General features: G+C 72.0%; 57 protein-coding genes and 2 pseudogenes (1 of these 59 running past the window's edge). 24 read left to right on the forward strand and 35 right to left on the reverse strand.

Translation table 11 applies throughout. From position 1 onward, the window contains the following. On the forward strand, window positions 1-1,507 hold the 3' portion of the coding sequence (locus ACZ7KX_RS25930; RefSeq protein WP_470328547.1) for a hypothetical protein. Its footprint begins 62 nt before the window's first position; 1,507 of the gene's 1,569 nt are visible here — the last part of the coding sequence; the start codon falls outside the window, past its left edge; it ends in the stop codon at window positions 1,505-1,507. Here ACZ7KX_RS25930 and ACZ7KX_RS25935 read toward each other — a convergent pair. The 3 genes from ACZ7KX_RS25935 to ACZ7KX_RS25945 all read right to left on the reverse strand — a co-directional run bounded on the left by ACZ7KX_RS25935 (window position 1,497) and on the right by ACZ7KX_RS25945 (window position 4,613). Beyond that, window positions 1,497-2,114: a hypothetical protein gene (locus ACZ7KX_RS25935; protein WP_470328548.1), complete on the reverse strand. Its 618-nt coding sequence runs from the start codon at window positions 2,112-2,114 to the stop codon at window positions 1,497-1,499. The two genes, ACZ7KX_RS25930 and ACZ7KX_RS25935, sit on opposite strands and share 11 nt — an antisense overlap. A 202-nt stretch (window positions 2,115-2,316) precedes the next feature. Continuing rightward, on the reverse strand, window positions 2,317-3,474 hold the full coding sequence (locus ACZ7KX_RS25940; protein ID WP_470328549.1) for a carboxylate-amine ligase: 1,158 nt from the start codon (window positions 3,472-3,474) through the stop codon (window positions 2,317-2,319). A 275-nt stretch (window positions 3,475-3,749) separates the two neighbouring features. Continuing rightward, the gene (locus tag ACZ7KX_RS25945) at window positions 3,750-4,613 is read right to left on the reverse strand and encodes an SDR family oxidoreductase (RefSeq protein WP_470328550.1); all 864 of its coding nucleotides are present in this window, start codon (window positions 4,611-4,613) and stop codon (window positions 3,750-3,752) included. Window positions 4,614-4,700: 87 nt separating this feature from the next. On the opposite strand from ACZ7KX_RS25945, the gene ACZ7KX_RS25950 reads away from it, so the two are divergent. Beyond that, window positions 4,701-5,447 (forward strand): TetR/AcrR family transcriptional regulator, encoded by a 747-nt coding sequence (locus tag ACZ7KX_RS25950; RefSeq protein ID WP_470328551.1) that lies wholly within the window; start codon window positions 4,701-4,703, stop codon window positions 5,445-5,447. Between the two features lie 177 nt (window positions 5,448-5,624). Here ACZ7KX_RS25950 and ACZ7KX_RS25955 read toward each other — a convergent pair whose 3' ends face one another. Together ACZ7KX_RS25955 and ACZ7KX_RS25960 are read right to left on the reverse strand one after the other, a co-directional pair. Continuing rightward, window positions 5,625-6,338, reverse strand: coding sequence for a hypothetical protein (locus ACZ7KX_RS25955; protein WP_470328552.1), 714 nt, complete (start codon window positions 6,336-6,338; stop codon window positions 5,625-5,627). Between the two features lie 15 nt (window positions 6,339-6,353). Further along, the gene (locus ACZ7KX_RS25960; RefSeq protein ID WP_470328553.1) at window positions 6,354-6,620 is read right to left on the reverse strand and encodes a hypothetical protein; all 267 of its coding nucleotides are present in this window, start codon (window positions 6,618-6,620) and stop codon (window positions 6,354-6,356) included. Window positions 6,621-6,766: 146 nt separating this feature from the next. Here ACZ7KX_RS25960 and ACZ7KX_RS25965 point away from each other — a divergent pair, with 146 nt between their 5' ends. The 3 genes from ACZ7KX_RS25965 (at window position 6,767) to ACZ7KX_RS25975 (ending at window position 9,940) form a co-directional block, all read left to right on the forward strand. Then, on the forward strand, window positions 6,767-7,276 hold the full coding sequence (locus ACZ7KX_RS25965) for a hypothetical protein (RefSeq protein ID WP_470328554.1): 510 nt from the start codon (window positions 6,767-6,769) through the stop codon (window positions 7,274-7,276). Between the two features lie 106 nt (window positions 7,277-7,382). Further along, a complete protein-coding gene (locus ACZ7KX_RS25970; RefSeq protein WP_470328555.1) occupies window positions 7,383-7,823 on the forward strand; it encodes a transposase in 441 nt (146 codons plus the stop codon). A 5-nt stretch (window positions 7,824-7,828) separates the two neighbouring features. After that, complete coding sequence (locus tag ACZ7KX_RS25975; RefSeq protein ID WP_470328556.1) at window positions 7,829-9,940, forward strand: bifunctional lysylphosphatidylglycerol flippase/synthetase MprF; 2,112 nt, start codon at window positions 7,829-7,831, stop codon at window positions 9,938-9,940. Between the two features lie 77 nt (window positions 9,941-10,017). Here the strand turns inward: ACZ7KX_RS25975 and ACZ7KX_RS25980 are convergent, their stop codons facing one another. Continuing rightward, window positions 10,018-10,170, reverse strand: coding sequence for a hypothetical protein (locus ACZ7KX_RS25980; RefSeq protein ID WP_470328557.1), 153 nt, complete (start codon window positions 10,168-10,170; stop codon window positions 10,018-10,020). Window positions 10,171-10,351: 181 nt separating this feature from the next. Between ACZ7KX_RS25980 and ACZ7KX_RS25985 the strand changes: the two genes are divergently transcribed. Beyond that, window positions 10,352-10,885: a hypothetical protein gene (locus tag ACZ7KX_RS25985; protein ID WP_470328558.1), complete on the forward strand. Its 534-nt coding sequence runs from the start codon at window positions 10,352-10,354 to the stop codon at window positions 10,883-10,885. 95 nt (window positions 10,886-10,980) lie between these two features. Here the strand turns inward: ACZ7KX_RS25985 and ACZ7KX_RS25990 are convergent, their stop codons facing one another. The 7 genes from ACZ7KX_RS25990 to ACZ7KX_RS26020 all read right to left on the reverse strand — a co-directional run bounded on the left by ACZ7KX_RS25990 (window position 10,981) and on the right by ACZ7KX_RS26020 (window position 18,100). Beyond that, a complete protein-coding gene (locus tag ACZ7KX_RS25990) occupies window positions 10,981-11,301 on the reverse strand; it encodes a hypothetical protein (protein WP_470328559.1) in 321 nt (106 codons plus the stop codon). Between the two features lie 142 nt (window positions 11,302-11,443). Continuing rightward, on the reverse strand, window positions 11,444-12,073 hold the full coding sequence (locus ACZ7KX_RS25995) for an LppU/SCO3897 family protein (RefSeq protein WP_470328560.1): 630 nt from the start codon (window positions 12,071-12,073) through the stop codon (window positions 11,444-11,446). Between the two features lie 527 nt (window positions 12,074-12,600). Beyond that, window positions 12,601-14,010, reverse strand: coding sequence for an aspartate ammonia-lyase (aspA, locus tag ACZ7KX_RS26000; protein WP_470328561.1), 1,410 nt, complete (start codon window positions 14,008-14,010; stop codon window positions 12,601-12,603). Between the two features lie 37 nt (window positions 14,011-14,047). Next, window positions 14,048-15,064, reverse strand: a complete 1,017-nt coding sequence (locus ACZ7KX_RS26005) for an asparaginase (RefSeq protein ID WP_470328562.1) — start codon at window positions 15,062-15,064, stop codon at window positions 14,048-14,050. A 112-nt stretch (window positions 15,065-15,176) separates the two neighbouring features. After that, window positions 15,177-16,616: an amino acid permease gene (locus ACZ7KX_RS26010; RefSeq protein WP_470328563.1), complete on the reverse strand. Its 1,440-nt coding sequence runs from the start codon at window positions 16,614-16,616 to the stop codon at window positions 15,177-15,179. Beyond that, window positions 16,613-17,290, reverse strand: coding sequence for a FadR/GntR family transcriptional regulator (locus tag ACZ7KX_RS26015; protein WP_470328662.1), 678 nt, complete (start codon window positions 17,288-17,290; stop codon window positions 16,613-16,615). Before ACZ7KX_RS26015 ends, ACZ7KX_RS26010 begins: the two co-directional genes overlap by 4 nt. A gap of 87 nt (window positions 17,291-17,377) precedes the next feature. After that, on the reverse strand, window positions 17,378-18,100 hold the full coding sequence (locus ACZ7KX_RS26020) for a gamma-glutamyl-gamma-aminobutyrate hydrolase family protein (protein WP_470328564.1): 723 nt from the start codon (window positions 18,098-18,100) through the stop codon (window positions 17,378-17,380). 312 nt (window positions 18,101-18,412) lie between these two features. Between ACZ7KX_RS26020 and ACZ7KX_RS26025 the strand changes: the two genes are divergently transcribed. Beyond that, complete coding sequence (locus ACZ7KX_RS26025) at window positions 18,413-19,321, forward strand: LysR substrate-binding domain-containing protein (RefSeq protein WP_470328565.1); 909 nt, start codon at window positions 18,413-18,415, stop codon at window positions 19,319-19,321. 93 nt (window positions 19,322-19,414) lie between these two features. Here ACZ7KX_RS26025 and ACZ7KX_RS26030 read toward each other — a convergent pair whose 3' ends face one another. The 5 genes from ACZ7KX_RS26030 to ACZ7KX_RS26050 form a co-directional block, all read right to left on the reverse strand. Further along, window positions 19,415-20,107, reverse strand: a complete 693-nt coding sequence (locus ACZ7KX_RS26030) for a hypothetical protein (protein WP_470328566.1) — start codon at window positions 20,105-20,107, stop codon at window positions 19,415-19,417. 449 nt (window positions 20,108-20,556) lie between these two features. After that, the gene (locus ACZ7KX_RS26035; protein ID WP_470328567.1) at window positions 20,557-20,955 is read right to left on the reverse strand and encodes a DUF2267 domain-containing protein; all 399 of its coding nucleotides are present in this window, start codon (window positions 20,953-20,955) and stop codon (window positions 20,557-20,559) included. A 54-nt stretch (window positions 20,956-21,009) separates the two neighbouring features. Further along, a complete protein-coding gene (locus tag ACZ7KX_RS26040) occupies window positions 21,010-21,414 on the reverse strand; it encodes a DUF2267 domain-containing protein (RefSeq protein ID WP_470328568.1) in 405 nt (134 codons plus the stop codon). After that, on the reverse strand, window positions 21,411-21,779 hold the full coding sequence (locus ACZ7KX_RS26045) for an STAS domain-containing protein (RefSeq protein WP_470328569.1): 369 nt from the start codon (window positions 21,777-21,779) through the stop codon (window positions 21,411-21,413). The genes ACZ7KX_RS26040 and ACZ7KX_RS26045 overlap by 4 nt, the downstream gene beginning before the upstream one ends. A 95-nt stretch (window positions 21,780-21,874) precedes the next feature. Then, window positions 21,875-22,309: an Hsp20/alpha crystallin family protein gene (locus ACZ7KX_RS26050; RefSeq protein ID WP_470328570.1), complete on the reverse strand. Its 435-nt coding sequence runs from the start codon at window positions 22,307-22,309 to the stop codon at window positions 21,875-21,877. A 109-nt stretch (window positions 22,310-22,418) separates the two neighbouring features. On the opposite strand from ACZ7KX_RS26050, the gene ACZ7KX_RS26055 reads away from it, so the two are divergent. From ACZ7KX_RS26055 to ACZ7KX_RS26065, 3 genes and pseudogenes are all read left to right on the forward strand, one after another. Further along, complete coding sequence (locus ACZ7KX_RS26055) at window positions 22,419-23,105, forward strand: type III effector protein (protein WP_470328571.1); 687 nt, start codon at window positions 22,419-22,421, stop codon at window positions 23,103-23,105. Continuing rightward, window positions 23,080-23,370, forward strand: coding sequence for a hypothetical protein (locus ACZ7KX_RS26060; RefSeq protein WP_470328572.1), 291 nt, complete (start codon window positions 23,080-23,082; stop codon window positions 23,368-23,370). Before ACZ7KX_RS26055 ends, ACZ7KX_RS26060 begins: the two co-directional genes overlap by 26 nt. Window positions 23,371-23,694: 324 nt before the next feature. Continuing rightward, window positions 23,695-23,821 (forward strand): annotated as a pseudogene (locus tag ACZ7KX_RS26065) (IS5/IS1182 family transposase); the annotation flags it as partial. 40 nt (window positions 23,822-23,861) lie between these two features. Here the strand turns inward: ACZ7KX_RS26065 and ACZ7KX_RS26070 are convergent. Both ACZ7KX_RS26070 and ACZ7KX_RS26075 read right to left on the reverse strand, forming a co-directional pair. Beyond that, on the reverse strand, window positions 23,862-24,266 hold the full coding sequence (locus ACZ7KX_RS26070) for a RidA family protein (RefSeq protein WP_345515915.1): 405 nt from the start codon (window positions 24,264-24,266) through the stop codon (window positions 23,862-23,864). A 213-nt stretch (window positions 24,267-24,479) separates the two neighbouring features. Beyond that, window positions 24,480-24,887: a hypothetical protein gene (locus tag ACZ7KX_RS26075; RefSeq protein ID WP_470328573.1), complete on the reverse strand. Its 408-nt coding sequence runs from the start codon at window positions 24,885-24,887 to the stop codon at window positions 24,480-24,482. 464 nt (window positions 24,888-25,351) lie between these two features. On the opposite strand from ACZ7KX_RS26075, the gene ACZ7KX_RS26080 reads away from it, so the two are divergent. The 5 genes from ACZ7KX_RS26080 to ACZ7KX_RS26100 all read left to right on the forward strand — a co-directional run bounded on the left by ACZ7KX_RS26080 (window position 25,352) and on the right by ACZ7KX_RS26100 (window position 31,879). Continuing rightward, window positions 25,352-25,918 (forward strand): AfsR/SARP family transcriptional regulator, encoded by a 567-nt coding sequence (locus ACZ7KX_RS26080; RefSeq protein ID WP_470328574.1) that lies wholly within the window; start codon window positions 25,352-25,354, stop codon window positions 25,916-25,918. Between the two features lie 94 nt (window positions 25,919-26,012). Beyond that, window positions 26,013-26,600: a DinB family protein gene (locus ACZ7KX_RS26085; protein ID WP_470328575.1), complete on the forward strand. Its 588-nt coding sequence runs from the start codon at window positions 26,013-26,015 to the stop codon at window positions 26,598-26,600. A gap of 158 nt (window positions 26,601-26,758) precedes the next feature. Beyond that, the gene (locus ACZ7KX_RS26090) at window positions 26,759-28,984 is read left to right on the forward strand and encodes a serine/threonine-protein kinase (protein ID WP_470328576.1); all 2,226 of its coding nucleotides are present in this window, start codon (window positions 26,759-26,761) and stop codon (window positions 28,982-28,984) included. 847 nt (window positions 28,985-29,831) lie between these two features. Continuing rightward, entirely contained in the window at window positions 29,832-30,509 is a 678-nt protein-coding gene (locus tag ACZ7KX_RS26095; RefSeq protein WP_470328577.1) for a VC0807 family protein, read from the forward strand. Window positions 30,510-30,769: 260 nt separating this feature from the next. Continuing rightward, window positions 30,770-31,879, forward strand: coding sequence for a mechanosensitive ion channel family protein (locus ACZ7KX_RS26100; RefSeq protein ID WP_470328578.1), 1,110 nt, complete (start codon window positions 30,770-30,772; stop codon window positions 31,877-31,879). A gap of 140 nt (window positions 31,880-32,019) precedes the next feature. Here ACZ7KX_RS26100 and ACZ7KX_RS26105 read toward each other — a convergent pair whose 3' ends face one another. From ACZ7KX_RS26105 to ACZ7KX_RS26115, 3 genes are all read right to left on the reverse strand, one after another. After that, complete coding sequence (locus tag ACZ7KX_RS26105; RefSeq protein ID WP_470328579.1) at window positions 32,020-32,655, reverse strand: hypothetical protein; 636 nt, start codon at window positions 32,653-32,655, stop codon at window positions 32,020-32,022. A gap of 329 nt (window positions 32,656-32,984) precedes the next feature. Further along, window positions 32,985-34,139, reverse strand: coding sequence for an SPFH domain-containing protein (locus tag ACZ7KX_RS26110; protein ID WP_470328580.1), 1,155 nt, complete (start codon window positions 34,137-34,139; stop codon window positions 32,985-32,987). Between the two features lie 13 nt (window positions 34,140-34,152). Continuing rightward, window positions 34,153-34,407, reverse strand: a complete 255-nt coding sequence (locus ACZ7KX_RS26115) for a hypothetical protein (RefSeq protein ID WP_470328581.1) — start codon at window positions 34,405-34,407, stop codon at window positions 34,153-34,155. A 511-nt stretch (window positions 34,408-34,918) separates the two neighbouring features. Between ACZ7KX_RS26115 and ACZ7KX_RS26120 the strand changes: the two genes are divergently transcribed. Beyond that, window positions 34,919-35,413, forward strand: coding sequence for a universal stress protein (locus ACZ7KX_RS26120; RefSeq protein ID WP_470328582.1), 495 nt, complete (start codon window positions 34,919-34,921; stop codon window positions 35,411-35,413). 338 nt (window positions 35,414-35,751) lie between these two features. On the opposite strand, the gene ACZ7KX_RS26125 is transcribed toward ACZ7KX_RS26120, so the two are convergent. The 4 genes from ACZ7KX_RS26125 to ACZ7KX_RS26140 form a co-directional block, all read right to left on the reverse strand. Then, entirely contained in the window at window positions 35,752-37,227 is a 1,476-nt protein-coding gene (locus ACZ7KX_RS26125) for an FAD-dependent monooxygenase (protein WP_470328583.1), read from the reverse strand. 102 nt (window positions 37,228-37,329) lie between these two features. After that, window positions 37,330-37,722, reverse strand: a complete 393-nt coding sequence (locus tag ACZ7KX_RS26130; protein ID WP_470328584.1) for a nuclear transport factor 2 family protein — start codon at window positions 37,720-37,722, stop codon at window positions 37,330-37,332. A gap of 480 nt (window positions 37,723-38,202) precedes the next feature. After that, window positions 38,203-38,820, reverse strand: a complete 618-nt coding sequence (locus ACZ7KX_RS26135) for a TOPRIM nucleotidyl transferase/hydrolase domain-containing protein (RefSeq protein ID WP_470328585.1) — start codon at window positions 38,818-38,820, stop codon at window positions 38,203-38,205. A 731-nt stretch (window positions 38,821-39,551) separates the two neighbouring features. Next, a complete protein-coding gene (locus tag ACZ7KX_RS26140) occupies window positions 39,552-40,163 on the reverse strand; it encodes an SMI1/KNR4 family protein (protein ID WP_470328586.1) in 612 nt (203 codons plus the stop codon). 428 nt (window positions 40,164-40,591) lie between these two features. On the opposite strand from ACZ7KX_RS26140, the gene ACZ7KX_RS26145 reads away from it, so the two are divergent. Beyond that, entirely contained in the window at window positions 40,592-41,104 is a 513-nt protein-coding gene (locus tag ACZ7KX_RS26145; RefSeq protein ID WP_470328587.1) for a DUF1877 domain-containing protein, read from the forward strand. Between the two features lie 48 nt (window positions 41,105-41,152). Here the strand turns inward: ACZ7KX_RS26145 and ACZ7KX_RS26150 are convergent, their stop codons facing one another. After that, the gene (locus tag ACZ7KX_RS26150; protein WP_470328588.1) at window positions 41,153-41,650 is read right to left on the reverse strand and encodes a DUF4265 domain-containing protein; all 498 of its coding nucleotides are present in this window, start codon (window positions 41,648-41,650) and stop codon (window positions 41,153-41,155) included. 194 nt (window positions 41,651-41,844) lie between these two features. Next, entirely contained in the window at window positions 41,845-42,243 is a 399-nt protein-coding gene (locus tag ACZ7KX_RS26155; protein WP_470328589.1) for a VOC family protein, read from the reverse strand. Window positions 42,244-42,347: 104 nt separating this feature from the next. Between ACZ7KX_RS26155 and ACZ7KX_RS26160 the strand changes: the two genes are divergently transcribed. Further along, on the forward strand, window positions 42,348-43,364 hold the full coding sequence (locus ACZ7KX_RS26160; RefSeq protein WP_470328590.1) for a helix-turn-helix transcriptional regulator: 1,017 nt from the start codon (window positions 42,348-42,350) through the stop codon (window positions 43,362-43,364). A gap of 123 nt (window positions 43,365-43,487) precedes the next feature. Further along, window positions 43,488-44,663 (forward strand): DUF4190 domain-containing protein, encoded by a 1,176-nt coding sequence (locus ACZ7KX_RS26165; RefSeq protein WP_470328591.1) that lies wholly within the window; start codon window positions 43,488-43,490, stop codon window positions 44,661-44,663. 66 nt (window positions 44,664-44,729) lie between these two features. On the opposite strand, the gene ACZ7KX_RS26170 is transcribed toward ACZ7KX_RS26165, so the two are convergent. Further along, window positions 44,730-45,449, reverse strand: coding sequence for a hypothetical protein (locus ACZ7KX_RS26170; protein WP_470328592.1), 720 nt, complete (start codon window positions 45,447-45,449; stop codon window positions 44,730-44,732). 396 nt (window positions 45,450-45,845) lie between these two features. Between ACZ7KX_RS26170 and ACZ7KX_RS26175 the strand changes: the two genes are divergently transcribed. Continuing rightward, window positions 45,846-46,568 (forward strand): SDR family NAD(P)-dependent oxidoreductase, encoded by a 723-nt coding sequence (locus tag ACZ7KX_RS26175; protein WP_470328593.1) that lies wholly within the window; start codon window positions 45,846-45,848, stop codon window positions 46,566-46,568. Window positions 46,569-46,643: 75 nt separating this feature from the next. Here the strand turns inward: ACZ7KX_RS26175 and ACZ7KX_RS26180 are convergent, their stop codons facing one another. Both ACZ7KX_RS26180 and ACZ7KX_RS26185 read right to left on the reverse strand, forming a co-directional pair. Further along, window positions 46,644-47,258, reverse strand: a complete 615-nt coding sequence (locus tag ACZ7KX_RS26180) for a 2'-5' RNA ligase family protein (RefSeq protein WP_470328594.1) — start codon at window positions 47,256-47,258, stop codon at window positions 46,644-46,646. 77 nt (window positions 47,259-47,335) lie between these two features. Continuing rightward, window positions 47,336-47,750 (reverse strand): annotated as a pseudogene (locus ACZ7KX_RS26185) (SsgA family sporulation/cell division regulator). A gap of 629 nt (window positions 47,751-48,379) precedes the next feature. On the opposite strand from ACZ7KX_RS26185, the gene ACZ7KX_RS26190 reads away from it, so the two are divergent. Beyond that, entirely contained in the window at window positions 48,380-48,637 is a 258-nt protein-coding gene (locus ACZ7KX_RS26190; RefSeq protein ID WP_470328595.1) for a hypothetical protein, read from the forward strand. Between the two features lie 217 nt (window positions 48,638-48,854). Continuing rightward, entirely contained in the window at window positions 48,855-50,432 is a 1,578-nt protein-coding gene (locus ACZ7KX_RS26195; protein ID WP_470328596.1) for an amino acid permease, read from the forward strand. Here ACZ7KX_RS26195 and ACZ7KX_RS26200 read toward each other — a convergent pair. The 3 genes from ACZ7KX_RS26200 to ACZ7KX_RS26210 all read right to left on the reverse strand — a co-directional run bounded on the left by ACZ7KX_RS26200 (window position 50,383) and on the right by ACZ7KX_RS26210 (window position 53,275). Then, the gene (locus ACZ7KX_RS26200) at window positions 50,383-51,057 is read right to left on the reverse strand and encodes a TetR/AcrR family transcriptional regulator (protein WP_470328597.1); all 675 of its coding nucleotides are present in this window, start codon (window positions 51,055-51,057) and stop codon (window positions 50,383-50,385) included. The two genes, ACZ7KX_RS26195 and ACZ7KX_RS26200, sit on opposite strands and share 50 nt — an antisense overlap. 164 nt (window positions 51,058-51,221) lie before the next feature. Further along, a complete protein-coding gene (locus ACZ7KX_RS26205) occupies window positions 51,222-52,385 on the reverse strand; it encodes an MFS transporter (RefSeq protein WP_470328598.1) in 1,164 nt (387 codons plus the stop codon). Next, window positions 52,382-53,275, reverse strand: coding sequence for a pirin family protein (locus ACZ7KX_RS26210; RefSeq protein WP_470328599.1), 894 nt, complete (start codon window positions 53,273-53,275; stop codon window positions 52,382-52,384). Before ACZ7KX_RS26210 ends, ACZ7KX_RS26205 begins: the two co-directional genes overlap by 4 nt. A 185-nt stretch (window positions 53,276-53,460) precedes the next feature. Here ACZ7KX_RS26210 and ACZ7KX_RS26215 point away from each other — a divergent pair, with 185 nt between their 5' ends. Both ACZ7KX_RS26215 and ACZ7KX_RS26220 read left to right on the forward strand, forming a co-directional pair. Continuing rightward, window positions 53,461-54,033: an NADPH-dependent FMN reductase gene (locus tag ACZ7KX_RS26215; protein WP_470328600.1), complete on the forward strand. Its 573-nt coding sequence runs from the start codon at window positions 53,461-53,463 to the stop codon at window positions 54,031-54,033. Window positions 54,034-54,305: 272 nt separating this feature from the next. Continuing rightward, window positions 54,306-54,629 (forward strand): hypothetical protein, encoded by a 324-nt coding sequence (locus ACZ7KX_RS26220; protein ID WP_350524140.1) that lies wholly within the window; start codon window positions 54,306-54,308, stop codon window positions 54,627-54,629. The last annotated feature ends 129 nt before the right edge of the window (window positions 54,630-54,758 follow it).

Raw genomic sequence — 54,758 nt, forward strand, 5'->3', positions numbered from 1 at the left:
CCTCGGCGCCGGCGGCGGAGCCATCACCCCCGCCGTCTACGACACCGCCCGCACCGCGGCCCTCCTGCCGCACCGCCCCCGCACCGGCGAGATGCTCCACTGGCTCACCACCCGGCAGCAGCCCGACGGCGGCTGGGGCGACCCGCTGACCCCCCACGCCCGCGACCTTCCCACGCTCGCGGCCGTCCTCGCCCTCACCCCCCACCCCGCCGACCGGCCGGCCACCGAAGGCGGCATCGCCTTCCTGCACCGGCACGCCGCGCAGGTATGGAACGGACCGGTACCCCAGGACATCCCGGTCGGGCTGGAACTGCTCCTGCCTCCGCTCCTCGCCGAAGCCCGCACCGCCCATCCCACGCTGCCCACCGCCCCGTACGACGCGCTGCGCGTCCTGGGCAAGCGGCGTCGGAAGCTGATCGCTCAAGGCGCACCGCACGCCGCCGGCACCGCGGCCGTCCACTCCTGGGAGGGCTGGGGCCGCGCCACGCCTCCGCCACCGGTCGACGGCAGCGGAGGCGTCGGCCACAGCCCGGCCGCCACCGCGGCCGCCCTCCACCACCTCGAACGCCGGGCCCCGGCCGCCGTGCACCACCTCGGACGCCAGGCCCCGGCCGACACCCTGCACGCCTATCTCGCGCGGGCCACCGCCAACCGGCCGCCCCTCCTGCCCACGGTCTGGCCCATCGACGTCTTCGAACGGACCTGGGCCCTGCACGCCCTGGCCCTGGCCGGCCTGCTCGACCACCCGCACCTCGCGACCTCGTGCGCCCGCCAGCTCGACGTCCTCCAGGCGGCGCACACCCCCGCAGGCCTGGGCATGAGCGAGCACTTCATGCCGGACGGGGACATCACCGCCACCGCGAACCTCACGCTCGCCCTCGCGGGCCGCCCCAGCGACCCCGCCGTGGTCGAACGCTTCCGCCACGACGACCACTACCGCACCTACCCGGGCGAACTCCAGCCCTCGCTGACCACCACCGCCCACGCCCTCCACGCCCGGACGCACGCCGACCCGGCCGGGCCCACCGGCCCCGCCCACCGCTTCCTGCGCGAGCGCCAGGACGCGGACGGCCGCTGGAGCGGCGACAAGTGGCACACCTCCTGGATCTACACCACCGCCCAGGTCATGTTCGCCCTGCCCTCCGGCACCGCCGCCCGGCGTGGCGCCGAAGCCCTCCTGGGCGCCCAACGACCCGACGGCGGCTGGGGCGCCCACCAGCACGCCACCGCCGGCGAGACCGGGTACGCCGTCCTCGCCCTCCGGACCCACCGCACTCCCGACACCGCCCCCGCCCTCGCCCGCGCCGCCCGCTGGCTCGCCCGCTGGCAGGAATCCGGCGGGGTCTGCGACTGCTACCGGTGGACGGGGAAGGAGCCCTACTGTCCTCAGCGCATCGACCGCGTCGTCGCCCACGCGGCCTTCCTCGCCGCTGCCCGGAACTCACGGACCCGGCCGGCGGTCCCCACACTTTCCGACCCCGCCCGGGAGGCGACGTTCAGGCCGTGACGGTGCCACCGCACGTGGCGAGAAGGTCTCCGGGTGCGACGGAGCCGGCTCCGAAAGCCGCGTTGACGGCGTCGGCGAACTCGGGTTGGACCGAAAGGCGCGCGTCGGAGAGGTCCAGGTTCACCCGCGGTGGGACGACGGAGCGCACGTCGGGGGTGATCTTCGGTCGGGCGGCGACGTTCAGGACCGGCATGCGGGTGCCGGCAGGATCCACGGTCGTCTGGACGACGAAGGTGGTGTCGCCGGTGAGACTGCCGTCGCTGTTCGAGATCTGGACGTAGTGACCGGCGGCGTCGGTGAGGGCGAAGCCGCCCTTCGTCGTCGCGCGGATGTAGACCGAGTTCGCCAACGCGACGGGGTTCCCGACCGAGGCCAGGTCGATGGTGGCGGTGCCGGTCGCGTCGACCAGCCGAAACGCCGTCGGGCTGCTCCCGGGCGTGAGGGCCCTGAAGGTGACGCCGTCCTTCTTCCAGGCGAGCTCGCACTCCGCGCCGCCGGTGCCCAACGGCAGCGTGACCGAGGTGCCGGCGAAGCAGAACGGAGCCGCAGCCGCAGCCGCGGTCAGGACGGTGGCGGAGACGACGACGAGGATCGTCCTGCGTGACATGGGAAGGAACTCCTTGCTCGGGTTGCGCTTCCCCCCACTGGTGGCCTGCCTTCACCGTGCTGGTGCGGGGTTGGTCGCGACAACCCCTCCGGTCCGACCAGCCGTACGGGTACACCCGTTCGGCTCGGCGGGACGAGCGACACGCCGGTGGCCAGGGTGGGCGGCCGGACGTCGCCGCGCCGTCACGCTCCGGCCACCGGGCTCAGGCCGCCGCGCTCTCCGCCGCGATCATCGCTATCAGTCCGGAGCGCCCGTGTTCCGCCAGGTGCCGACGCTGGCGTTCGGCGCCGTTGCCCTCGTCCAGCAGGCGCTCGACCAGCGGGACCACCGCACGGGTGTCACCCAGTTCGTCCATGACCGGACCGAGCGCGGCCAGCATGGAGGCGACGAGTTCGCCGGTCGGCCGGGACAGTCCCGTCGCCGGATCGTGCAGGGTGCCGTCCATTCCGTACCGGGCGGCGTGCCACCCCGCGCCGTCCAGGCTCTCCGGCGTCCGCTCCGGCGCGGGACGTCCGGCGGCCGCGTCCCGCATCGCCGTGACGACCAGCGCGCGCACCAGCCCGGCCAGCATCACCGCCTCGTCGGCGCGCAACTGGACGTCCATCGCGCGCAGTTCGACGGTGGGGAACTTCGCCGAGAGCCGGGCCTGCCAGTACAGCTGGCCCCGGTCGCGGATCAGCCGGGCATCCAGCAGGTGGCCGATGCGGCGCTCGTAGTCCTCCGCGTCGGTGAAGTACGGCGGGATCCCGCTGATCGGCCAGCGGCTGAAGACCACCGTGCGCCAACTCGCGTAGCCGGTGTCGGAGCCGTACCACAGCGGCGAGTTGGCCGACAGCGCAGTCAGCACCGGCAGCCAGGGCCGGAGGCGGTTCAGCACCTCGACACCCGTCTGCGGGTCGGGCACGGCCACGTGCACGTGCATGCCGTTGATGAGCGCCTCGTCGGCCAGCCGCGACATGTTCTGCCTGATGGCGCGGTAGCGCGGGGCGTCGACGATCGCCGGGGGCGTGGAGGGGGCGTACGGGGCGGTGCCGCACGCGGCGAGCCGGCAGCCGGCCGTCTCGGCGGCGGCCGCGAGCGCGTGCCGCAGGCGCAGCAGATGGCCGCCGACCTCGGCGAGGTCCCGGCAGACCGGGGTGGCCACCTCCACCTGCGCCTGGAGCAGCTCGTTCTGCAGCTCGGTGCGGTGCACGGCGGGGTGCAGTCCGGCCTCCTCCTGCACCGCGTCGACGTGCGGCAGCGGCAGACCGCTGTCCGGGTCGAGCAGCAGGTACTCCTCCTCGACGCCGATGGTCGGACGGCCGCCCGCATCCGGGGTGAGCAGGCCGTCACCGCCTGTCATGTCGGTGCCAGTGCCCATAACTGCGGGTTACCCGCCCATCTGATGGCCAACCGGCACAGGCGCAGCCCGGCTGCCCGGTTCGGGGCGCCCGGCCTGTTCACGGACCTGGAGCCGGCGCGGATCGTCCGGCACCAGGACGTCACGTGGCAGTGTCAGTGGCGGGGGCTACGCTCCCCACACCCTGAGGAAACCCCGGAAGACCGCCCCTCGACTTCGCCAACAGGAGGCGGTCTTCCGGCCCCCGCCGACATCACCCGCGGCGGACGCGTGGACATCGTCGGCTCCCTCGGGATCTATTCGGCCCAGGCACGCGTCAGCAGGGCGCCGAAGGTGGCGGGCTCTCGCCCGATCAGCTCGGCCAGCGTCGGGTCGACGGCGGAGAACTCGCCGTTCCGCGCTGCTGCGAAGATGCTCACCATCAGGTCGGCCAGCGGGGCCGGGGCGCCGTGCGCCAGTGCCTGCTCGCGGAAGGCGTCGTCGGGGACGACGGTACGGGCGAAGGACCGTCCGGCGGCCCGGGACGCGATCTCGGCGATGGCGCTGAAGTCGAGCGTCGCCGCGCCGGTGAGCGGCGGGGTGGGCCCCTCGAAGCGGCCCTCCTCCGCGGTGAGGATCGCCGCGGTGGCCTCGGCGAGGTCGTTGTGGCCGGTCCAGGCGACGGGACCGTCGGCGGGGAGGGCGATGTCGCCGGTGTGGCGGGCGGACTCCAGGAACAGCAAGGCGCTGGCCGTGTAGAAGCCGTTGCGCAGCGCGGTCCACGGCAGACCGGTGGCGCGCAGCAGGTCCTCGGTCCGGGCGTGGTCGCGGCATGCCTGGAATCGGGAGTCGTGGGCGGCGCCCGTCTGGCTGGTGTAGAGGATGCGGCCGACGCCGGCCTTCACGGCTGCGTCGATGGCGGTGCGATGGCCGCTGACGCACTCCTCGGCCGTGCGGTCGAGGGAGACGAGGAGCACCTGCTCGGCCCCTTCGAAGGCGTGCACGAGCGAGGCGGGGTCGTCGAAGCTGCCCCGCCGGACACGAACGCCGCGGTCGGCGAGGTCCTGGGCCTTGCGAGGGTCGCGGACGCTGACGCCGACGCGGTCGGCGGGGACGCGTTCCAGGAGGCGTTCGACGGTGCGGCGGCCGAGCTTTCCGGTGGCTCCGGTCACGATGATCATTGGTTCCCCCAACGGTGTTTCCAGTGGAATCATTTTGACAGTAACACCGGAATATCGGTGGAATCAAACCTCCGATACCATCGATCCATGTCTACGCGTGACACCACCGACAGCCCTCGTCGCCGCATCGTCGAGGCGGCCGTCGAGCTACTGGAGAACGGCGGCCCGGACGCGATGAGCACCCGCGCGGTCGCCGCCGCGGCCGGGATGCAACCGCCCGCGATCTACCGCCTCTTCGGCGACAAGGAGGGGCTGCTTGAGGCTGTCGCCGAGCACGGCTACGCGCAGTTCCTGGAGAGCAAGCGGGCGCAGCTCGACCCCGATCCGCGGAACGCGGTGGAGGACCTGCGCCGCGGCTGGGACGTGGTGGTGGAGTTCGGGATCTCCCGCCCCGAGCTGTTCGCGGTCATGGACAGGGCCACCGGCCGGGAGGCCGACACGGCACACCGCGCGGGCCTGGAAATCCTCCACGGCCGGGTGCGCCGACTGGCGGCCGGGGGGTGGCTGCGGGTCGACGAGGAGCTGGCCGCCCAGATCATCCAGGCCACCGGCCGAGGCGCGGTCACCACCTGGCACTCCACCCCGGCCGAACGCCGCAACCCGGCGCTGCTGACCGCTCTCCGCGAGACCATGGTCGCCGCCGTCACCCGCGCCGAACCGACGGTCCCCGCCGCGGAGGCCGGCCCCGCCGCGGCGGCCCGCGCGCTGCGCGCCGCTCTCCCCGACGACCCCGACGTCCTGAGCGACGCCGACGTCCTGAGCGAGGCCGAGCAGCACCTGCTGCGCGAGTGGCTCACCCGCCTGGCGGCGGACAGGGCCGCTCCGCATGCCTGATCGCACGTCAGGACAGCTCGTGCCGGTCGGACCTCCCGAGCAGAGCTCGTGCGACGGCGGGTCCGCATCGAGGGACAGGGGCCGGACGGGACCGCGGCCCGACGTTCAGGCCCGGCCCGACGTTCAGGCCCGGCCCGGCGGTCAGGCCCGGCCCCGCGGTCAGGCGCAACCCAGCGGTCAGGCGCGGCCCGAACCGATCCAGACCCGCAGCGGACCGACCGCCTCGAAGCCGTGCCGCAGGGCGGCCACCAGATCGTCGTCACCCTCGTAACCGACCAGGGGCAGGGCGGGGAACAGCCGGTGGACCGCCTCCAGCACGACCGGCCAGGCCGCGTCGACGCCCCCGTCCAGGGCGAAGACATTGGAGATGCCCACCACCCGGTCGCTGCGGCTCGCCACCGCACCGGCCACCACCCGGCCGTCGGGAGACCGTCCGGCGATCACGAAGGTGGCCGGGTCGTCGAGCAGTTCGGGCCGGAAGAGGTGCGCGTCGCCGGCTCCGTCGTCCCAGGCGAGCGCCCAGGCGCGCAGGGCGTCGGCGCTGTCCACCACCTCCCAGGCGAGGTCCGACGCAGTGATGGGCGCGCCCGCCGGGCGGTGGACCCACTGCGCGTCGAACAGCACCCGGAAGCCGGCCTCGGTCAGATCGAGGTCGGCGAAGCTGTCCTTGACCGACGCCCCGGGGGCCGCGTTGTCGATCCTGGCGACCAACGCGGCCGCGTCCGCCCCGGGCAGCAGCGTCACCGCGTCGGGGTAGTAGAGGGGTGTGCGGCTCGCGGCAGCCCACGCCTCCTCCTCGAAGGCGCCCACCGAACCGTGCGATCGGCTCATCACCGCACACCATTCGGCGTTGTTGCGGGCGGCCGCCCGTACCAGGGAGTGGTTCGACATCGTCACAGGCGTGGATCATGCCCCGACCGCACCCGACCGGGCGACCCATTTCCGCGCCACCTCGGCACCGACGACGAGCAGGCCGCGGGGCGGCTGGTGTTCTCGACGCTGCACGGCCTGGCGGTCCTGGGCGCTGGTCAGGGGTGGGAAGGACGTGGAGGGGAGGGCGCCCTCCTTGTCCTCGGTGTCGAAGCACTGGACGGTCGGCGAGCAGGACGCCGCGCCCGCCACCGCCGCTGTCAGCTCCGGGATCTCAGGCAGTTCCTGAGGCCGCATCGACATGCGCATCACCCCACCGGCCACACGACAAGGAAGCGGAACGGGAACGGATCACGCCAGCAAGCTGAACAGCGGAGTCTGTTCGCTGGGACCTTTCCGCTCTCTTCGCTCGGAAGTTCGCACGATACCCCGGGTGGCATCATGAACGCATGGAGACGGTGGACTTGTTGGACCTTCTGACGCAGTTCGGCGCAACCGGGGATTTCGGGGGCTTTCGGCCGCTCGGGCCGTTCCCGGTCGCCGCTCGGGGAGAGCCCCAGCAGTCGGGCCGCGAGGCCGACCACCTGCCGTGGCCGCAGTGGTTCCAGTACGGGTGCATGTCGGTCGACGTCTGCCGGTGCTGGATCGTCAACCGGGTGTCCGTCCGGACGTGGTACGACACCGTCACCCTCCCTGTCGGTGAGCCCGGTGCGTACGGCGACTTCCCGGGTCCACCCGGCTTCCCGGAGCTCTCGGCCGCCTTTGCCGCCGCCGACGTGCACTGGGAACGGCGCCGCGAGGCGCACTCCCTCCCGCAGTTCACCATGCAGACCACTATTGCCGAACTCCCCGGCGTGACAGTCGACTTCATCTTCACCACCGTCGACAACCCGGACGTTCCGACGCTGTACAGCGCCCACGCGACCGACCACACCCACCTGTGCCCTGACGGCCCGTGACTCGTCAGCGCACCTGCCGGACCAGCTGTTCGGCGAGCTTGGCCTTGGCACTTCCGGCTCCGGGCCTCCTGCGCGGGGGCCCGGGCCGTGGGAGAAGACCGACACCTTGCAGGCCAAGTACGCCCTACGCTCGGGAGTCGAGGGCACGATCGGCCAGGCCCTCGACGTCACCGGCCTGCGGCAGGCCCGCTACCGCGGGCTGCCCAAGGCCGGCCTCCAACACGCCTTCTCCGCCACCGCGATCAACATCGTCAGACTCGACGCCTACCGGACCAGCCGGCCGCCCCACCAGTCCAGGAAGATCCGCACGAGCCGCCTGTCCCGGCTCGCTGCCCCCGTCACTCCGATCCGTGACCGGGGCGACGCGGTCCGTACCGTCGGTAGCCGATGTCGGCGCGCGGCGCCCGCCGGGCTGGGCCAACCGGATTGGTCTACGCTGTGTGAAGGGCTGCCGGTCGCGCTCCAGCCCCGGCGGGACCATCGGCACGGAGGTACGAGGTGCCCGCAGACACGAGCCCGCGGTGGCGGCGTACCGGATCAGCAGTGACCGCGATGGCTTCGACGGCTCGGCGGCTGCCCTTCACCACCGGAACGGCCGTGGTCATCCTGCTGGTGGGTCTGAGCCTCGGTGGCCTGTGGCACTCACTGTCCGACCGCTCCTGGTACCCGGACGTGGCGTACGGTCTGCCCTCGTTCGAGGCCGGCCGCTGGTGGACGCTGGTCACCGGGTCGCTGCTGTGCGCGACCCCCGCCGACTACCTGCTCGTCACCCTCGGGATCGTGCTGCTCGTCGGGCTCGCCGAGGCCCGCCTCGGCACCCGGTGGGCCTCGACGGCGACGATCGTCGGCCAGCTCGGCGCAGTGCTGCTGACGGCCCTGCTGTTCCTGGTGCTGCGCCACGCGGACTGGGCCTGGGCCCAGGAGCAGGCGCGCGCCGTCGACGTCGGCCTCTCCGCGGGCGCGCTGTGCGCCGGAGCACTGGCCTCCGCCGCCTTGCCCTCGCCGTGGCGGCAACGCCTGCGGATGGGCCTGCTCACGTACGTCGTCGTGTGGCTGCTGTACGTGGGCGGCCTCGTCGAGGTGGAGCACGCGATCGCCGTCACGGGCGCGCTGATCGCGACCCACTGGCTGAAGGTGCCCGGCGCGGCCCCGACCTCGGGCCGGCTCAGCCGGCGTGAGTGGCGGCTGCTGGCGGTCACCGGGCTGATCGTCATCGCGGCGATCCAGACGGTGGTCTGGCTGTCGCCGAGCCGCGGTCCGCTCGGGAACACCGAGGGCCAGGGCGGCTCGGGCTGGCAACTCCTGATCTCCCTGGTGCTGATCGCCCTGCTGGTCAACGGGCTGCGCGGCGGGCGCCGGGCCGCCTGGCGCTGGAGCATGGCGCTCTGCCTGGCCAACGTCCTGCTGGGCCTGTTCGTGGCGGTGGCCTACGTCGTCGCCCACATCGTGGGCGCCGAGGTCACGGTCACGGGGGCGGCGGTCTTCGTGCCCGCGGCCGTCCTGTGGACTGCCGAAGCCGTCGTCCTGCTCGCCGGCCGGGAGGCGTTCCGGGCCAGACGCCCGCGCCGCGGGGAACGAGGGCACGCCCCGGCCACCCGCCCGCACCCCGCGGGCGCTCTCGACCGGACCGCGGACACCGATCCCCAGGAGCGCGCCACCGACCTTCTGCTGCGTCACGGCGGCGGCAACCTCTCCTGGATGACCACCTGGCGTGACAACTCCTACTTCTTCCCCGACGACGAGGACGAGGGCTACCTCGCCTACCGGGTGCACGCCGGCGTCGCCGTCGCCCTCGGCGACCCGGTGGGCGCCGAGCCGACCCGTGCCCGCACCATCGCCCGCTTCGCCGACATGTGCGACCGCTCCGGACTGGTCCCCTGCCTGTTCTCCGCCACCGGGCAGGCCGCCGGGGCGACCGGTCGACTGGGCTGGCGCTCCGTCCAGGTGGCCGAGGACACCATCATCGACCTGCCCGACCTGGAGTTCCGCGGCAAGGCCTGGCAGGACGTGCGCACCGCGCTGAACCGGGCCAAGAAGGACGGCGTGGAGTACCGGCTCGTCGCCCTCGCGGAACAGCCCCGCCCGGTCCAGTCCCAGGTCCGCGCGATCTCCGAGGAGTGGGTCGGCGACAAGGGCCTGCCGGAGATGGGCTTCACCCTCGGCGGGGTGGAGGAGGCGCTGGACCCGCGGATGCGGGTCGGCCTCGCGACGGACGGCGACGACCACATCCACGGCGTCACGTCCTGGATGCCGGTCTACGACGGCGACGGGAGCCCGCACGGCTGGACACTCGACATGATGCGCCGCCGCGACGGCTTCCGGCCCGTCGTCGAGTTCATGATCGCCTCCAGCTGCCTGACCCTCCGCGAGGACGGCGCCCGCTTCCTGTCCCTCTCCGGCGCCCCACTCGCCCGCACCGACACCACCGGGGCCCCCACCGTGCTCGACCGGATCCTCGACCAACTGGGCGCCACCATGGAGCCGTACTACGGCTTCCGCTCGCTCCACGCCTTCAAGGCGAAGTTCCAGCCCCGCCACGAACCCATGTTCCTCCTCTACCGCGACGAGGCCGATCTGCCCCGGATCGGCCTCTCCCTGCTCCGCTGCTACATGCCCTCCGCCACGATGCGCGACCTGCTCAAGCTCCCGGCACACCAGGGCTGACCAGCGCACTCGACCAGCGCGAAGGCCGTGGGACGACTCCGCACTGCGCGGCGGACCACGGCCGACGTCGGAGGCGGTCAGGCGGTGGGCTCGATGCAGAGTCCGGTGAGCAGGTGGCGGATGCGCTGCTCGATCCGGTCGCGGACGGGGCGCACGTCGCCCACGACCCGGCCGCGGCCGAGATGGGTCAGGAACGCGGCGGCCATCCGGGAGCGGCCGGCGTTGTGCACACACCTGCTGCGGCACCACGGCCCGCCGCACCCCCGACGAGCAGGCACCCGCCTGAGGTCACCGTTCGACCGGACAACACGGGGAACTGACGGTAGCGAGACAGGCGAACTCACCCGGCACCAGGACCGTGGAAGCGCCCTGCCTGCCATCCCCCCGTGCCTGTGAGGGATCCTTTCCCCCGTGCTCACAGTGCAGATGAACGATGCGGCAGCAGCCCTCCTCGGCCCAGGGACCGAACTCGCAGCGACCCGGCCACCGCAGGAACTGGCAGCCGGCCTCCGTGATCTCATAGCCAACGGCATCGCCCTCCACGGAGACGCCGCGGTGCTGACCGACACCGCCCGCCACCTGCGCGACACCGGGCCCGGAGGCTTCATCGACCTCACCGCGTGGGAGTGCAGCGTCAACAGCTTCCACCTTGAGGACTTCGTGCCCGTGACCGTCGGCGTCCTGGCTGACGGTGAGCCCGTCATCGCCGAGGCCGGTCAACGGCTACTACTGACCCAGGGCCTCACGCTGGCCCTGCACATCTGCCACCTCGGCCGCTCGACCGAACCTCCACTGCAGATCCGATGCATCGTCAGCGCAGGCACCACCAACGGGACCTTCCGCTTCCACCGCATCCGCGCCGGCCGGCAATGGCACCATCCGGACCTGGACGGGTACACGCTGGAAAAGATGATCGTCATCGACACGGGCTCACCGAGTTCCTGACCTGACCCGCCAGAGCTCCCAGCCTCCCGCCGCATCGAAGACAGTCGGCTCGGCGCCGCAGCCCGCAACCGGTCGGGTCGACCAAGCTCGTCCCCTCAGAGGTCCGTTGCCCCCGGACAGCAGCGACGGAGCTCGCCGAGTACGCGCTCGTCGACAGCCCGGACGTCCCAGAACGAGCTGTCCACCTCGGCCAGGATGACCACCAACTCGTCCCCGGCGAAGCCACGTGCTTCGGCGTCGATCAGCTGGAGGAACGGCGTCGTCAGCGACAACAGCATCAACGTGTCCATCCCGCCTTCGGCGGACCGTCTCTCCATCTCGACACAGCGAGGATCGACGATCTCGTCGCATTCGACCCGCCACTTCAGGTCCAGACCGAAGCCGCCGAGCCGGACCAGCAGTTCAGCCAGGGTCACGTAGTGCTCTCCGCGCCAGGCAGGGAACGTGATCCCCTTCATCCCCGCCTCTGCTCCGGCTGTACGGCCTGTCACGTGACCCCCTTCGTTCAACGGCAAACACCAGGCTACGGCCGCCGGCTGACGGGCGTGGTCAGACCGGTCAGCCCGCCGGGGGGAAGGTCAGCTTCGGCCTCGGCTTGAGGCTCGTCAGGCACAGCAGGTACTTGTCGCTCCCCCGCTTGTACGTGAAGTAGCTGTCGGCGTCGGGGTACTTGCGGCACTCCGTCTCACCGTCGGTGGTGTTCTCGGCCCGGCCCACGATGCGGGCGTCCGCCTGCGGGTCGGAGCAGGAGACCACCTTGACGTCCGGGTTGTTGTCGTTCAGGCCGGACATGGCGAGCGGGCTGCTGTTGTGGATGCAGTCGCCGGCCTTGGCGAACTCGGGGTCGTCCTTCAACAGGGCGAAGATCAGCGTGATCAGGACCGCCGGGATCAGCAGGCCGACGATCGTGGGGCGCAGGTAGACCGGCTTGCCGGTGTCCATCGGCGTGCCGGGGGCTCCGGGCACCGGCTCCGCCAGCTTGTTGATCTTCATTCGCTGCGGGATGTTGAACAGCATGACGATCGGATTGACGATCAACGACGGGATGCCCCACCAGCCTTGCCAGAGGGTGTCGGAGGTCATCTCCCGGTGGGTGGCGATGCCGCAGTTGCGGCAGAACGGGCCCCGTCGCTTGAGGTAGCGCATCACGATGACGAAGCCCTGGTGCCCGCGGACCGTGGCGTTCACAGCCGGGACGGAGCCGCAGACGGCGCAGGTGAGCTGTCCCTCGCCGTACCCGGGTTCCCCCTGGATCGGGGCCGCGGAGGCGGTCTCCGCGGGCGCGGTGGCGTCGGGCAGCTCGGCGGACTGAGTGGAAATGGTGAATCCCCCGTGGTGATCAAGAAAGCGTGCCGGGGAAATCTACCGCCCTCGAACACCAGGAACGGGCCATCGATCCCCCCTGGGTCCGAAGGTCACCGAACCGTGATCACAAATCGGTCGTTCGCCACGGAATCCCGGCAGCCCGGGGCAGCGGCCGAGAGGACGGCCGCCAGGCCGCTGGAGCGGCGCGGCCGAGTTCCTCCACGGCTGGCTGACCGGGCAGATCACCACCTCCGTGTTCCCTGACGCGGAGGAATTCGCATCCTGGTTCGCATGCTGGTCCGAACAGAGGCCGAAGACCGCACGTCCGGCACCGCGGAGGGTGGTGTGGCAGTTGCTCCGGCACCCGGCGCCGGAGTGGGGCGGCGACGGGCCGTCCCACTCCGACGGGTTCAGACCGCGGCCGCGCCGCTGCCGGCGATGACCTCGGGCCGCAGCAGGGCCGCGAGCCGCTCGGCCGGGAGCAGCCCCCGCTCCAGCACGAGTTCGGCGACACCCCGGCCGCCGGCGAGGGCCTCCTTGGCGATGTCGGTGGCGGCCGTGTAGCCGATGTGCGGGTTGAGGGCGGTCACCAGCCCGATGGAGTTCTCGACGGTCGCGCGCAGCACCTCGGTGTTGGCGGTGATGCCGACGACGCAGCGCTCGGCGAGGGTGTGGCAGGCGGCCCGCAGGTGGGTGATCGACTCCGACAGCGAGTGCAGGATGATCGGTTCGAAGGCGTTGAGCTGGAGCTGGCCCGCCTCGGCTGCCATGGTGATCGCGACGTCGTTGCCGATCACCTCGAAGGCGACCTGGTTGACGACCTCGGGGATGACCGGGTTGACCTTGCCCGGCATGATGCTCGAACCGGCCTGGACCGGCGGCAGGTTGATTTCGCCGAGGCCCGCGCGCGGCCCGGAGGACAGCAGTCGCAGGTCGTTGCAGGTCTTGGAGAGCTTGACGGCGATGCGCTTGAGGACGCCGGACATCTGGACGAACGCGCCGCAGTCCTGGGTGGCTTCGACGAGGTTGGCTGCGGTGACCAGGGGCAGTCCGGTGATGTCGGCGAGGTGGCGTCGGGCGGATTCGGCGTATCCGGCGGGGGCGTTGAGGCCGGTGCCGATCGCGGTCGCGCCGAGGTTGATCTCGTGGATCAGCTCGGCGGCTTCCGCGAGCCGGCTGCGGTCCTCGTCGAGCATGACGGCGAAGGCGGAGAACTCCTGGCCGAGCGTCATCGGCACGGCGTCCTGCAGCTGGGTGCGGCCCATCTTCAGGACGTCGCGGAACTCGGCGGCCTTGTGGGCGAACGCGTCCTGGAGGACGGCCATCGCGTCGAGCAGGCCGTGCACGGCGGCCACCGTCGCGATCCGGACGGCGGTCGGGTAGACGTCGTTGGTGGACTGGCCGAGGTTGACGTCCTCGTTGGGGTGCAGGTGCGAGTACTCGCCCTTGGCGTGCCCCAGCAGTTCCAGCGCCCGGTTGGCGAGCACCTCGTTGGCGTTCATGTTGGTGGAGGTGCCGGCGCCGCCCTGGATGACGTCCACGACGAACTGGTCGTGCAGCTTCCCGGCTCGGATCTCGCGGCAGGCGGCGACGATCGCCTCCGCCTTCGCGGGCTCCAGCAGGCCGAGCTCCTCGTTGGCGAGGGCGGCGGCCTCCTTCACCGCGGCCAGTGCGTCGATCAGGTGCGGGTAGGCGGAGATGGGGGTGCCGGTGATGGGGAAGTTCTCGGTGGCGCGCAGGGTGTGGACGCCCCAGTAGGCGTCGGCGGGGACGTCGCGGTCCCCGAGCAGGTCGTGCTCACTGCGGGTGGCGGCGGTCATGGGTGTGCGGGTCCTCTTCTCGTGGTGGTGGGCCGGGTCACGCGGGGGCGAGCAGGGCCGACGGGTCCAGCGCGGCGACCGGTCGCACGCCACCGACGGGTCGGCCCCCGCCGGCTGCCGACTCCCCCGCGAACCCGGTCAGCAGCCGCGGGTCGACTCCTGCCAGGGCAAGGGCGGCGGCCGTTACCGGGACGCGCGCGCGGTTCGCCCCGTCGGCGATCTTCAGGGCGACGGCGCGGCCGTCCGGCAGCGCGGCGATCTGGACGCCCTCGAAGCCGTCCTTGGCGAGCAGCCCGGGTACCGCGTGCATCAGCCGGGCCACGTCCCGCCCCGCCCCTGAGGCCATTTCCGGGTGGCTGCGCAGTGCGTCCGCGACCCGGAACTCCGGTGTCCCGGGCTCGCCGGTGGCGATGCGCGCAGCGGCGCGGGCCAGGCCGTGGAGGGAGACGGCGAAGAGCGGGGTGCCGCAGCCGTCCACCGTGACGTGGGCGATGCGCTGGCCGGTGAGGTCCTCCACGACCTCGGCGATCATCCGCTGGAGCGGGTGCCCGGGGGCGTCGTAGTCGTGCAGCGGCCATCCGTTGAGCTTGCAGAGGTGGAGCATCGCGGCGTGCTTGCCGGAGCAGTTCTGGGCGATCCGGGAGGGCGGGCGGTCCTGCCGGATCCAGGCGTCGCGGACGGCCGGGTCGTACGGCAGGTCCGGGACGTTGCGCAGGTCGTCCTCGGTGAGGCCGGCGAGCGCCAGGATCCGCCGGGTTCCGGCGAGGTGGCGTTCCTCGCCGGAGTGACTGCCCATCGCGAGGGCGAGCAGTGCGCCGTCGAGGGGCAGTCCGGCGCGGACCATGGCGACGGCCTGGACGGGCTTGAGGGCGGAGCGCGGGTAGCAGGCGGCATCCGCGTCGCCGAGGTGGTACCGGACGTCACCGCCGCTGCCGAGGACGATGACGGAACCGTAGTGGGTGCTCTCGACCACGCCGCCTCGGGTGACGTGGGCGACGGGTGCGTGGCGGGGCTCGCGGATCGCGGGCGCGTCCGCGGGGGGACTGGTGAGCATGACTGCCTCGATCGTGATGGCTTGGGGCTGCTGACCTGTGTGCCTGACGGAAGCGGGCCGGCCCGGACGGGTGCGCGGTAGGTCCGCGGATCCCCCCCCGGGCCGCCCGGATTCAGTCGTCGGTGCCGGCAGCGACGCGCGCGGTGCGCCCGCGGACGGCGTACCAGCCGGCGACGAGTGCGGCGGCGATGAGCGGCACGCACAACACGGTGGTGCGTCCGGCGCCGCCGTCGGCGTACATCAGGACCAGGACGGTGGCGAGGAAGGCCAGCGTCACGAGTTCGGTCCAGGGCGAGCCGGGCAGTCGGTAGCCGGGGCGGGTCAGCTCGCCGGTCGTGGTCTTCCGCCAGAACAGGAGGTGGCAGACCATGATCATGCCCCAGGTGGCGATGATGCCGATCGCCGCGAGGTTGAGCACGATCTCGAACGCGTCGGCGGGGACGACGAAGTTGAGGCCGACGCCGAGGACGCACATGCCGCTGGTGAGCAGGATGCCGCCGTAGGGCACCTGGGTGCGGCTCATCCGGGCGGTGAAGCGGGGTGCCGATCCGTTGACGGCCATGGAGCGCAGGATGCGGCCGGTGGAGTAGAGGCCCGAGTTGAGCGAGGACATCGCCGCGGTCAGGACGACCAGGTTCATGACGCTGCCCGCGGCCGGGACACCGATGTGGGAGAGCACCGTCACGAAGGGGCTCTGGCCGGAGGTGTACGCGTTCCACGGCATCAGCATCGAGAGCAGGACGACCGAGCCCACGTAGAACAGGCCCACGCGCCACATGATCGAGTTGATCGCCTTCGGCATGATCTCCTCGGGCTTCTCGGTCTCCCCGGCCGTCACGCCGACCAGTTCGACGGAGGCGTAGGCGAAGACGACGCCCTGGATGATCAGCAGCATCGGCAGCAGGCCGTTGGGGAAGATCCCGCCGTTGTCGGTGATCAGGGACGGGCCGGGGACGGCGCCGTCGACGGGGTGCCGGGTGACGAGCAGGAAGATCCCGATGGCCATGAAGACGACCAGGGCACTGACCTTGACGATGGCGAACCAGAACTCCAGTTCGCCGAAGATCCGCACCGAGATGAGGTTCACGGTGAGGACGACGGCCAGGGCTATGAGCGCGATCACCCACTGCGGGACGTCGGAGAACAGGTGCCAGTAGTGGGTGTAGGTGGCAACGGCGGTGATGTCGGCGATGCCGGTGGTCGCCCAGTTCAGGAAGTACATCCAGCCGGCGGTGTAGGCGCCCTTCTCCCCCATGAACTCCCGGGCGTACGAGACGAAGGCGCCGGAGGACGGGCGGTACAGGACGAGCTCGCCGAGTGCGCGCACGACGAGGAACGCGAAGACGCCGCAGACGGCGTACGCGACGAACAGGGAGGGCCCGGCGTCGGCGAGCCGTCCGCCCGCGCCGAGGAACAGCCCGGTGCCGATGGCACCGCCGATGGCGATCATGTTGACGTGCCGGGCTTTCAGGGACTTGCTGTAGCCGGTGTCGCCGGCGTCGACGTGACGGGTCGTGGGGCGTTTCTCGTCTTTGAGGAACTGCTCGCTCACGCCTCGGCTCTGCCTTCTCTTGAGGTGTCCGCCCGCTCGGGGCGCACGATGTCGGTGAGGGTGGCCTCCACGCGGTGGAGGTGGTGGGACATCGCCTCGACGGCGTCGGGCTCGGAACCGTCGATCAGGGCCTCGACGATGGCCCGGTGCTCGCAGTTGGACTGCTCGCGCCGGCCGCCGAGTTCGTTGAGGAAGGTCGACTGACGCGCCAGTGCGTCACGGATCTCCTCGATCACCCGGCGGAACACCGGGTTGCCGGAGGCCTCGGCCACCGCCAGGTGGAACACGGTGTCCAGGGCGACCCAGGCGGTGGTGTCGGTCTCCCGCTCCATCCGGTCGAGCAGGTGGCCGAGGTGGTCCAGGTCCTCCGGGGTCCGGCGCAGCGCCGCGTACCCGGCGACCGGGATCTCGACGTGCCGGCGCACCTCCAGCAGGTCGCTGGCGGCGTAGTCGCCGAAGGTGGGGTCCTCGACCGTGCTCGCCACGACGAAGGTGCCCTTGCCGGTCTTCGAGACGGTCAGGCCCATGGTCTGCAGGGCACGGAGCGCCTCCCGGAGGACGGGCCTGCTGACCTCCAGCGTCCGGCACAGCTCTGCTTCCGAGGGGAGCTTGTCCCCGACGGCGTAATGACCGCGCTCGATGGCGCTGCGCAGGTGGCCGAACACCGCTTCCATCGCGCTGACGCGCCGCGGGACCGCTCCACCTGTCTGGCTGTCTGACAGGTTCACGGGGCTGATCCTGGGGGGCGAAGCGCTCCGGTGTCAAGACACCGGAGTCGTGCCGGTGACGGGCGCACTGCGCCGCACCCGCACCTTCCGCTCGCCGGCACCGTTCGGGACCGGGGTCGGCGTGGACCCGGCCGCGGCCACCAGGGCGTGCACCACCGCCGAGTCGAAGGCCATTTCGGGGTGCCACTGCACGCCGACCGCGAAGCGGTGCCGGGTGCTCTCGATCGCCTCGACGGTACCGTCCGCCGTACGCGCCCCCACGGCCAGACCGGCCCCGAGGGAATCCACCGCCTGGTGATGGTGCGTGGCGACCTGGCGGGTCCCCGGGAGGAGCGCACCGATCCGCGTCCCCGGCACCGTGGTGACGGCATGGGGGGAGAAGTGACCGCCGTGCAGGTTGTGTCCGTGGTGGCCCACCGTCTCGGGAAGGTGCTGGATCAGGGTGCCGCCCGCGTGCACGTTCATCAGCTGCATGCCCCGGCACACTCCGAGCACCGGGAGGTCACGCGCGAGGGCCTCGGCCAGCACGGCCCACTCCCAACGGTCGCGCTCGCGCACCGGCGGCCCCGTGCACGGATGCGGCTGCGCCCCGTACAACGCGGGATCAAGGTCCTCGCCACCGGTCAGGACCAGCCCGTCCAGACCGGCGACGACATCGAACGCGGCCTCCGGCGCGTCGGGGGGCAGCAGGACCACCCGACCGCCCGCCGCCTGGACGCAGCTGATGTACGCCGCGGGCAGCAGCGCCGCGGGCAACTCCCACTCCCCCACTGCGCGTGGGCGAGGTAGGTGGTGAGGCCGATCAGCGGTTTGGGCATACCACTTCCTTTCGGGTGGGGGTCGATCGTCGGCCTACCGCCTCCGCCGCAGCTCGCCCGACGGAGGCGGTGCAGGCGGGCTGCGGAGCAGGCGCACGGCCCCACGGGCGCACGGACGCGCCCGGCGACGGCGGGGGTGGGCCGCGGGACCCGGGGTTGCACATCCGGGCCGCGAGCAAGAATCCTGCTGCCGTTCACGCTTAAGCACAAGAAAAGACATCTTCGCTACAGATAAGTGAGCCTTAACGCCGTGCAGAGACTCGACCCCCGGCTGCTCGCCACCCTCGAAGCCGTGGTCCGCCACGGCTCCTTCAACGCCGCAGCACGCGAGCTGGGCTACAGCGCGCCCGCCGTCTCGCAGCAGATCGCCGAGCTCGAACGCCGCGCCGGCCTCATCGTGATCGAGCGCCGCCCGGTGCGCGCCACCCCGGCCGGCGCCGTCCTCCTCGACGCCGAACAACGCGTCCGGGGCGCCCTCGCGGCGGCGTCCCTGGAACTCGACGCCCTACGCGCGGGCACCGCCGGACGGATCAGGCTCGGCGCCTTCGCCTCCTCCGCCGCCGGGATCGTCCCGCAGGCGCTGGCAGAGCTCCACGCGACCTATCCCGACGTCCGGGTCAGCCTCTCCCAGCTGGAACCGGACGCCGGGTACAGCCGGCTCAAGCGGGGCGACATGGACCTCGCCCTCAGCTACGACTACGACTTCATCCCGATGCCACCGCCCCGGACCCTGCGCCGAACGCTGGTCGCCCGGGACCCGGTCGTGGCCGTCCTCCCTGCCGACCACCACCTCGCCCAGCGGGACGTCATCGACCTGGCAGACCTCGCGTCCGAGACGTGGATCGCCGCGCCGGAGGCCGCGCTGCGCCTGGAACTGCTCGCTCAGATGGCCAAGACCCCGGGCTTCCAGGCCCGCCTGGAATACGACGGCGACGACTTCAACACCGTGCTCGGCTTCGTGGCCGCCGGCCTGTGCGTGGCCGTCATGCCCCGGCTGGCCCTGCCCCCGGGAAGTCCGCGGGTCGTGGCACGCCCCCTCGTCGACCCGGAGCTGACGCGCTTCATCTACACCGTACGCATCGACACCCGGCACGCCCCGCGCGCCCTCCTGGCCCTGGAACGGATGCTCGCCGCGCAGGCGCTGGCCGCCCTGTCATGAGGGCGGGGCCACCCCTCGACCGGCCGCTCGCGACGCCGCCGGGCCGCCCGTGCGCAGGCCGCCCGCCCGTGCGCAGGACGTCCGGGCAGGCCCTCACTCCTCCGACCGGACGTTCCCGTCGGCGGTCAGCCGCTCGCGCCACTCGGCCACGGCCACGGGGGACATCGCGGCGAGGCGCGCGATCGCCTCGTCGTCCCGGCCGTCGGTCCGGCTGAGGACCCGGGTCAGGACGGTGTTCCGGACCAGGCGGACGTCCTTGAGCAATTCCTCCACACGCTTCAGTTCCTCCCCGGTGGCGGCCAGCGTGTCGTCGACCGCCGTCCTTTCCTCGGCCCGCAGTTGCCGCAGGTAGGCCGCCAGTCCGGTGAGGACCACGCCGTCGTCGGCCGCGGCACCGCAGAACCTCTCGGCGAGGTGGTTCAACACGCAGTCGGGGGCGTCGGCGAGACTCGCTCCCACGACCTTGGCACCCTCCCAGCTGCTCCGTCCGGCATCGCTGGTCCGCAGCCAGAGCCCGGCTTCGACCGGGGTGCGGTCACCGCAGGCGGCCGCGCGGTAGGCGTACAGAGCCGCACGGTGACCGTAGAACGTGTAACCCTCCTCGATCCGGACGCCCGCAGGAGCGCACACCAGGTCCGGAACGCCGCCGTACCCGGAATCGGCTTCGTGAGCGGCACGGGCGTCCAGCTCGGCGTCGGTGGCTGCGGCCCGGGCCGGGTCGCAGAGCTCGGGGTTGCGGGCGAGGAAGTCCTGCACTTCGACCCGCCACGCCGGAACCGGGCTCATGCGGGGGTCGGGCCAGGCCACGGCGCCCGTCGAGTCGAGCGTGAACCGGCAGGCCTGTTCGAGGCGGCCTGAACCGCACCTTGACTCCGCGCCACCGGAGGACAGATGATCGAGCCGCAAGCCTGTCAGACAGCAAGACAGGCTCGGTTTCCGCCGCCACAGCGCCGGCAGTCGGATGCCGGGCCGACCGGAGACCAGCAACGCCCTCAGCTCGTCCGGCGCGTGGTTCGGCAGCACCCCGGACGCATGCTGCACAGCCGTGCCGCTACACGTTGCACGCCGCACCGGGGACTTGCCGCCACGGTCCCCACCATCCAGCCTCAGCCGGCGCCGTGCGACGACTCCGAAGCGGGATCTCGTCCTGACGTAGCGTCATGTCCATTGCGCGGATGGATCATTCGGCGCCTGGGACGTGCCGGACTGCATTCCGCGCTCACGCGGTGACGAGGTCATGCGGCGGTGGCGAGGTTGGCTCGGCCGAACAGGAGCGCATAGCCGCGGGGCAGGCGGGCGAGGATGCGATCGGTGAGGTCGTCGCCGGCCAGGGTGACGAGCGCGGCCAGGACGGAGGAGACGTCCCAGCGGGCACCCGCGAGGCTGGTGTTGAGGGTGCGGGCGACGGCTTCGACGAGAGCCGGTGCGGCAACCGGCCGGGGCAGGGGGATCTGGCCGGCGAAGACGGTGCGGGCGCGTTCGGGCAGGGCCCGGGCGAGGTCGCAGCGTTCGTCGCCGGTGAGCTGGGAGCCGAGGACGGCCAGGACGGCGGTGAGGACGCGTTCGGCTTCCTGGTCGGAGGTGTAGCGGCCGAGGTCGCGGACCTGGCGGAGCAGGAGGCGGTACCGGGTCATGACGGTGGCCTTCCGGATCGGGGCCGGCCGGGCGAGCGGCAGGACGGGTGGGTGTCAGGGTCGGTTGCCGGGTCGGGGTCGGCCGAACAGGACGTCGTAGCCGGGCGGCAGTTGGAGCAGGACGCGCTCGGTGAGGTCGTCTCCGGCGGCGTCGGCCGCGGTGGACAGGACCGCTCCGATGTCCCACAGGGCCGTGCTCTCGGTGGCGCCTTCGATCCAGGCGGCCGTCGCGCGCACGAAACGCTCGGGTGTGAGCGGTTCGGCGGCCTGCAGCGGGTTGAGCAGGACCAGGGACATGGTCTCGGGCAGGCGCGCGGCCAAGTCGGCCCGTACGGCGCCGACCAGGTGGGCGCCGAGCAGGGCCAGGACCACGCGCGCCGCCCGCTCGGCCTGCTCGGCCGTGTCGTACTCGCCGCGTTCCCGGACGGCGTCCAGGAACGCCTCCCATCGCAGAGTCACCACGCTTCTCCCTTCGTCCCGGGGCCGGCCGATTCAGTGGTCCGGCTCATCCCGTGGGCCGGCGCGGCCGGTGCCCGCTCCACGGCCAGGCGCCGGTGCAGGCCGGTGAGCTTGAGCAGCCGGACGACCTCGCGGCCGGCCCCGTGCAGGACCAGGCGCCCGCCGCTGTGGTCGGCCTGGTTGCGGGCCCGGACGAGCGCGCCCAGGCCCGCGCAGTCCATGAACGTCACCTCCGACAGATCCAGCACCACCTCCCGGTGCGATCCGAGCGCGGCGGCCAGCGCACGGTGCAGGGCGGGGGCGGTGTCGACGTCGATCTCGCCGTTCGCCCGCACGATGAAGGGTCGGTTGCTCCTGCCGTTCATGGCGTTCACCGTCGCTGCGGTCCGGCGGGTGTTCCGGCCGCCTCGTCGATCGAGGGGGGAGATCGGAGGCGGCCGGAACGGCACCGGGAACCGGGTCAGGCCCGGATCTGCTTGCGGTCGCCGCTGTGGCCGACCTCGATCTTGCGGGGCTTGGCCTTCTCGGCGACCGGGATCTTCAGGGTCAGCACGCCGGCGTCGTAGTCGGCGGTGATCCCGGCGGGGTCGAGGGTGTCGGAGAGCATGACCTGACGGGAGAACACGCCGAGCGGGCGCTCGGACAGCTCCCACTTCACGTCCTCGCCCTGGTGACGCGGTCGGCGCTCGGCCTTGACGGTCACCATGTTCCGCTCGACGTCGATGTCGATCGCCTCCGGGTCCACCCCCGGCAGGTCGAAGCAGATGACGTACTCCTCGCCGGCCCGGTAGGCGTCCAGCGGCATCGGAGCCGGACGCGACCAGGTTCCCGTGTTGCCCAGGAACTGCTGGGTCAGACGGTCCAGCTCGCGGAACGGGTCAGTGCGCAGCAGCATCGCGAAACACCTCCACTGATCGATGGGTGCCAGTGCGCTTCGTCTGACATCCTTTGTAGCTCGTCATCCATCCGATGACAAGTGGGCGCGTCGCCGGTAGAGTGACCGTATGAGTGAGGAGTCCCGAAGAGTCGTCGCCAGTCGTCCCCGGCCGGATGAGCCGGCGTCGTTCCTGGCGGCCGTGGCGGCACTGGCCGCCATCGATGACGCCGTCCGCGCCGCCCGGGGATCCGCGCCCGGGCCTCCGGCCCCTGACGCACAGGAGGGCCCCGAGCCCGCTCTGGCCGCCCTGGTGCTGCTGCGCGAACTGCGCAGCGAGCTGGCGGGCTGGGAAGCCGGGCTGGTGGAGTCCGCCCGGGAGGCCGGTGCCACCTGGGCCGACCTCGCCCGGCCCATGGGCGTCGCCAGCCGCCAGGCCGCCGAGAACCGCTACCTGCGCCTCAAGCCCGCCGGCGGCACGACGCAGGGCGATACCGGTGCCGAACGCGTCAAAGCCGTCCGCGACCGTCGCGCCGCCGACCGCGCCGTCACTGCCTGGGCCCGCGACAACGCCGCCGACCTGCGCGTCCTCGCCGCCCGCATCGCCGCCGCCCCCGGACTCAGCCGCCGCGCCGGTCCCGCACTGACCGCACTCACCACCGCCCTCGGCGCCCCCGACCCCGCGGACCTGATAGAACCCCTCGCCGCCATGCGCCCCCACCTCGGCACCGGCCACGGCGACCTCGCCACCCGCCTCGACGACCTCACCCACCGCACCGAACGCCTGCGCCATGACAGCGACCAACGACGCACCTGACCCCACCGCCTCGCCCTCCCACGACCCCTGGCAGCACATCGAAGACCGGCTCACCGCCGTCGAACACCGCGTCCGGCAACAGGGCAGCGCCACCACCGCCGCGATCGACGCCTGCCTGGCCCGCCTCGAAACCCTCCGCCACCAGCTCACCCACGGACCCTGGCCACCCTCGGGCCCCACGGCACCCCCGCAACCGGAACCAGCACCCACGCCGGCAGTCCGCCCGGACGCCCGGCGCCGCACCACGGTGCGGGCTTCCGCGTGACGCGAGGCGCCGTCCCCGTGCCCTGACGCAGCCCGGTGCGTCACGTGGCGCCGGCAAACCCGTACTGGGGCGACGCAGGGTTCGGGGGCCGTGCGCGCACCGCGGTCCTGCGCAGGGCAGGTTGCCGGACCGACGAACGAGCCCGGCCGACGTCACCACCCGCTGCCTCAACCGGGCAGCGCGTCGCGGGCACGGGCCGCCCCGGAGGTGTCGCACCCCGACCGCACGGAACTACACCGCCTCGAAGTTGATGTCCCAGGTCGGCCTGCGGGTGAGCGAGGCGTGTGGGCTCGACCTGGGCGACATCAAGTGGGACCTGGGCCCCCCGGCGAACGCGCCTTCGCCCAGTTGAAAGCCGGGCGGCTGCTACGACGAGCCAGATGCTCCACCCGCCTTGTCAGCACCATCGTCCAAGCCGTCCCACACGCTGCTGACCTGCAACTATTCAGGATGCAAGAGGTTCACTGAAGGAATCAGGCCGGCCTCCTCACCTAGGGCTTCACATCGAGACGCACGAGCGCGCCGATCTCCACGAGTTGGTCCGGCAGTGCCAAGTCGGAAACGCCCATGACCGTGCTGGCGGGCCGGTGCTCCCCGAAGTACTCGGCGTGGAGGCGTGCTGTCGTGTCGAAGTTCTCCCGCAGGTTCCTCACCAGAACCGTGGTCTCCGCTATCTGGCCACGCTCGGCCCCGAATTGCCTCAGCACCAGGTCCAGATTCTCCAGCGTGGTGCGGACCTGCAGTTCGAAGTCGCCGGCACCCACGAAGTTGCCGTGACGGTCATGAGAAAGCTGCCCCGACACATAAACCGTGTCACCGACCTGAGTGGCCTGACTGTACCCGTACAGCGACTCCCACGGCATGCCGAACCCGAATGCCTTCACCTGAGAACTCATGACTCACTCCCTTGATACAGCGCGCGGGACCGTCAGTTGCAGACAGGCCCCTTGCACGTAGAAGTTACGGGTCCGTACAAACGATGCTTGTCCGGCAGCGCCGCCGAAGTGTTCTCTGCGCGCACAAACACCCTCCAGCAGAGGATGAAAGAGGCTCAGTGAAATCCGCTTAACGGTCCACGCCTTTGCTGAGGATGAGCACGCCAGGGACGGTCAGCATCCGCGGCTGATCGGCGGAGACGATGTCAGGGCGAGGGCAGCGTTCCGCAGCTGGGCCGCCCAGGTCTGCTGGTCAAGCCCCGACGTGTACTCGATGCAGCAATCGCACTGCGGGATCAGCGCCACGAACGATTGCTCCGCCGCGGTCTCGACATCCGTCTCCCACCGATCGTCCGTCGCCAGGTCAGCGGGAGTTATCTCTCGATCGATGAATCTCGCCGCCATCCGGCGCAGAGCGTGGCGCCGCGCCAGGCCCCGATCCGGCAACCGGATCCCGGACTCGGCAAGTGCTTGCTCGAACGCGTCACGAACGTCGCGGGCATCCGCGTTGCGAGGCCAACCGGCGAGCTCGCACAATATCGGGGTGTCCAGTCCGGCTGCGAGCGCCTCAGCAGCGATCATCGGCAGATCTTCCGGGGGTATCTCATCCGCTCGATAACGGCACGCTACCTCACCCAGAGATGTGAGCCCACTCTGCATAGAGGTTTCCGGTTCCGGTGTCGTTCCTTCTGCTCTCATGACTCCTACGGTGTCAGGACCGTTTCCAGGGAAGGCACTCAGGGGCGGGCCCGCTCAGCACCTGCCCCGCGTGTTCGCCTGAACCCGGAAGCCGAACCCACGAGAACACGACCGTCCATCCTCGGGTTCCCGCGAAAAGACCTTCAGTTTCCGCGAACTCGCGGGCCTCTCGGGGCTTGAAACATCGGAACGGAAACTGGCGCTAAGCCCTGCCGGTCCGCTGGAGGGCGTTGACCTGGAGTTCTGGGGTGCCGGAGCCTTCCGCAGTCGTGTTGCGCTGCGGGTCTCACTGGGGAACCAGGACCCGGCATGGCCGACGGCTCACCTTGCCGAGTCCATCGAGGATCTTGCCGCACGAGGCCGCGGCGGCCGGGCGGCTGCGCACCGCGCTGTGGCGGCTCTCCGCCGGTCAGCAGCTCGTCGAGACGCGCAGCGAGGTGCTGGCGCTCGCCGCGACCGTCCGGGTCGACGTCCAACGGATGCTCACCGCCGCACTGGCACTGCGCGACGGCGTGGAGGCCGTCGAGCCGCCGCTGGCGCTGTTCACCCAGGACCTGCTGCCGAACTGGTACGAGAACTGGCTGGTGGTGGAACGGGAGCGGGTCCGGCAGGTCCGGCTGCACGCCCTGGAGACCCTCTCCGCCCGGATGAGCCGTCAGAAGCGCCACGTGGAGGCGGTCGACGCCGCCTTGGTCGCGGTCCTGGCCGAGCCGCTGCGGGAGAGCTCGCACCGGGCGGTGATCCGGGCGCACCTGGCCGAGGGCAACGTGGGAGAGGCCGTACGGCAGTACGAGACGTGCCGGACCGCCCTGCGTGAGCAGCTGGGTGTCGAGCCCAGCGCCGAACTCGCCGGGCTGCTGCCGCTGCGCAACCGCGTCCTGCCCGCCCGGCGGAGACCGGCGCCGACGCACTGAGCGGCGGCGCCGCGGGCCTGCGCAGGAGCCCGCATGCGCAGTGCCACGTACGGGATCTTGAGAGCACGAGCAGCCCGTGGCAGGCTCATGCCGCATGATCGATGACTTCGCGAAGGACAACCTGCACGGGAGACTCCGGCGGGACCGCAAGGCGCTGCTCTGGAAACTCGACGGCTTGTCCGAATACGACGCCCGCCGGCCTTTGACAGCGACCGGGACCAACCTCCTCGGCCTGGTGAAACACGTGGCCACCGTCGAGGCCAGGTACTTCGGCGAGGTCTTCGACCGCCCGTCCCCGGAACCGCTGCCCCGGTGGCAGGACCACTCCGCGGGCAGCGATCTGTGGGCCACCGAGGACGAGACCCGCGATCAGATCATCGGGTTCTACCAGCGCACATGGGAGCACTCGGACGCGACGATCAACGAGCTTCCCCTTGACACCCCCGGCCACGTGCCGTGGTGGTCGGAGCCATATCCGAACACCAACCTGTTCGCCGTCATGGTCCATGTCCTCAGCGAGTCCGTCCGGCACGCCGGGCACGCCGACATCCTGCGCGAGGGCCTCGACGGCCGGACCGGGTTGCGCGCCGAACACGAGAAGCAGATCGACGCTGAAGCCCGGGCAGCCTACTGCGCGAAGATCGAGCAGGCCGCCAGGTCGGCCGCACCGATCAAGGGATGAGACCGGCACCCAGCGGCGAGAGAAGTCCGGCCTCGACGGGGTCGCGCAGCGGATGGACCTGCGGTTTCCGAGGGCTGCCGTCGGTTCGTGAACAGGTGCCCCACTAGGCTGGGCCGGTCGGCCGGGTGGCCGCTCATGCCTGGGGGAGGGGTCGGAACGTGACCTTGCTGGAGAACGATCCGCGAGAGATCGGCGGGTACCTCCTGGAGGGCAGGCTCGGCGCGGGCGGGATGGGCGTGGTGTACCGCGCCCGGTCGGTGTCCGGGCGCCAGGTGGCGGTGAAGGTGATCCGGCCCGAGCTGGCCGCGGACGCCGAGTTCCGGGCCCGGTTCCGGCAGGAGGTCACGGCCGCGCGCAAGGTCAGCGGGGCGTTCACCGCACCCGTGCTCGACGCGGACGCCGACGCGCCGGCGCCCTGGCTGGCGACGCTCTTCATCGCCGGTCCCTCGCTGGGAGAACGGGTCGCCGGCCAGGGCCCGTTGACGCCGCCCGAGGTGCGCAGGCTGGCCGCCGGGCTCGCCGAGGCGCTGCGGGAGATCCACCGCGTCGGGCTGGTCCACCGCGACCTCAAGCCCGGCAACGTGCTGCTTGCCGAGGACGGCCCGCGCGTCATCGACTTCGGCATCGCCAAGGCAGCCGGCGAGACCCAGCTGACCAGCACCGGAGTGGCCGTCGGAACCCCGCCGTTCATGGCGCCCGAGCAGTACCGCAGCGGTACGGCGACGGCGGCCACGGACGTGTTCGCGCTGGGCTCGGTGCTCGCCTTCGCGGCCACCGGGCGCGGGCCGTTCGGCGCGGACTCCTCGCACGCGGTGGGGTTCCGGGTGGTGTACGAGGAGCCGGACCTGGCCGGGCTCGCGGCGGAGCTGCGTCCGCTCGTCGTTGCCTGCCTGACGAAGGACCCGGAGCAACGTCCCACGGTGGAGCAGCTGTTGGGGCTTGCTGCGCAGGTCGAGCGGGAACGGACGGTTCAGTTCCGGACCGGGCTGGTGACGCCGACGCCGACGGCCGCAGGTCCGGTGACGCCGACGCCGACGGTCCTGGCGGCTCCGCCCGCGGCGGTGACCACGCCGCCGGCCGCTCCGCCGGCCGGGGCGGCAGTGCCGACGGGCCCGGTCCCACCGGCCGTCCCCTCGTACATGGCGGCTCCCTCGCACCTGGCAACCCCCTCCACCCGCCCGTCCCTCGCCGACGCCGCCCCGCGCCCGCGGAGGCGCAAGGGTGTGCTGATCGGCTCGGCGGTGTCCGCGGTGGTCGTTGCCACGGCGGGCACCCTGGGCTTCCTCGCCTGGCAGAACCGCGTCCCGGACGAGCCCGGGTCCCACGGCTCGAAGCCCGGCCCGTCCTCCTCGGTGACGGCGACGGCTCCGACCGCCGCCTCCGCCTGCGGCCCCGACGGCAAGCAGGCGGTCGGCGCGGACGGACTGCAGGTCGCCCTCGTCAAGCAGTGGCAGGCGGATTACGCCAAGGAGTGCCCGGGTGCCGCGATCACCTTCAACGGCCCCGCGAGCGGCACCGTGATGGACCAGTACGCGACCTTCAAGTCCGACGGCGTCGCCCTGGATTCCCCGATGACGGCCGATCAGCGGGCCGTCGTCGGCCGCCACTGCCCCACCGGCTACGCCTCCCAGATCCCGGTCACCGTGCTGCCGATCGCCGTGGTCTACAACGCGCCCGGGTTGAAGGGGCTGGAGTTCGACGCCCCGACGCTCGCCAAGATCTTCACCGGCAAGATCACCAAGTGGAACGACCCGGCGATCAAGGCCCTCAACCCGATCTGGAACCTGCCGGACTCGCCGATCGACGCGCGGATCCCGAGCAACGAGTCGGCGGCCACCGCCATCTTCACCCAGTACCTCGCCAAGGCGGCGCCCGCCGACTTCCCGTACCAGCCCGGCCGGACGTGGCCCGACAAGTCGCGCCCCGCGTCCGGCACGAACGCGTCCGACCTGCCCGCCTATGTCGCCGGGGGCCAGTGGTCGATGTCCTTCGTGCCGCTCCCGGACGCCGGCGCCCTCCAGAAGGCCAAGGTGAAGTCCGGCAGCTCCCAGGCGGTGGAACTCACCCCCCGCTCCGCCGGCTTGATGGCCGCCGGGGGCTCGGTGCAGGGCACGGGCACCAACGTGACGGTCACGATCGACTACACGAAGCCCGGCTCGGGCAGCTACCCCATCGTCGACGTCGGCTACATCGGCTTCTGCGACCACGGCGGAGCCGACCGCGCCTTCGCCGGCACCGCCGTCCTGACGAACTTCCTGGCCCACGGACTGAGCACGACGGGCCAGGCCGCCGGCGAGAACCTCATGTACGGCCCGCTCCCGGAGGCCATGGCGAAGCGCGTGCTGGACTCCCTGGCCCCCCTGCGGGTGAAGCCCGGTAATTGATCGAGGAGCAGCCCTGCGCGGATCGAGCGTCACCGGGCAGGGCGCGGCGCTGGTCCCGGCGACGTGCGAGGCCAGCAGCGACGCGCGTAGTTGACCGTGGGCGAAGGCGCCGCACCGGCGCCGGTTGACCAGCAGAGCCGGACGCTCCGTCAGCACGCCCAGCGCTTCGAGCGAATCCTCGGGATGTCCGGCCGAGCCGACCGCCGGCAGCACAGCGGTCAACTCCTCAAGTGCACCCTCTTCCCGAGCCCGTGCCCCGAAGACCGCCCGCCGCACACCTTCCAGAGCATCCTTGCCCGGAGAAAGCTACGAAAGGGGCTGCGAGAGGGGCTGCTGACGACGGAAGAAGCAGTTCACGCCGTCATCCTGCCGGAGCCGACCGCCTTGCCGCTTCCCATGTACGACGCCATCGAGAGCCCCGCCCCGGGGCACCGCTTGGTGGTCCGGGGCGGGGCAGCATCGAGGTGTGACCTCCTCGCCCTTTCGAGGTGCCCGGGGTGGAAGGCATCAGGACGCCTCGCGGCTGTCAGGTCGCCTGGTCCTGGTACTGAGTTCGAGTCGAGGGCTGTTGCGTGGGCGTCGTGGCAGCGCAAGGATGTGCGGGCATGAGCGATCTCGACCCCGTAGCCCGGGTGACCCGCATCCGGCGGGTCGGGCCGGTCCCAGGGCACCGGGATCACGGTCGCTCGTGAGGCGTTCGGTCCGAACCCCGTGAACCCCCGTGAGCCTCTGGAGCTGCGAGGAACGCAGCCGCCTCGCCTGAGCGTGGACGGCTGTGTCCGTGAGATCACCATCCCGGCCCTTCTCTCGATCCGGAGGACACCATGACACCCAGGAGGTGCCGGCGGTGACGGCCCCCGAGCCGCCGCCGCGGCCGAGCGGCCGACGTCTGCTGCTCGGTGTCGCGTGGGACGTCGTCGTCCCGATCGCCCTGTACTACGGTCTGCGCGCCGCCGGCGTCAGTGTCTTCGTCGCGCTGCTGGCGGGCGCCTTCCTGCCCGCGCTCACCACGGCGGTGCAGTGGCTGCGCACCCGCAGCCTGGAGGGCATGGCGGGTTTCATCGCCGGAACCATGCTGCTCGGCGTTGCGGCCGCGCTGGTCAGCGGCAGTCCCCGGTTCCTGCTGGCCAAGGACGGTTGGCTGACCGCCGTGGCCGGGCTCTGGTTCCTGGTCTCGATCAGGGCCAGGCGCCCGCTGCTCTTCCACGGCGGCCGCCCCCTGCTGGAGGGTCGGTTCCGCTCCGACGGCACCTCCTGGGACGTGCTGTGGGAACGCGAGCCGGCCTTCCGCCGGATCTGGCGGGTCTCGACGGCGATCTGGGGTGTGGCGATGCTGCTCGACGCCGCCGTGCGGGTCGTGATGGCCTACACCCTGCCGGTGGACGTGGTACCCGGCCTCGGCGCGCTGCTCTGGCCGGTCACGCTGGTGCTGTTGCAAGTGGTGAACGGCATCTACTACGAGGTGGCCGGTCTCTGGCGGCTGACCGCCGGCACGGCCGGGCGCTCGCCGGCCGACCGGGACTGACGCCGATCACCGGGACGGCCGCCACCGGCGTGCTCCTCACCGGAAGGTGACGGCCTGCCTGCCGAGCGGACGGAACGCCGAGGTCCGGCTGTGGTGACGGCCGGGCCATGGGGCAGGATGGCAGTCCGTTCGGAATGCGCACATCCGTTCCGACGTGGCTGCGCACAACACGACCCGACAGGCGACAAGGTGACCAAACAGCACATACAGCGGCCGGCGACGGCCCGTTCCATCGACCTCCACGCCGCGGGGGCGGGACGGTGACCCGGGACCTGGTCCTGCACGACTGGGTGGTGGCCGGCATCGCGCTGACCTCCGGTTGTGTCGCCGGCCTGGTGCTGAGGACCCTGATGAAGTGGCTGGGCAAGCACGCGAGCAGGACGAAGTGGAGCGGGGACGACATCATCGTCGACGCACTGCGCACCATCGTCCCCTGGGCTGCCGTGATCGCCGGGGTCGCGGTGGCCGCTTCGGCCCTGCCGCTCACCGCGCGGATCGGGGGACTGGTCGACCAGTCGCTGACGGCCGTGCTCATCGTCATCGCAACGTTCAGCGCGGCCCGGGTCGTGGCCGGGCTGGTGCAGTCGGTGGCCGCGTCCCGGACCGGCGTCGCGGCGTCCGCGTCGATCTTCGTCAACATCACCCGGATCGTGGTGCTGTCGATGGGCGTCCTCGTGGCCCTGGAGACCCTCGGGGTGTCCATCGCCCCGCTGGTCACCGCCCTCGGCGTGGGCGGTCTCGCAGTCGCGCTGGCGTTGCAGGACACCCTCGCCAACCTCTTCGCGGGTGTGCACATCCTCGCCTCGAAGACGGTCCAGCCGGGTGACTACATCCGGCTCACCAGCGGGGAGGAGGGGTACGTCGTCGACATCAACTGGCGCAACAGCGTGGTGCGCAACCTGTCGAACAACCTGGTGATCATCCCCAACGGCCGCCTGGCGCGGACGAACATGACGAACTACTCCCAGCCCGAGCAGAAGCTGTCGATCCTGGTCCAGGTCGGGGTCGGCTACGACAGCGACCTGGAGCACGTGGAGCGGGTCACCCTCGACGTCGTCGACAGCGTGATGGCCGACATCAGCGGCGGCGTGCCCGACCACGCGGCCGCCGTCCGCTTCCACACCTTCGCGGACTCCAGGATCAACTTCACGGTCATCCTGGGCGTCGGCGAGTTCAGCGACCAGTACCGGATCAAGCACGAGTTCATCAAGCGCCTGCACCGCCGGTACCGGACGGAGGGCATCTCGATCCCCGCGCCCACGCGCACGGTCTCGCTCCGGCAGGACGGCGCGGACGCACCCTCGTCCCTCCCACCGGTGCCGCACCCGTGGGACGCGTCGTCCGAGGCGCTGACGGACCGACGGCGGTAGCCGGGCGCAGCGGCGCCACCCGGCGGACCGAGGCGAGGCGAGCAGCCCGTACACCGCGCACTCCATGAGAGGCGGCGCCGGCACGACCGTGCCGGCGCCGCCCGTCAGACGCGCCTGGCCCGGGCTCGGGCCCGGTGCTGTCAGCTGGTCCAGAACGACGACAGGTTCTGGTAGGTGCCGTGGTCGGCGATGGCGCCCTGGTAGGACAGCGAGTTGCCGTTCTGGGTGTCGATGACCACGAGCTGGTCGCCGCGGAAGAGGCGGTAGTCGCTGTAACCGAAGAACGTGGCGGCGTCGATGCCCCGCCTGAAGTCCTGCGGGACGTTGCTGTAGGTGCCGTGGTCGGCGATGGGGCCGTAGTAGGTGACCCGGTTGCCGTTCTCGGTGTCGATGACGACCAGCTGGTCGCCCTTGAAGAGCCGGTAGTCGTTCCGTCCGATGAGCGTGGTGGCGTCGATGCCCCGCTTGAAGTCCTCGGGGATGTTGCTGTAGGTGCCGTGGCCCGCGATGGCGCCCTGGTAGCTGATCTGGTTGCCGTTCTCGGTGTCGATGACCACGAGCTGGTCGCCGCGGAACAGGCGGTAGTCGCTGTAACCGAAGAACGTGGCGGCGTCGATGCCCAGCTTGAAGTCCTCCGGGAGGTTGCGATAGGTGCCGTGGTCTGCGAGCTTCCCGTCGAAGGTGACAGCGTTGCTCTTCTGGGTGTCGATGACAGCCAGGCGTCCCTGCTTGAACAGCCGGTAGTCGTTCCGTGCGATGAGCGTGGTGGCGTCCATGGGATGGTCCTTTCGCTGACGTTCGGTCGGACAGGCCGTCCCGTGCGCTGCGGTTGTGCGCTGCGGTTGTGCGGGACGGCCCGCTGCGTCGCCCTCTGGCCGATCGGATTCCGCATATGACAACGACAAGCAGCATCCACACAGTCACCCGCTGCTGTCGACAGTGCACCGCGCACTGAGAGCCGGAACCGGCCACAATCCCCAGACGACTCCTGCACCTCCGCGGGCGCCGGGGTCACGGCCGCGGCCCCGGATCCTCCGGGAGGACCGCGATTGGGCGTGGCCGTCGAATGACAGTACGCACGACGGGCTTCGGGACGGCGTCACCGTCAGTCGAGGGCGGCGGGCCCGCCGTCGGACGCTGCACGGCCCGTCGGCTCACCGTCCTGTTCGGCGCGGCCCTCCGGTGCGCCCAAGCCCCTGCGGACCGATTCCAGGATCGTCATGCCCTGGCCGACCAGGCCGGCGGCGATCTCACCCAAGCCGTCGGCGCCGCTGAGGACGTTGACATTGGCACCCGCCAGCCCGCCGGCCGCTTCCTTGACGATCTGCGGCAGCTGGTCGATCAGCATCCGGTCCAGCGCCACCCGGTCGTACGATGCCGCCGCCTCGGCCTGGATCTTCATCCGCTCCGCCTCGGCCGACGCCAGGACCCTGATCCGCTCGGCCTCGGCTTCGGCCGGCTTCACGACCTCGGCGATCAGCTGCTGCTGGCGCAGTTCGGCCGCGCGCTGCGCCAGATCGGTCTGCGCCGCCAGCACCTCCTGCTGCGCGTGGGCCAGCGCCAGGGGGCCGGCCTGGGCGGCCTGGGCCTGGGCCCGGTCCACTTCGGCGGTGAACTGCGCCTTCACGACCGCCGTCTCCCGGGCGTACTCGGCCTGCTTCCGGGCGGACTCCTGCTCCGCCTCCACCGCGGCCTGCGTCGCCTGTGCCTGGGCGATCTGCGCCTGGCGCTGGATGGCCGCCCGGTGCGGGGCCGACATCGCGGCGATGTAGCCGGTGTCACCGTCGTCGATCGACTGGATCTGGAGCGAATCGACGATCAGGCCGATCTTCGCCATCTCGGCCTTCGAGGTGTCGAGCACCTCGGTCGCGAGCTTCTGCCGCTCGGTGACGATCTCCTCGACCGTCATCGAGCCGATAATGGCGCGCAGGTGCCCGGCGAAGATCCGGCCGGTCAGCACGGACATCTGGTCCTGGTCGGAGAGGAAGCGCTGGCCGGCGTTGACGATGCTCTCAGTGTCGTTGCCGACTTTGAAGGCGATCACCGCCCGCGCCGTCAGTGCGATGCCCTGCTTGGTGACGCAGGTTTCGGCGACCTCGGCCTCGCACATCGCCAGGGTCAGGAAGCGGACCTTGCGGAAGATCTGCAGCACGAACGCCCCGTGCCCGGTCACCACGCGGAACGGCGCTCCCGAAAGGCCCCGTCTTCCGCCGGAGATCAACATCGCCTGGTCGGGGGCGGGAACGCGGTAACCGAACATCCTGGTCGCCTCCTCAGCGAAGCCCGTCGGCAAGGTCGGACCCCGGACTGCCGGTGGGGTCGGTCCACTCCATGACATCGACCTGGCGAGAACCACGCGATTCGATCACCAGGACGGACGTTCCCACGGGCAGGGGCTCCTCCGACCAGGCGAGGAAGCTCTCCGAACCGCCCCTGATCCTCACAAGGACCTCGCCGGGGCCGGCAGCTCCCCGCGTACCGATCACCAGCACGCCGGGGCAACCGATCACGGCCTCGTCCGACACCATCGGCGGCCGCCCCTTTCACGTGTCGCACGTCGCGCGACCATGTTGACACCACCGCCCGCCCGCAGCGGGCAGGCGCGCGGCCGGGTCACCGTACCGGAGCAGCCCTGACAGGCCCGCCCGCTGGAGCGGCGGCCCGACGGCCACAGTCCGGCCCCGGACCCTGGTGACCCTGCCGTCAGCGAAGGGCAGCCGCAGCGGCGAGGTCCGTTCTCGTGGTGGTAGCGGACGCCGGCATGCAGGGGCGTGGTCGGCGGTGTCGCGGCTGGAGATGCCCGATGAGCCCGGAGAGCCGCGCCGGTCCCTGGACACCTCCGCTGAGGGACTGGTGCAAGCCACCCCCCGGGTCCGGCAGCTCGCCACGAGCACCACCCCCGCGGCACACCTGCGATGGTGCCCACGGACGGACAGGGGCAGGCTGAGAAGTGCACCGGCGGCGGACCACCGATCACGTGCCGCCGTACGGATCGCGACGGCGCTGCGCAAGCCCCCGCCCACTCCATGGAGGTCACCCATGGCCGATCCAGCTGCTCCCCACCCGGCCGGCCCGATCGTGGTCGGCACGGACGGTTCACCCCAAGCCAAGCGGGCCGTGGCCTTCGCGCTCCGCGAGGCCCGACTGCGCGCCACCGGCCTGCGTGCCGTCTGCGCGTACGAGTACACTCCCACCCGGCACTCCGGCTTCGAATGGACGGCCGCTGCCGACCCCGACGCCGGCCCCATCCCGCAGCAGCGCGATCTCGTCACGCAGGCCGTGGCCGACTCCGTCAGGGAACTGCAGGAGCAGCTCGGCGGACCGCCCCTGGAGGTGGAGATCGTCTGCGAACCCGGCCGCCCGGCGGAGGTCCTCCTCGCGGCGAGCAAGGACGCCGGCCTGCTCGTGGTCGGCTCCCGGGGGTCCGGCGCGTGGGGACGCCTCGCCCTCGGCTCGACCAGTACCGAAGTCGTCCACCACGCCCGCCTCCCGGTGGTCGTCGTCCCGGCGGAACACGACACCGCACCCTCCTGAGCACCACGGCCCACGAGGATGGGTGCTCGCGCCGATCGACACGACCAACGGCCTGCCCTCGATGCTCGGCCACGCCCTGACCCAGCTGACCACCATCGGCGTACGCCGCCCGGTGCGCTCCAGCGCCGACCCCGCCACCGGCGCCCACGACGTCGAGGCCTACGCCCTCACCCACTGCCGTGATCAGACTGGAATCGCTGCCGAGCCACGAGAGGAGAGCCTCACCGAGGCAGTGCTCGCCCCCTCGGAGCGCGAAGCGGTGGAATCCGACAGCTCGGATGAGACCGGCTGGGAATCCGCGGGCTTCAGTGCGACAGGACACGGGGTTCGCTCGGCATTCAGCGACACAGGGTGCGCAGGGTGGCCAGGCAGTCCGCGGCCCGGCGCTGCGGGTCGGTGTCGGTGCTGGCCCAGGCGATCCGGGCGTCCGGCCGGATGAGCACCGCAGTGACGTCCCGCCAGATTGCTTGCGCTGCTTCGGTGTTGACGGTTCCTGCTCGCTGCTCCAGGCCGTCCGTCGGGCACGGCGTCCGAGTCCCGCCGAGGTCCAGCAGCAGCGGTCGGCCGTGGTGCATCAACGGGTGGGCGGTGGGCGCACCGGCCGGGGTGTTCAGAGCGAGGCCGGCCAGCCGGGTGCCGTTCAGCGGGTGCCCGCCGGGCTCGGTGTCGGCCGGTATCGGGTCGTCGAAGCCGGCGATCCGGCGGGCCCACTGGTGATTGGTGCGTGGTTCGGTGAGTGCGGCGGACCAGACCTCGCGCAGGGCGATCTGCTCCGGGTTCGCCGCCGCGAACAGGGCGAGCTGCGCGCGGGTGTTGTCGATGACGGCGCGGCCGGCCGGCCTGCGCTCCGTTTCGTAGCTGTCGAGCAGTCCGTCGGGCGCCCGGCCCTGGAGGGTGGCGGCCAGCTTCCAGCCCAGGTTGGTGGCGTCCTGGATGCCGAGGTTCATGCCCTGCCCGCCGGCCGGGAAGAACATGTGCGCCGCGTCCCCGGCCACCAGCACCCGTCCGGCCCGGTACCGCGCGGCCTGGCGGGTGGCGTTGCCGTAGCGCGAGAGCCACCGGGGGTTGCGGATGCCCAGGTCCCGTCCCAGCAGTGCGCGGGTCTGCTCGCGCACCTCGTCCAGGGTCAGCGGTTCGCCGGTGCCGTGGTGCATGGTGGCCGTGGAGAGGCCCGCCAGGCGGTGGACGCCGTCGCCGATCGGCGCCGCCAGGAACGAGCCGGCCGGCCCGGTGGCGGAGAGCGGCCCGGTGGGCGGATCGTCGAGTTCGACGTCGGCGAGCCACCCGGTCATGGTGGTGTCCTGACCGGGGAAGTCGATGCCGGCGGCCTGGCGCACGGCGCTGCGGGTGCCGTCGCACCCCACGACCCAGCGGGCCCGCACGGTCCGGTGGGTGCCGTCGGCCCGGATCACCACCTCGACGGCGTCCGGCCCCTGCGTGAGCGAGACGACCTCCTCCCCGCGCAGCACCCGGGCGCCCACGGCGACCGCGTGCTCCTCCAGGAGCTGTTCGGTGACGGACTGGCCGAGAGCCAGCATGAAGGGGTGCACCGCCCCGGTCGTGGAGAAGTACAGCCGGGTGGTCGCCGCGCCGAAGTGGCCGGTCGGCACCGGGGTGCCGCGTTCGATGAACCGCTCCGCGAGGCCGCGGGTGGCGAAGGTGTCCAGCGTGCCGGCCTGCATGCCGATTGCGCGCGACCGTCCGTCCGGTGCCGCCCGGCGTTCCACGACGGTCACCTCCACCCCGTGCAGGCGCAACTCCGCGGCGAGCCAGAGCCCCACCGGGCCTGCCCCGGCGATGAGCACGTCGAGCATGACAACCACTTCCTCTCACTTTTCGAGCGGGCTTTCGAACGATGCGCCGGTACGACGGCGGGCCGGGCACCGGGCGTGGTGCCCGGCCGTTGTCGGGGTGGTTCAGCGGGCGCTGCCGAGGTTTCGGTCGCCGTCGGTGCCCTGGAGCATGAGGGTGGTCTCCTCTATGCGGCGGAAGCGGCCGTCGGGGGCGAACTCGCCGAAGAGGTAGACCTCCATGCGGACGGTGGTTCCGTCGGTCTTGACGACGGTCATGGTGTGGCGGTCGGCGTAGCGGTTGCCGGCGGTGAGTTCGTCGTGGACCTCGACGGAGCCGTCGGCGACGACGGTGCGCAGGTGGGCGATGTGGTCGAGGAACTCGGCGCGGTCGGCCCACTCGCCGTCGGTGCGCTGGCGGTAGTCGGGGGCGAAGTGCCGGTCGGCGGCTTCGTCGAGGTCGAGGCCGGGGGTGAGGAGCAGGTCGGTGAGGGCGGCGCGGACGTCGGTGTGGGTCACGGGGATTCCTTGGGTTGGGTGCGGGGGTGTCCCGCTGTGGGTCGAGCAAAGATACGTGCCTGAAGCACGCTTATGACTGTAGCGAAAAAGCGTGCTCGATGCACGCAAAATCTGGAGCGGTCAGGGACCCGGCAGAACACGACGCCCCGCCCGTGCCGCGCCCGGGGTGTCCGCAAGGATCGGGCCAGCATCCGTACCTGAGGGCGCTGGACGCTCGTGGCCGTGATGATGATCAGGTGAGCCAGGCCAGGATCGATCAGTTTCGACAGTCCGGAATCGACACCGAACACCGGCGGGGGCGGGGGCGGGAGGGCAGTGGCGACTCGGTCCACCAGGACGACAGCGGCAGCACCGGAAGCATCGTCGTGACCGTGAACCCCCGATCGGACCGCCACAGCACAACCGACGGACCCACCACCACCGAGGGCCCCGGCCCCTCCCCCGGCCGGGGCCCACCGGCCCCCTGACGATCCACTGCCGTCAAAGGTGTCGGAGCAGAGCCTGGAGGGGGGCGGGGACGCGGTCCGGGTCGAGGGCCTCGGTCAGGAGACGGCCGTAGCGGATCTTGCGGCCCTTCTTCGTGCCCAGGAAGCGGCGCATCTGCCGGTGCGCCGGCCGGTCCTGCTGGGCAGGCTGGCGGACGAAGATGCGCCAGGCCGGGAGGTCGCCCTCGGCCCGGACGATCTCCTCGACCCGTGGCACGCCCAGCGCGCGGATGAGTTCGTCCTCCAGGTCCGCCGCACAGACGAAGATGCCGTCCAGCGGCTCGCCGGCCCGTTCGAAGCCGCGTTGGTAGAAGCCCTGTTCGCCCTCGTCGCACAGCCCGACGAGGCGCAGGCCCAGCCCCGTCGGCCCGAGCAGGCCGGCGAACCGGCCGACGTTCATCGCCCCGCCCATCGAAACGACGCACACGCCCCGGGACTCCGGGTCTCGGCCGTGGCGCGCGGCCAGCACCTCGACGGCCGCGACATCACTCGGCCCCTCCAGCAGCACCGCCGTCCTTACCCGCAGTCGCCCGGCCAACTCGTCCGCGGGCCCACCCGGCCCTCCCGCCGCCCAGTTGGTGATCGCATCCCGGAACGCCCGCATGTGCGTCATACGGCGATTCTGCTCGGCCCGACGCGAGAGGGCACGGAGTTTTCGCTCCGCTGTGAGCAGAGGAAGAGACGGCCTGCCGTCCGGGGCGGCGGGCGGCCTTGTTGTTGCGGGACGTTCGCGTTCCGGCCCAAGTGGTGGGCCGTGAAGGTGGAGTCGACGTGGAACTGCGCCTCGGCCCTGCGGCAGGCCGGGGCGTAACGGAGTTCCGCGAAGCCGACGTCCGCACCCCGCCAGGTTCGGACGTCCTACGTTTCTCAGCTGCCGGTGCAGGAGCACGTGGCCGTGGACGTGGCCAAGTGGGGGGCCTCGCGGGACGGTGTCGAACCGTCATTAAGAACCTGCGGTGCCACCAGGCCAGTTCGGATGACGCCTGTGGTTCGTGATGGGTTCGCTGCAGCAACTCCGCGTCCAGATCGTCGACCCGCGCTCGTAGTTCGCCTGAGGCCCGGGGCGGAAGCATGAAGACAGCCTCTTCGAGCTTGTCGCGGGCCCATCGTTCGCCGCAGCAGGGGCAGGTGACTTCGGCCTCCCATGGCTTCCGGCGTCGCTTGGTCCCGTGGACTCGGGCGGACCACGCGCTCATGGCCGTGGCGACGATGCCGGGTGTCATCCGGTCGCGCTCCGAGCGGCGGATGGCTGCGTTTGTCGGTCCTGACACACATGGGACATCGCGGTAGCGCACCCATGGGCTACTCCATGATCGTTCGCGTGATCGAAGTGACGCCGGGGTTCTATGCGGCATGGACCCTTCGGGTGCGGTTCCGGTGCTGTCGAAGGATGTGGTCGATCGGCGCCCGCAGGGCCGGTGAGGTCAGTTCCAGGTCACGGTTGTCGCGCCCAGCGAGCATGTGGTCGAGCCAGCGTTCGTACCAGGCCAGGAAGTCAGTGGCCGACGAGACGTTGGGGCCCCGGAAGCCGTCAGCGTTTCCGCTGACGACACGGCCCGTCAGGGGACCGGTGATACCGAGAAGCACCAGGTCGGTGCACCCTGCCTCGATGATGTGCAGGAACAGGTCACCTCGGTGAGGCCGGCGGTCTGCGAACGTGAACCCCCGGGGGCGGCCGCGCTCGCCTCGGGGGTCCATCGTGAACAGGCGGCATGACTGCAACGGCAGCAGGCCGTAGAAAGGCGATGTTCCGCCCCCGCCCAGTGCGGTCAGGAAACTGCGGTAGGAATCCGGCAGTTCGATGTGGTGGTCGGTCTCGAACTCGGCGACCTTCGCGTCCGGCAGTGGGGGTTCGAGACGGAACCGGTGCTTCTCTTCCCCGAAGGAATGGCTTCGCAGCACAGCGTAGGGCGCCTTGGCGAGTTTGTGTCGGATGCGGATGATCCGGGAGTCCATGGGAACTCTTCTCTCTGTCCTCCCGCAAGGTACCTGCTCACTAGCCGGAGTGTCACCAGTGTGATCAGCTGCCTGCGTGCCCAGCCGGATCCTGGCCGGGCAGGCCGACGGCCACGCGGCCGGACGCGAGAGAAGTCGAGGCCGACCGCGGGCGCAGAGGGCGCCCCACTTCAGCGGCGCGGTTCCCGGCGCCGACCCGGGGGGATCGCTTGGTGCACAGGCCCGGCCAGCGCCGCGCCGGCCCGGGCCAAGCGATCTCCCGGCAGGGCGAAGTCGGGCCATCATGCCGCGCTGCACTCCGGCTGACGGAGCCGGCCCGCTGCGACGCGATCCTTGCAGGACAGCCCTTGATCAAGCAGCGGAGTCCTCCGAGCCGGTCCCGAGGAAGTGGCGGCAAATCCGGTGGACAGTGTCGGGATACTGCCGTCATGGCCGTCACCCAGCAACTTGCCCGAGTCACGGCGGAGTACCTCGCCGCCTGCCGCCGGTCAGCCGCGGCATCGCCCGACGGAAACCATCACTGGGATCCGCCGTCCGTGGACTGTCTGGATTTGGACTGGGCGCCCTCCATGCTGGAGCGTGCCTGCGAACTGACGGGGCTCGACGCCGTCCGCCTGGAGGCGCTCAAGCGCGCGACCGATGGTGACGGCGGCATCGATCTGGACTTCCTCGACGCGGGCCCGCACGCGATCGCCTTCTTCAGCAACTCCGCTCCGACTGCCCTCGTTCCGGAGGCAGTTGCCGAGGTGTCGGCGCTGCTCGAAGGGATCGACATGCAGGCGGTCCTCCGGTCGGTCCTGGACAGCGGCGCGGGGTCCACGCTCGGCTACGGGTTCATCGGCGATCCGACGGAGTACCTGCTGGGCCACTTCGGTGCGCTGTGTGACTTCTACGCGGAGGCGGCCCGGAGGGGTCTGCTCGTCGTGCTGTGGTGGGACTGAGCCATGAGCCAGTAGGCCTTTTCGATCAGCCGATCGACGGGGCGGCGCTCACTCGCCCTCGGTGTCGGCGCCGGCTTCCCAGGCGGCCGTGACGCAGCCCTCTTCCCAGTGCCACCAGCCCTTCGCCTCGCCGTGTTCGAGCAGCTTGCGAATCTGCTGGATGTCCGCTTCCGGCGGCACCTTCAGTGCGACCATCCTGAACTGTTCGATGCCTTCGCCCGTGGTGCCGAGCCGGTGGAAGGTCTCCAGCACGGTCTGCCGGGCCGCAGCGGATCCTCCGTCCTTCCGGACGATCAAACGGATGGTGCAGTTCTCGGAGGGGTGAACGGTCTCCCCGGCCCAGCGCAGGCCGTCTTCGTCGACGTCGACGCGAATGACATCGCCGCTCGCGATGCCACGGACGAACCACGGGGTGTTGTCGAGGCGCACCGTTCCGTCGCCGAGGTCCACGGCCCACAGGCTCTCCACGCTTGCGGGCGGCCAGCCGTCCTCGTCGATCTCCATCCGGAAGTAGACCTTCACGTGGGTGTCGCTGATGTTCGTCACCGCGTCATCATCCACGGGGACCGGCGGGCACGGAGCCTTGGGGCCACGGGAAGCGACCGGCCGTACCGGTCCGACGGCCGCCGTGGGGTGCAGCCGGACGGCGGGACGACGGCAGCGGGCCGCCCATCGACATTGCGGCGGCCCGCCGCATGTCGCGTCACGGTGGTGGCGCGGGGCGGCGGGCACAAGCAGCGTCAGCGTGCGAACTTCTCCTTGGCCGCCGGGGTGACGGGGGTGAAGAAGTTGACGAGGTTGCCGTCGGGGTCGCGGACCAGCAGCGACCGGTTGCCCCAGGGCATCGTGGTGGGCCCGGCGACGACGTCGGTGACGAAGCCGGTCAGGTCCCGGTGGACGCGGTCGACGTCGTCGACGAGGAACTCGGTGATCACGCTGTGGTTGTCCGCCGGGCGGGCGGAGCCCGGGGCGAACAGCGGGACGGTGCGGGTGCCGGCTATCGCGAGGGTGGCGCCCGCGGTCTTGAGTTCGGCGAAGTCCTCGGTGGCCCACGCCGCCTGCGCCCCCGTGGCCCGTTCATAGAACTCCACGAGGCGCGCTACGTCGCTGGTGATGATGCGGATCGAGACGAATTCCATGGGGATCTCCTTGGCTGTGCTGAAGGCGTGCACGTCGCAGGCTAGGAGAAATAGTGGACAGAACCGGTCCTCTTTCGGCGCTGCATTCGCGCTATGTTGTGCGCATGTCCCGACCCACCGGCCGCGTGCTGACACTCCTGGAGCTGCTGCAGTCGGGCGGCACCCGTACGGTCGCGGAACTCGCCGACCGGCTCGGCGTCGAAGGACGCACCGTGCGGCGGTACGTGGACCAGCTGATCGATCTGGACGTGCCCGTGGAATCGGTGCGCGGCCGGTACGGCGGGTACCGGCTCGCCCCCGGGTACCGGCTGCCCCCGCTCATGCTCAGCGACGACGAGGCCCTGGCCGTGCTGCTCGGCCTGGTCGCCGGCCGCCGGGCCGGGCTGATGACGACGCACCGCACGGCGAACGAGACGGCTTCGGCCAAGATCCGGCGGGTGCTGCCCAGGCACACCGCCCGCCGGCTCGACGCACTCCTGGATTCCCTCGCCTTCACGGACCAGCCAGGCGATTCGGACAACCCGGACGCCGACGTCCTGCTCACCCTCGCCGATGCGGTCAGCAACCGCCGCCCGGTGTCGATCCGTTACACCGACCGCGACGGACGGCGCAGCGAGCGCACGCTGCACGCGTACGGGATCGTCAACCATGAGGGCCGGTGGTACGTCACGGGCACGGACGTCCGGATCGGCGAGGACCGGACCTTCCGGCTCGACCGCATCGCGGACGCGCGGACCCTGCCCGGCGCGTTCGAAGCACCGCCGGGTCCCGATCCGGCACAGCGGGTGTTGTCGGGGTTCGCCACGGCCGAGTACCGGCACGAGGTGACCTTGCGGATCCACGGGACCGTCGAGCAGATCCGCGCCCGTCTTCCCGCCAGCGTCGCGACCCTGGCGGAGTACGGGCCCGCGACGGGCGAGGACCCGGCAACCGAGCGCTGGCTGCGCGTCGAGCTGCGGGCGGAGCGGCTCGACTGGCTGCCGCCGACACTCGCCGCACTCGACCGGCCGTTCGTCATCGAGCGCCCGGACGAACTGCGCGACCTCGTCGTCGAGTTCGCCGATCGCCTCGCGTCCCGTGCCCGCGCCGAGCACGAGGTCGGGCGGGCTCCCGCTCCCTGATCTCGCTCCCTGATCCGCTTCAGGCAGGCCGTGTGCGCGGGCGGTCGGCCAGCGGTCGGCTATATTCACGCAGCCGTCGAAGATCACGGGCCGCTGCGCGGCGTACCAGGGGGAGATCAGCCGATGCCGAGCGCCAGCGACCAGCCGGACGACGGCCGTCCGCAGCAGAGCGGTCCCGCACCGGCGACGGATCCGCCCTCTGGCCCCGGTCCGGGCCCGGGCCCGGACAAGGGCGCCGCGCCGCGCGCAGGCGGGTGGAACGGCTACGCGATCACCTCGCTGGTGGCCGGCGTCTTCGGTGTCGCGTGCTTCCTCTGGGCCGTGGGGCTCGGCTTCGGCATCGCGGCCCTTCGCGCCATCCCCCGGCGCGGCCAGCGGGGGCGCGGCCTGGCGATCGCCGGTATCGCCCTGTCCGGGCTGTGGGCACTGCTGTTTGCGGTCGGTGCCGGGCTGGGCCTGGCGGGGTACTCCGTCGTCCCGCTGCTGACCGGACGAACCGCTCCCCCCGTACCGCCGTCGACCGAGCGTGCCGCCGACCCCTCCGGCGCGGCCGGGCACCCCGCCGTCCCCTCCGGCACGCTGAGCGTGTTCGGCCTGCGTACCGGTGACTGCTTCGCAACCCTCGACGCCTCGAACCGCACCACCGTACGACCGGTGCCCTGCGCGCAGCCTCACGTCGGCGAGGTCTTCGCCGTGGTGACCGCGGACGACTCCTTCTACCCGGGACCGTACCCGCTCCAGCGCGAGGCGACCGCTGCCTGCGAACCGCGGCGGAACGACTACGCGATGGACACCTGGGCTGTCCCCCGTTCCGTGCGCGTCCATGAGTACCTGCCGGACGCGCGGGCCTGGGACGGCTCGGGGCACCGGATCGTCTGCTGGCTCGCCGACGACAACGGCGAGCAGACGGGCTCGCTGCGCCGGGACGGGACGAACCTGACAGCGGAGCAGGTCGCCTACCTCCGGGTCGCGGACCGCGTGGAGGGCGAACTGGCCGCCCCGCCCGGCAAGATGGCCGCCAACGCGGATCCGACGATCGCACGACCGTGGGAGTACCGCTTGTCGAGCGCCCTCGACGCGGAGCTCACAGCGCTGGATTCGACCCCCTGGAGCGACCAGGTCCGGCAGCCGGCAGCGGACCTGAAGGCCGAACTCGCCCGGATGCTCCCGGCACTGGCGGCGCTGCGGACCGCCTCCGACGGCACCAGCGCCCAGCAGTACGTGACGGAGGCGCGCAGCCACGGAGCGCATGAGCAGGCAGCGGCCGTCCGGGCCGCGCTCGGTCTCGCCACCGAGTAGCGCCGGGGAAGGCGGTCCCGGCCCTACCGCGGCCCTCGCACCGATTCCGGTGTCCCGTTGCAGAGTTCAGGAAGTCGTCCTCGCGTCGGGCTGTCCGGGGTTCCCCGTCTCCTGTCCGGCCGTCGGGGACGGGTCGCCGGGCTGCGTGCCCTGGCGCCGTGGCCGTCGGGGGCCGGCGAGGGTGCGGTTGTCCGCGTAGTGCCAGATGTCCGCCCGGCGGTACCGGCGGCGCATGAACCCACTGGGGAGTTGCTCCTCCTGGGCGGGCTGCGGCCAGTTCCGCGGGGGCTTCTTGGGGTAGTGGGTGATGCTGGTGGGCTCGACGCCGAGGATGCGGGCGGCCTGGGAGAGGGTGACGAGGTCGTCGGGGTTGCCGGAGCGGTCGACGTCGAGTTCCCTGCGCTGGGCGCGCCGGCGGTAGTCGGCGTACCACGCGTCCCATTCGTCGGCGTCCCAGTAGGTCGTCTGCCGTATGTTCTTGACCGGTTCGGGGTGGCCGTTCTCCTCGCGCAGGGACCACATCCGGTCGAGGGTCCCGCGGGCCAGACCGTGCCTGGCAGCCAGCTCGGCGCGTGATTCCAGGTCTCGGGTGTCTCCCCGCTCCCGGTACCAGCGGTCCCACTCCTCGCGGTCCCAGACCAGTTCGCGGCCGACCGTGCCGACGGCCTCGGGGTGGCCGGTCAGGCTGCGGTTGCGGTGCCACTTCTCCAACGGGGACAGGGTCATCCCGTACCTGTCCATCAGATCGCGCCGTGTGTAGACCTCACGGCCGTCCAGCGTCGTCACACCGTGCTCCTGGTTGCTCCGGGCCGGGCGCACCCGATGGCTCGGGGCGCCCGCGATGGGCTGCGTCGTTTCCTGGAAGGGCTGCAAGGGCCTTCGGTCGGGAGGCGCACCGGGCGGGTCGGTGGCCTGCCGGCGTGTTCCCACCGGCGCCACCCGCTCCCCTCCCCGGCAGGAAGCCATTCGCCGTGTCGAATACTGCCTGATCCCTCGGCGGTTCTCCAGAGCCGGAGCCTTCATCGATCGCCGATCCCGAGCACCTGATCGACCCCTCGGGTCGAACTCGCGGTGCCGGTCGTCAGGTTGGGGCGGACCAACCGGGTCCGGCCCCCGGGACGATCCGCCCCCGGGATGATCCGCCCCGGGGATGATCCGCCTCCGGCGGGGAAGGGACCGGCCATGGACACCACCGGCAACCCCGCACCGATCTCCCTCGTCACCGGCGCCAACCGCGGCATCGGCCGCGAAACCGCACGCCAACTCGCCGAACTCGGGCACACCGTGCTGCTCTGCGCCCGCGACCCGAAGGCCGCCGAGGACGCCGCCGCCGACCTCTCCCGCAGCCCCGGCGGGCGCGGTACCGTCCTGCCCCGCACCCTCGACGTCACCGACGCGGCCGGCGTCCGCGAACTCGCCCGCTCCGTCGAGGCCGAGTTCGGCCGCCTCGACGTCCTGGTCAACAACGCCGCGACCAACTACGACACCGGGCGCCGCGCCGTCTCCGTCGACCTCGGCGAGGTCCGCCGCACCATGGAGACCAACCTGTACGGCGCGTGGCAGGTGGCCCAGGCGTTCGTTCCGCTGCTCCGCCGCTCCGCCCACCCGCGGATCGTCAACGTCTCCAGCGAGAGCGGATCGCTCACCTCGATGGGCGGCGGGACCCCGTCGTACAGCGTCTCCAAGGCGGCCCTCAACGCCCTCACCCGCACCCTCGCCGGAGAACTCCGCACCGACGGCGTCCTGGTCAACGCGGTCTGCCCCGGCTGGGTCGCCACCGACATGGGCGGCGCCGGCGGCGCTCCTGTCGCCACCGGCGCTGCCGGTGTCCTCTGGGCCGCCACCCTCCCGGACAACGGCCCCACCGGCGGCTTCTTCCGGCACGGCCGCCCCCTCGCCTGGTGAATCCCGCCCGCCCGGCGTCCCACGATGCGGTCGCGCGGGCCCGAGACCCGGCAGCCGTGGCAGCCGCGGAAGCTGTCACAGCTGCGGCAGCTGCGGCAGCTCCGGCTGCTCCGGCAGCGCCCGGACCTCGCCCGTGCCCAGCTCGACCGTGAACCGGGCCCGCATCGGGCCGTCGCCCCGGCGGGAGAGGAGGGTGAGTTCGCCGACCCGTGCCGAGGTGGTGCCCAGGAGGGCGGCCAGTCGGAGCGCGAGCCGGCGAGGGTCCCGGGTCCGCCCCAAGGACAGGTGGGGTGTGAAGTCGCCCGCCCGACCCCGGCAGCGGGGGAAGCGATCCACCAGCGCCCCGTGGAGCGCCTGCCACGGGCCGGGGCCGTCGCCCGCCGGGTCGAGCCAGACCGTGGCGTCGTGGCGGTGGCGGAACTGACGCACTCCGTGCAGGCGAGCGGTGAACGGGTCGTGCTCGGCCGCGGCGGCGCCCAGCAGCGGGAGCGCGGGCCCGAAGTCCGCCTCCGGGACGAAACCGAACAGCACGTTGACGTGCGGCGGCCAGCGGCGGATCTGCGGATCGTGCTCCTCCCGGATCCGCTGGACGGCCTGCCACAGGTCCGCCGGCGGCAACCAGGCGAGCGCCGTCCGCGGAGTCGGTCCCACGTCCAGGACGCCCGGCACCTCGATCGGGTGTCTGTCCACCCCTCCATGGTCACCGCTCCTGCGGGCCCGCGACCACCGTCTCGATCCACGAACGGGATCCCGGCAACCGGTCGGGGTCAGTTCTCGGCGAGGATGTGGGACAGCTTCCCTTCGAAGTCGACGTGACGGTGTTCGGTGCCGGGCGGCACCGCGGCCTCCGTCCGCTTGAGGAACGACCGGAGCGCCCGGGCCGGGGCCTCCAGCAGGGCTTCTCCTTCCGGCGGGCTCAGCGCGATGCAGACCACTCCTTGCCCGTGACTGCGCGACGGCCACACCCGGACGGCGCCGGTACCGGCGGGTCGCTGCAGCCCCTCCGCGAGGAGGTCCCGGGCGGAACACCCACTCCACGGTCTCGTCGGCGCCCGTGTGGAACGTCGCGTGCACGGCGTAGGGGTCGGCGGTGTCGTAGCGCAGGCCCGCGGGGACGGGCAGTGAGGACTTGTCGGACACGATGAGGCGCAGGTGCAGCTCGCAGCTGACCGTGGTGCTCACGAGCGGGACGCCCCGTGGAGCTGCCGAAGGACGCCGTGGCGCGCGCTTCGCCCACACCGGCTTTCCGATCCCCGCTCGGTCACCCGGAGGGGAGGACTCCTCGACGCGCCGGCTTCCGGAGCCGGCCGCCGCTTCCCGGGCCGCCGCATGGACCCGCCCGACGGTCGACGGCGGCAGGGGCCTGGCGAGAGCGGCTCGGACCTCGGGAGCGCCCAGGCTGGAGGCCTCCAGGAGCGCCGCGAACCCGTCGTCGCCGTAGTCGTCCGACACGTTGTGGTCGGTTCCCCCGGGAACGCCGCCGCGTTCGGTCATCGGACTCCCCCTTCCCCGAGTTCGAGCGTGCGGACCGTGTCCCGCCAGTGACGACGTGCGGACGAACCCGGCGACGGCGGACTCCTCGGAGACCTGCCGCCGTTCGTCCCTGCACCACCCGGTCACGATCTTGTTGGCCGGCACCGGCCTCCCGGAGGCCTTCGCCAGACGGAAGATCTCTCCGGAGAAGGTCCAGGAACCCATGACCTGAACGCCGTACTGCATCAGCTTCTCGGCGTAGCTCGTGGGGCAGCCTCCTACAGCTCCTTCGAGGCCGCCCGAGGGGACGGCCGCACCGGACACCGCGAGGAGCGCCCGTGAACACCCCCAGCGCCGAAGCCCGCCCCCGCCTCCGGCCCCGCCCTCGTCTCCGGACGCGGTACACCTCCGCCGGCCGGCGGCTGCCGCGGCCCGACCTGCGCTGGGCGCCGGTCTCCCCCATCGCAACCGCGGCACTGATCAGCTCCAGGACCCCGCACGACCACTACCTGATCGCCGCCGTTGTTCTGCTCAGCGTCACCGCCCAGGTCTGCGACACACTCAGGGCCATCCACGCCGCCAGGCCCGACGCCTGACCCCAACGGCCGGAGGACGCCGAGCAGTTGTACGGAGCATTGCCCGCCGGCACGGCGGGGTCGAGGCCGAGTCCGAGCCCGCGCCCACCCCCCGACAGCCGTCCCGCACTCCGGTCGGCGGGTGTCCACGCTTCGATCGGACCGGTCCGAGGACTTGATCATGACGGGTGGTCGGGGACAGGATCTCCCCCGGTCAATTCACAACGGGGGAGCCGAGATGTCCGAGGGCCGGTCGGTCAGTCGTGGGCTGAGACAGCGCCACATCGCCATGATCGCGTTGGGCGGTGCGATCGGAGCCGGGCTGTTCGTCGGCTCCGGTGTCGGGATCGCCGCGGCGGGGCCCGGGATCGTGGTGTCGTACGCGGTGGCCGGGGTCCTCACGGTGCTGGTCATGCGGATGCTCGGGGAGATGTCCGCCACCCACCCCGGCTCCGGGTCGTTCGCCGCGCACGCCACCCGCGCCTGGGGGCCGTGGGCCGGGCTGCTGGCCGGCTGGATGTACTGGGCGCTGCTGGTGGTGAGCGTGGCCGCGGAGGCGATCGGGGCGTCCCGGATCGTGGCGGGATGGCTGCCGCAGGTGCCGGCCTGGGTGTGGGTGGCGGCGTTCATGGCGCTGTTCACCGGGACGAACCTGGCGGGTGTGCGGCACTTCGGCGAGCTGGAGTTCTGGTTCGCCGGGGTGAAGGTCGCCTCGATCTGCGCGTTCATCCTGCTCGGCGCCGCCGCCGTGCTCACCGGCCGGACACCTGCCGCGGAGAACCTGACCGCGCACGGCGGCCTGCTGCCGCACGGCTGGCACGGGGTCGCGGTGGGCACCATCGCGGCGGTGTTCGCGTACGGCGGGCTGGAGACGGTGACCATCGCCGCCGCCGAGTGCGAGGACCCGGTGGGCGCGGTGCGCCGGGCGGTGCGCACGGTGCTGTGGCGGGTGGCGCTGTTCTACATCGGCTCGATGGCGGTGATCGTCGCCGTGGTGCCGTGGGACGACCCCGCGGTCGCCGACGGCCCGTACGCGGCGGCGATCGGCCGGATCGGGGTGCCGGGCGCGGCGCAGCTGATGAACGCCGTCGTGCTGGTGGCCCTGCTGTCGGCGATGAACGCCAACATCTACGGCTCCTCGCGAATGCTGCACGCCCTCGCCGCCCGCGGCGACGCCCCGCGCCTGCTCACTCGCGGCGGCCGGCCGGCCGAACGCGTCGGCGGCTCGGCCGACGCGCCCGGCGCCTCCACCGCCCCGACCGGCACCGGCCGCGCCGTGCTCGCCTCGGCCGCGTTCGGCTTCGCGTCGGTGGTGCTCAGCCTGGTGTGGCCACGGACCGTCTTCCCGTTCCTGCTGAACTCGATCGGAGCGGCGATCCTGGTGGTCTGGATCCTGATCGCCGCCTCCCACCTACGGCTTCACGGCCGGCAGCGGCACACGGACGCGCGGGAGCGGCACGGGCCGGAGCAGGAGTGCGGGCCGGAGCAGGAGTGCGGGCCGCAGCCGGCGGCCCCGAGGCGGGGCCTGCCGCTCCTGGGCGGCTGCCTGGCGCTGGCGGCGATGGCCGGGGTGCTGGTGTTCATGCTGGTCGACCCGGGCAGCCGCAGCCAGGTGCTCTGCACCGGCGCGTGGACGGCGGTACTGCTGCTGGTGGCCGGGCTGCGGCGGCGCCGTCGCCGCCCGGACGCCGGTCCGGCCGCCGTACCGACGGCCGCTGCTCCGACCGTGACGGGCGCTCCGGCCGCCGGGCCCGCCGTCGCCGTGGTCACTGCTCCCGTGTGTACCGCGCCAGGAACAGGTCGACCCCGGAGATGATCATCCGGTGCAGCTCGGCCTCGTCCAGTTCGGCGTCCGGGCTGAACGTCCGCACCAGCTGCGGCACGCCCACGGTGCAGGCGACCAGTTGCTGCACGGCCAGCGCCGGATCCTCCACCGCGAGCACTCCGCGGCGGTCCAGTTCGGCGAAGGCCTCGACCAGCGGGCCGTTGTTCATGTCGTAGCTGACCCGGTACCAGAGCTGGCCGAGCTGCGGGAAGCGGTCGATCTCGCCGATCACCAGCCGGCGCAGCGACATGATGTCGGGGCGCAGCAGGATGCGGGTCCAGTCGAGGGTGAGCGTGATGAGCGCGGAGCGCAGGTCGTCGGCCTCGGCGATGGTGGAGTTCCACGGCTTGAGGTCTTCGTAGGTGGTGGGCAGTATGCCGCCGATCACCGCGAGGAAGAGCCGTTCCTTGTTCCCGAAGTGCTTGTAGATGGTTGCCTTCGAGACGCCGGACCGCGCGGTGATGGCGTCCATCGAGGCGGCGGAGTAGCCCTCCTTGAGGAATTCGGCCAGCGCGGCGTCGATGATCGCCTGCCGGCGCCGCTGGGCGGCGTCGACCGGGCTCGGGATGATCGGGATGCCGAACTCGTCGATCGGCTGGGGGCTGTCGGCGGCCATCGGCGCGCTCCTCGGGGTACTCGGGGGAGACGGTACGGGCCAGTATAGGAAACTGAACGGTTCGGTCCTACGTCTGGCGCTTGGCGCCCGTCCCGGACGCGACCCGGGCGGCGCTCCGGCCGGCGTGCGGGAGAACCGGCAGCACCCGGCCGGCCCCCGGCGGACTACGGGCCCAGCCCTGCGATCCGCTCGCCGAGCGCCGCCAGCTGCGGACCGAGCGCCGCTCCGAGCAGGAACACCAGGTTGAACAGCCCGATGGCCTCCGGCCGCCGCTGCGGCGCCACCGCCTCGGCGGCGACTCCGGTCAGGATTCCCTGGCCGCCGGCGTTGACGCAGGCGCTGGCCCCGGCGCCGAGCAGCACCAGCGGTGCCCAGGGGCCGAGCGCAGCGAGCGCGAGTGCGGCGAACGAGACGCCGAGCAGCAGGCCGGTGGTCCGCTGAAGGCCCAGCCGGGGCGCGGCGCGCACCAGTGACCAGGAGAGCAGTGCACCGGTCAGGGTGGCGAGCGAGCCGACGGCGCCGGTCCCGACGACGCTCCATCCGGTCAGCGCGGCAGCACGCCGAGGCGCGGCGTACACCAGGCCGAAGTTGACGGTCGCCAGGACCAGCATCACCGCCGCGACGGCCCGGAACCTCCGTACCGCCAAGGCGTCCAGGCCCAGGAACGGGCGCCACGCCGCCTCCGCATCCGCCCCCGCGCGCTGCGCAGGCTCCGGTCCGCCGCACCCGCGCAGGGCGGCCGGCAGCACCGCCAGGGTCAGCACCGGCAGCACCAGGCAGGCCCGCCAGCCCAGCCCGGCCGCCACCGCCGCGCCGATGAACAGCCCGGCGGTACCGCCCGCCGCGCTGCCGATCGCGACGACCCCGGAGGCGCGTCCGTCCGGTTGGCGCGCGGCCATCTGGAAGGCGGCCACGTTGAACCCGGCCGCTCCGACCGCCGTCAGAGCGCGCCCGGCGACCAGCGGGCCGAGGGCCGCCCCGGCGGCGAGCGTGACCAGCAGGCCGAGCAGCAGCGCCCCCGCGGAGGCCAGCAGCAGCGCCCGCGGGCCGCGTCGCCCGGCAGTGCCGGTGAGCAGGGGGGTGCCGAGCATCATGCCGAGCCCGTAGGCACTCATCAGCCAGGCGGCGGAGTCGAGGCCGACGTGCACCTCCCGCGCGATGGCGGGCAGGACGAGGCTCGGACCGGAGAGCCCGGCCGCCCCCGGGGCGGCGACCGCCGCGAGAAGCAGGCCGGTCCGGAGCGACCCCCGTACGCCCCGGCCGGCACTGCCCGCCGACGGCTCCACCAGGAGCGTGCCCGCCCCGGCTGCCGTGTCTCCCGGGCTCATTCCGGGATCCTCCCGAACTTTCCGTTCGAGAAGTCGAGTTGGGCCTGCCGCAGCTCGGCCGCAGTGTTCATCACGAACGGGCCGCCGCGGGCCACCGGCTCGCCGATCGGCTCGCCGGCCAGGACCAGCACCTCGGCCGGGCCGTCCGGCGCGGCGACGGCGATCCGCTCGCCGTCGTGCGCCAGCACCGCGAGCCGGCCGTCCGCCAGCGGCGCGTCGGGCAGTTCGACGGCGCCGGAGAGCACGTAGACGGCGGCGTTGTGGCCGACCGGCACGGTGAACTCGACCTGCCCGCCGGCGGGCAGCACGGCGTGCGCGAGCAGGACCGGCACGTGGGTCTCGAACGGCCCGGCCACGCCGTGGCTGCGGCCCGCGATCACCTTGACCCGACTGCCGTCCTCGGTGTGCACCACCGGGATGGTGTCGGGCCCCTGGTTCTGGCTGCGGGCCGGGAGGTCCTTCAGCCGGGCGGGCAGGTTCACCCAGATCTGGAGCATGTGCTGGCGACCGCCGTGGGCGAGCAGTTCGGCGGTCGGCTCGTTGGAGTGGACGATTCCGGCGCCGGCGGTGAGCCACTCGACCTCGCCGGCGACGCTGGTGCCGCGCCGGCCGGTCGAGTCGGCCCAGTCCATCGAGCCCTCGATGAGGTAGGAGACCGCCTCGAAACCGCGGTGCGGGTGGGCGGGGGCACCCTTGGCCTCCCCGGGGGCGAGCAGCAGCGGACCGGTCTGGTCGACCATCAGGAACGGGTCGAGCATCGGGAGCTCGGCCACCGGGAACGGGCGGCGGACGGGGAAGCCGGCGCCCTCGAAGGTGTGCACGGGATCGATGACGGTGGCGGTCGAACGGACGGGGGCGGCCTGGGCCGCGGCGAGCTGGGTCGTCGTCATGCCGCAACTGAACTACACGATTCAGTTCATAGTCAAGACTGAACCGTATGGTTGACGCATTGAACTGAACGGTTTAGATTCCTCGGCGTCGGAACGACCGCCGGCCCCGCAGCCGACCCGCACCGGGCAGGCCGCCACCCGCACCCCTGCGCACCCACCGCACCCACCAGCAAAGGAACACCGCCATGACCGCGTCCAAGGTCTTCGCCCTCTCCGGCTCGCTGCGCGCCGACTCCCACAACACCGCACTGCTGCGCGCCGCCCGGAAGTTCAACCCGGCCGGCATGGAGATCGAGATCTACGACGGCCTGCGCGACATCCCGCCGTACGACTACGACCTCGACCACCCCGGCCTGCGCCCGGCCGTCGTCGAGGAGCTGCGCCGCAAGGTGCTCGACGCGGACGGACTGCTGATCGCGACCCCCGAGTTCAACTACTCGATCCCCGGCGTCCTGAAGAACGCCCTGGACTGGCTGAGCACCGACTGGAGCAAGACCGAGGGCCTGCCGCTGCACCGCAAGCCCACCGCGATCATGGGCGCCGCGCCCACCAACTTCGGCTCGGTCCGCGCCCAGCTGGCGCTGCGCCAGGTCTTCGTCTGGACCGACAGCGACGTCGTGGTCAAGCCCGAACTGGTCGCCTTCCGCTCGCACGAGCGCTTCGACGGCGAGGGCGAGCTGATCGACGAGGGCACCGTCGGCATCCTCAAGGACCTGCTCACCGCCCTCCAGGGCAAGATCGACGCCGCCCGCGCCTGACGTCCGACGCCCGACGTCCGACGCCGTCGGCCCCACCGGCACCTGAAGCGGTCCCCGGGCCACCCGCCCGACTGCCCGGCCCCACCCGGGCACCACAACGCACCGCACCGCACCGCACCCCGATGCCCGCCGCCCCCACGCGGCTCGAAGCCCCGCCGAACCCGGCGGGGCTTCGCCACGCCTGCGGTGCCCGCCGCAACGAACACCCGACCACCTCCGGCGATCCGCGCCCGCTCGTGGCGCCCGGCGGTGTTGTTCGACAGGATGTTCCGGTGACGAACCTGACTCGGATCTGGACGACGACCCGCACCAACTTCCGCGCGGCCGACCGGGTCGAGCGGTGGACCGCACGCGCTGCCTGGGCGATGCTGACCGCCACGGCCTGGCTGGCCGTGATGTTCACGACGGTCTGGGGAGCCATGGTCGCCGGGGTCCCCACCGATGTCGTGGGATGGCTGGCGATCTTCCTGTCGCTCGCCGTCCCCCTCGTCTCCTGGATCGCCATCACCTCCGAGCCCGACGGACGTCCCGGTGCACCGGCGTTGACGGTCGTCCTCCTGCTGGCGGCCACCGTGCTCGTCATCACCTTCATCTGAGTCGACGCGGGTCAGCCGCGCGGCCCGCACCCCAACACCGGTCGACTCGCAGCGCGCGAAGACCTCGTGACGCGGGCCGCCGTACGGGATCATCCGGCCCGCCCCACCACCCCGCAGCCCGGCCGATGC

The organism is Kitasatospora sp. NPDC038210 (assembly GCF_055600605.1).

Coding starts and splice junctions, on each gene's coding strand:
- ACZ7KX_RS25935 (WP_470328548.1), bottom strand. CDS start 2,114: ATGTCACGCAGGACGATCCTCGTCGTCGTCTCCGCCACCGTCCTGACC.
- ACZ7KX_RS25940 (WP_470328549.1), bottom strand. CDS start 3,474: ATGGGCACTGGCACCGACATGACAGGCGGTGACGGCCTGCTCACCCCG.
- ACZ7KX_RS25945 (WP_470328550.1), bottom strand. CDS start 4,613: ATGATCATCGTGACCGGAGCCACCGGAAAGCTCGGCCGCCGCACCGTC.
- ACZ7KX_RS25950 (WP_470328551.1), top strand. CDS start 4,701: ATGTCTACGCGTGACACCACCGACAGCCCTCGTCGCCGCATCGTCGAG.
- ACZ7KX_RS25955 (WP_470328552.1), bottom strand. CDS start 6,338: ATGTCGAACCACTCCCTGGTACGGGCGGCCGCCCGCAACAACGCCGAA.
- ACZ7KX_RS25960 (WP_470328553.1), bottom strand. CDS start 6,620: ATGTCGATGCGGCCTCAGGAACTGCCTGAGATCCCGGAGCTGACAGCG.
- ACZ7KX_RS25965 (WP_470328554.1), top strand. CDS start 6,767: ATGGAGACGGTGGACTTGTTGGACCTTCTGACGCAGTTCGGCGCAACC.
- ACZ7KX_RS25975 (WP_470328556.1), top strand. CDS start 7,829: ATGGCTTCGACGGCTCGGCGGCTGCCCTTCACCACCGGAACGGCCGTG.
- aspA (WP_470328561.1), bottom strand. CDS start 14,010: ATGACCGCCGCCACCCGCAGTGAGCACGACCTGCTCGGGGACCGCGAC.
- ACZ7KX_RS26005 (WP_470328562.1), bottom strand. CDS start 15,064: ATGCTCACCAGTCCCCCCGCGGACGCGCCCGCGATCCGCGAGCCCCGC.
- ACZ7KX_RS26015 (WP_470328662.1), bottom strand. CDS start 17,290: ATGGAAGCGGTGTTCGGCCACCTGCGCAGCGCCATCGAGCGCGGTCAT.
- ACZ7KX_RS26030 (WP_470328566.1), bottom strand. CDS start 20,107: ATGAGCCCGGTTCCGGCGTGGCGGGTCGAAGTGCAGGACTTCCTCGCC.
- ACZ7KX_RS26035 (WP_470328567.1), bottom strand. CDS start 20,955: ATGACCCGGTACCGCCTCCTGCTCCGCCAGGTCCGCGACCTCGGCCGC.
- ACZ7KX_RS26045 (WP_470328569.1), bottom strand. CDS start 21,779: ATGAACGGCAGGAGCAACCGACCCTTCATCGTGCGGGCGAACGGCGAG.
- ACZ7KX_RS26050 (WP_470328570.1), bottom strand. CDS start 22,309: ATGCTGCTGCGCACTGACCCGTTCCGCGAGCTGGACCGTCTGACCCAG.
- ACZ7KX_RS26055 (WP_470328571.1), top strand. CDS start 22,419: ATGAGTGAGGAGTCCCGAAGAGTCGTCGCCAGTCGTCCCCGGCCGGAT.
- ACZ7KX_RS26060 (WP_470328572.1), top strand. CDS start 23,080: ATGACAGCGACCAACGACGCACCTGACCCCACCGCCTCGCCCTCCCAC.
- ACZ7KX_RS26070 (WP_345515915.1), bottom strand. CDS start 24,266: ATGAGTTCTCAGGTGAAGGCATTCGGGTTCGGCATGCCGTGGGAGTCG.
- ACZ7KX_RS26075 (WP_470328573.1), bottom strand. CDS start 24,887: ATGATCGCTGCTGAGGCGCTCGCAGCCGGACTGGACACCCCGATATTG.
- ACZ7KX_RS26085 (WP_470328575.1), top strand. CDS start 26,013: ATGATCGATGACTTCGCGAAGGACAACCTGCACGGGAGACTCCGGCGG.
- ACZ7KX_RS26105 (WP_470328579.1), bottom strand. CDS start 32,655: ATGGACGCCACCACGCTCATCGCACGGAACGACTACCGGCTGTTCAAG.
- ACZ7KX_RS26110 (WP_470328580.1), bottom strand. CDS start 34,139: ATGTTCGGTTACCGCGTTCCCGCCCCCGACCAGGCGATGTTGATCTCC.
- ACZ7KX_RS26115 (WP_470328581.1), bottom strand. CDS start 34,407: ATGGTGTCGGACGAGGCCGTGATCGGTTGCCCCGGCGTGCTGGTGATC.
- ACZ7KX_RS26120 (WP_470328582.1), top strand. CDS start 34,919: ATGGCCGATCCAGCTGCTCCCCACCCGGCCGGCCCGATCGTGGTCGGC.
- ACZ7KX_RS26125 (WP_470328583.1), bottom strand. CDS start 37,227: ATGCTCGACGTGCTCATCGCCGGGGCAGGCCCGGTGGGGCTCTGGCTC.
- ACZ7KX_RS26135 (WP_470328585.1), bottom strand. CDS start 38,820: ATGACGCACATGCGGGCGTTCCGGGATGCGATCACCAACTGGGCGGCG.
- ACZ7KX_RS26140 (WP_470328586.1), bottom strand. CDS start 40,163: ATGGACTCCCGGATCATCCGCATCCGACACAAACTCGCCAAGGCGCCC.
- ACZ7KX_RS26145 (WP_470328587.1), top strand. CDS start 40,592: ATGGCCGTCACCCAGCAACTTGCCCGAGTCACGGCGGAGTACCTCGCC.
- ACZ7KX_RS26155 (WP_470328589.1), bottom strand. CDS start 42,243: ATGGAATTCGTCTCGATCCGCATCATCACCAGCGACGTAGCGCGCCTC.
- ACZ7KX_RS26160 (WP_470328590.1), top strand. CDS start 42,348: ATGTCCCGACCCACCGGCCGCGTGCTGACACTCCTGGAGCTGCTGCAG.
- ACZ7KX_RS26165 (WP_470328591.1), top strand. CDS start 43,488: ATGCCGAGCGCCAGCGACCAGCCGGACGACGGCCGTCCGCAGCAGAGC.
- ACZ7KX_RS26175 (WP_470328593.1), top strand. CDS start 45,846: ATGGACACCACCGGCAACCCCGCACCGATCTCCCTCGTCACCGGCGCC.
- ACZ7KX_RS26195 (WP_470328596.1), top strand. CDS start 48,855: ATGTCCGAGGGCCGGTCGGTCAGTCGTGGGCTGAGACAGCGCCACATC.
- ACZ7KX_RS26200 (WP_470328597.1), bottom strand. CDS start 51,057: ATGGCCGCCGACAGCCCCCAGCCGATCGACGAGTTCGGCATCCCGATC.
- ACZ7KX_RS26205 (WP_470328598.1), bottom strand. CDS start 52,385: ATGAGCCCGGGAGACACGGCAGCCGGGGCGGGCACGCTCCTGGTGGAG.
- ACZ7KX_RS26210 (WP_470328599.1), bottom strand. CDS start 53,275: ATGACGACGACCCAGCTCGCCGCGGCCCAGGCCGCCCCCGTCCGTTCG.
- ACZ7KX_RS26215 (WP_470328600.1), top strand. CDS start 53,461: ATGACCGCGTCCAAGGTCTTCGCCCTCTCCGGCTCGCTGCGCGCCGAC.